The 55,520-nt window shown below is 63.3% G+C and carries 51 protein-coding genes and 2 pseudogenes (1 of these 53 running past the window's edge); 20 read left to right on the forward strand and 33 right to left on the reverse strand.

The genetic code is table 11. The features are described 5' to 3' along the window. Positions 1-468: 468 nt before the first annotated feature. Both N5D53_RS02885 and N5D53_RS02890 read right to left on the reverse strand, forming a co-directional pair. Positions 469-1,833, reverse strand: a complete 1,365-nt coding sequence (locus N5D53_RS02885; protein WP_014592746.1) for a GTPase/DUF3482 domain-containing protein — start codon at positions 1,831-1,833, stop codon at positions 469-471. Further along, positions 1,826-3,217 (reverse strand): DUF2868 domain-containing protein, encoded by a 1,392-nt coding sequence (locus N5D53_RS02890; protein WP_190869854.1) that lies wholly within the window; start codon positions 3,215-3,217, stop codon positions 1,826-1,828. Before N5D53_RS02890 ends, N5D53_RS02885 begins: the two co-directional genes overlap by 8 nt. A gap of 54 nt (positions 3,218-3,271) precedes the next feature. Here N5D53_RS02890 and N5D53_RS02895 point away from each other — a divergent pair, with 54 nt between their 5' ends. After that, entirely contained in the window at positions 3,272-3,787 is a 516-nt protein-coding gene (locus N5D53_RS02895; protein WP_003249048.1) for a dihydrofolate reductase, read from the forward strand. Between the two features lie 270 nt (positions 3,788-4,057). Here N5D53_RS02895 and N5D53_RS02900 read toward each other — a convergent pair whose 3' ends face one another. After that, the gene (locus tag N5D53_RS02900) at positions 4,058-5,449 is read right to left on the reverse strand and encodes an L-cystine transporter (protein ID WP_104962741.1); all 1,392 of its coding nucleotides are present in this window, start codon (positions 5,447-5,449) and stop codon (positions 4,058-4,060) included. Positions 5,450-5,692: 243 nt separating this feature from the next. Here N5D53_RS02900 and N5D53_RS02905 point away from each other — a divergent pair, with 243 nt between their 5' ends. After that, positions 5,693-6,748: a phosphorylcholine phosphatase gene (locus N5D53_RS02905; protein WP_104962740.1), complete on the forward strand. Its 1,056-nt coding sequence runs from the start codon at positions 5,693-5,695 to the stop codon at positions 6,746-6,748. 8 nt (positions 6,749-6,756) lie between these two features. Here N5D53_RS02905 and N5D53_RS02910 read toward each other — a convergent pair whose 3' ends face one another. Then, the gene (locus tag N5D53_RS02910) at positions 6,757-7,425 is read right to left on the reverse strand and encodes an NAD(P)H-dependent oxidoreductase (RefSeq protein WP_190869856.1); all 669 of its coding nucleotides are present in this window, start codon (positions 7,423-7,425) and stop codon (positions 6,757-6,759) included. Between the two features lie 101 nt (positions 7,426-7,526). On the opposite strand from N5D53_RS02910, the gene N5D53_RS02915 reads away from it, so the two are divergent. After that, positions 7,527-8,417: a LysR family transcriptional regulator gene (locus N5D53_RS02915; protein WP_218115555.1), complete on the forward strand. Its 891-nt coding sequence runs from the start codon at positions 7,527-7,529 to the stop codon at positions 8,415-8,417. Positions 8,418-8,487: 70 nt separating this feature from the next. On the opposite strand, the gene ilvD is transcribed toward N5D53_RS02915, so the two are convergent. Both ilvD and N5D53_RS02925 read right to left on the reverse strand, forming a co-directional pair. Next, the gene (gene ilvD, locus N5D53_RS02920; protein WP_003249056.1) at positions 8,488-10,329 is read right to left on the reverse strand and encodes a dihydroxy-acid dehydratase; all 1,842 of its coding nucleotides are present in this window, start codon (positions 10,327-10,329) and stop codon (positions 8,488-8,490) included. 270 nt (positions 10,330-10,599) lie between these two features. Continuing rightward, positions 10,600-11,796, reverse strand: coding sequence for a class I SAM-dependent rRNA methyltransferase (locus N5D53_RS02925; protein ID WP_004575470.1), 1,197 nt, complete (start codon positions 11,794-11,796; stop codon positions 10,600-10,602). A 175-nt stretch (positions 11,797-11,971) separates the two neighbouring features. Here N5D53_RS02925 and N5D53_RS02930 point away from each other — a divergent pair, with 175 nt between their 5' ends. Beyond that, positions 11,972-12,790, forward strand: a complete 819-nt coding sequence (locus N5D53_RS02930; protein WP_177429916.1) for an HDOD domain-containing protein — start codon at positions 11,972-11,974, stop codon at positions 12,788-12,790. 3 nt (positions 12,791-12,793) lie between these two features. After that, the gene (gene mutM / locus N5D53_RS02935) at positions 12,794-13,606 is read left to right on the forward strand and encodes a bifunctional DNA-formamidopyrimidine glycosylase/DNA-(apurinic or apyrimidinic site) lyase (protein WP_010955661.1); all 813 of its coding nucleotides are present in this window, start codon (positions 12,794-12,796) and stop codon (positions 13,604-13,606) included. 353 nt (positions 13,607-13,959) lie between these two features. On the opposite strand, the pseudogene N5D53_RS02940 reads toward mutM, so the two are convergent. The 6 genes and pseudogenes from N5D53_RS02940 to N5D53_RS02965 all read right to left on the reverse strand — a co-directional run. Next, positions 13,960-14,133 (reverse strand): annotated as a pseudogene (locus tag N5D53_RS02940) (ferredoxin); the annotation flags it as partial. Positions 14,134-14,274: 141 nt separating this feature from the next. Next, positions 14,275-14,526 carry a YfhL family 4Fe-4S dicluster ferredoxin gene (locus tag N5D53_RS02945; protein WP_003249063.1) on the reverse strand — a complete coding sequence of 84 codons (252 nt, stop codon included), beginning with the start codon at positions 14,524-14,526 and terminating at the stop codon, positions 14,275-14,277. A 101-nt stretch (positions 14,527-14,627) separates the two neighbouring features. Then, positions 14,628-15,113 (reverse strand): pantetheine-phosphate adenylyltransferase, encoded by a 486-nt coding sequence (gene coaD, locus N5D53_RS02950; protein ID WP_010955660.1) that lies wholly within the window; start codon positions 15,111-15,113, stop codon positions 14,628-14,630. 112 nt (positions 15,114-15,225) lie between these two features. After that, complete coding sequence (locus N5D53_RS02955) at positions 15,226-16,824, reverse strand: GMC family oxidoreductase (RefSeq protein ID WP_190869857.1); 1,599 nt, start codon at positions 16,822-16,824, stop codon at positions 15,226-15,228. A gap of 20 nt (positions 16,825-16,844) precedes the next feature. Next, positions 16,845-17,330 (reverse strand): hypothetical protein, encoded by a 486-nt coding sequence (locus N5D53_RS02960; protein WP_020192220.1) that lies wholly within the window; start codon positions 17,328-17,330, stop codon positions 16,845-16,847. 10 nt (positions 17,331-17,340) lie between these two features. Further along, entirely contained in the window at positions 17,341-18,771 is a 1,431-nt protein-coding gene (locus N5D53_RS02965; protein ID WP_190869858.1) for a coniferyl aldehyde dehydrogenase, read from the reverse strand. A 150-nt stretch (positions 18,772-18,921) separates the two neighbouring features. On the opposite strand from N5D53_RS02965, the gene N5D53_RS02970 reads away from it, so the two are divergent. Beyond that, a complete protein-coding gene (locus N5D53_RS02970) occupies positions 18,922-19,587 on the forward strand; it encodes a TetR/AcrR family transcriptional regulator (protein ID WP_129933516.1) in 666 nt (221 codons plus the stop codon). A 35-nt stretch (positions 19,588-19,622) separates the two neighbouring features. Next, positions 19,623-20,477: a sulfurtransferase gene (locus N5D53_RS02975; RefSeq protein ID WP_279839813.1), complete on the forward strand. Its 855-nt coding sequence runs from the start codon at positions 19,623-19,625 to the stop codon at positions 20,475-20,477. A gap of 102 nt (positions 20,478-20,579) precedes the next feature. Here the strand turns inward: N5D53_RS02975 and N5D53_RS02980 are convergent, their stop codons facing one another. The 6 genes from N5D53_RS02980 to N5D53_RS03005 all read right to left on the reverse strand — a co-directional run bounded on the left by N5D53_RS02980 (position 20,580) and on the right by N5D53_RS03005 (position 27,828). Further along, a complete protein-coding gene (locus N5D53_RS02980) occupies positions 20,580-21,572 on the reverse strand; it encodes a hydrolase (protein ID WP_279839814.1) in 993 nt (330 codons plus the stop codon). Between the two features lie 60 nt (positions 21,573-21,632). After that, positions 21,633-23,003 (reverse strand): pitrilysin family protein, encoded by a 1,371-nt coding sequence (locus N5D53_RS02985; protein ID WP_279839815.1) that lies wholly within the window; start codon positions 23,001-23,003, stop codon positions 21,633-21,635. Next, a complete protein-coding gene (locus N5D53_RS02990) occupies positions 22,996-24,297 on the reverse strand; it encodes a pitrilysin family protein (RefSeq protein ID WP_279839816.1) in 1,302 nt (433 codons plus the stop codon). Before N5D53_RS02990 ends, N5D53_RS02985 begins: the two co-directional genes overlap by 8 nt. A 90-nt stretch (positions 24,298-24,387) precedes the next feature. After that, on the reverse strand, positions 24,388-24,990 hold the full coding sequence (gene rsmD / locus N5D53_RS02995; RefSeq protein ID WP_129933527.1) for a 16S rRNA (guanine(966)-N(2))-methyltransferase RsmD: 603 nt from the start codon (positions 24,988-24,990) through the stop codon (positions 24,388-24,390). Continuing rightward, positions 24,990-26,480, reverse strand: a complete 1,491-nt coding sequence (locus N5D53_RS03000; protein WP_190869863.1) for a pitrilysin family protein — start codon at positions 26,478-26,480, stop codon at positions 24,990-24,992. Before N5D53_RS03000 ends, rsmD begins: the two co-directional genes overlap by 1 nt. Continuing rightward, positions 26,473-27,828, reverse strand: a complete 1,356-nt coding sequence (locus N5D53_RS03005; RefSeq protein ID WP_176684767.1) for a pitrilysin family protein — start codon at positions 27,826-27,828, stop codon at positions 26,473-26,475. The genes N5D53_RS03000 and N5D53_RS03005 overlap by 8 nt, the downstream gene beginning before the upstream one ends. A 231-nt stretch (positions 27,829-28,059) precedes the next feature. On the opposite strand from N5D53_RS03005, the gene ftsY reads away from it, so the two are divergent. The 4 genes from ftsY (at position 28,060) to rpoH (ending at position 32,206) form a co-directional block, all read left to right on the forward strand. Further along, positions 28,060-29,544: a signal recognition particle-docking protein FtsY gene (gene ftsY, locus N5D53_RS03010; protein ID WP_190869864.1), complete on the forward strand. Its 1,485-nt coding sequence runs from the start codon at positions 28,060-28,062 to the stop codon at positions 29,542-29,544. Positions 29,545-29,546: 2 nt separating this feature from the next. Then, the gene (gene ftsE / locus N5D53_RS03015; RefSeq protein WP_003249079.1) at positions 29,547-30,218 is read left to right on the forward strand and encodes a cell division ATP-binding protein FtsE; all 672 of its coding nucleotides are present in this window, start codon (positions 29,547-29,549) and stop codon (positions 30,216-30,218) included. Then, positions 30,215-31,240, forward strand: a complete 1,026-nt coding sequence (ftsX, locus tag N5D53_RS03020; RefSeq protein ID WP_003249081.1) for a permease-like cell division protein FtsX — start codon at positions 30,215-30,217, stop codon at positions 31,238-31,240. The genes ftsE and ftsX overlap by 4 nt, the downstream gene beginning before the upstream one ends. A gap of 111 nt (positions 31,241-31,351) precedes the next feature. Beyond that, the gene (gene rpoH / locus N5D53_RS03025) at positions 31,352-32,206 is read left to right on the forward strand and encodes an RNA polymerase sigma factor RpoH (protein WP_003249083.1); all 855 of its coding nucleotides are present in this window, start codon (positions 31,352-31,354) and stop codon (positions 32,204-32,206) included. A gap of 204 nt (positions 32,207-32,410) precedes the next feature. Here the strand turns inward: rpoH and mtgA are convergent. Continuing rightward, positions 32,411-33,156 (reverse strand): annotated as a pseudogene (gene mtgA, locus N5D53_RS03030) (monofunctional biosynthetic peptidoglycan transglycosylase). Between the two features lie 29 nt (positions 33,157-33,185). Here mtgA and N5D53_RS03035 point away from each other — a divergent pair. The 4 genes from N5D53_RS03035 (at position 33,186) to trmB (ending at position 35,459) form a co-directional block, all read left to right on the forward strand. Next, complete coding sequence (locus tag N5D53_RS03035; RefSeq protein ID WP_064490850.1) at positions 33,186-33,557, forward strand: DUF423 domain-containing protein; 372 nt, start codon at positions 33,186-33,188, stop codon at positions 33,555-33,557. A 102-nt stretch (positions 33,558-33,659) separates the two neighbouring features. Next, positions 33,660-33,860 carry a sulfur carrier protein ThiS gene (gene thiS, locus N5D53_RS03040; RefSeq protein WP_003249090.1) on the forward strand — a complete coding sequence of 67 codons (201 nt, stop codon included), beginning with the start codon at positions 33,660-33,662 and terminating at the stop codon, positions 33,858-33,860. A gap of 54 nt (positions 33,861-33,914) precedes the next feature. Further along, entirely contained in the window at positions 33,915-34,727 is an 813-nt protein-coding gene (locus N5D53_RS03045; RefSeq protein WP_003249091.1) for a thiazole synthase, read from the forward strand. A 9-nt stretch (positions 34,728-34,736) separates the two neighbouring features. Beyond that, positions 34,737-35,459: a tRNA (guanosine(46)-N7)-methyltransferase TrmB gene (trmB, locus tag N5D53_RS03050; RefSeq protein WP_004575478.1), complete on the forward strand. Its 723-nt coding sequence runs from the start codon at positions 34,737-34,739 to the stop codon at positions 35,457-35,459. Positions 35,460-36,353: 894 nt separating this feature from the next. On the opposite strand, the gene N5D53_RS03055 is transcribed toward trmB, so the two are convergent. The 9 genes from N5D53_RS03055 to N5D53_RS03095 form a co-directional block, all read right to left on the reverse strand. Further along, complete coding sequence (locus N5D53_RS03055) at positions 36,354-36,680, reverse strand: DUF3392 domain-containing protein (RefSeq protein ID WP_003249095.1); 327 nt, start codon at positions 36,678-36,680, stop codon at positions 36,354-36,356. A 9-nt stretch (positions 36,681-36,689) separates the two neighbouring features. Beyond that, positions 36,690-37,865: a radical SAM family heme chaperone HemW gene (gene hemW, locus N5D53_RS03060; protein WP_104962723.1), complete on the reverse strand. Its 1,176-nt coding sequence runs from the start codon at positions 37,863-37,865 to the stop codon at positions 36,690-36,692. Continuing rightward, the gene (gene rdgB, locus N5D53_RS03065) at positions 37,862-38,458 is read right to left on the reverse strand and encodes an RdgB/HAM1 family non-canonical purine NTP pyrophosphatase (protein WP_003249101.1); all 597 of its coding nucleotides are present in this window, start codon (positions 38,456-38,458) and stop codon (positions 37,862-37,864) included. Before rdgB ends, hemW begins: the two co-directional genes overlap by 4 nt. Continuing rightward, on the reverse strand, positions 38,455-38,889 hold the full coding sequence (locus N5D53_RS03070) for a DUF4426 domain-containing protein (RefSeq protein ID WP_104962722.1): 435 nt from the start codon (positions 38,887-38,889) through the stop codon (positions 38,455-38,457). Before N5D53_RS03070 ends, rdgB begins: the two co-directional genes overlap by 4 nt. Before the next feature lie 22 nt (positions 38,890-38,911). Then, on the reverse strand, positions 38,912-39,532 hold the full coding sequence (gene metW / locus N5D53_RS03075; protein WP_003249106.1) for a methionine biosynthesis protein MetW: 621 nt from the start codon (positions 39,530-39,532) through the stop codon (positions 38,912-38,914). A gap of 7 nt (positions 39,533-39,539) precedes the next feature. After that, positions 39,540-40,679 carry a homoserine O-acetyltransferase gene (locus N5D53_RS03080; protein ID WP_010955639.1) on the reverse strand — a complete coding sequence of 380 codons (1,140 nt, stop codon included), beginning with the start codon at positions 40,677-40,679 and terminating at the stop codon, positions 39,540-39,542. Between the two features lie 99 nt (positions 40,680-40,778). Further along, positions 40,779-41,369, reverse strand: a complete 591-nt coding sequence (locus tag N5D53_RS03085; RefSeq protein ID WP_003249110.1) for a YggT family protein — start codon at positions 41,367-41,369, stop codon at positions 40,779-40,781. Between the two features lie 10 nt (positions 41,370-41,379). Continuing rightward, entirely contained in the window at positions 41,380-42,198 is an 819-nt protein-coding gene (gene proC, locus N5D53_RS03090; RefSeq protein WP_004575483.1) for a pyrroline-5-carboxylate reductase, read from the reverse strand. A 38-nt stretch (positions 42,199-42,236) separates the two neighbouring features. Further along, a complete protein-coding gene (locus tag N5D53_RS03095) occupies positions 42,237-42,923 on the reverse strand; it encodes a YggS family pyridoxal phosphate-dependent enzyme (RefSeq protein ID WP_019439137.1) in 687 nt (228 codons plus the stop codon). A 65-nt stretch (positions 42,924-42,988) separates the two neighbouring features. Between N5D53_RS03095 and N5D53_RS03100 the strand changes: the two genes are divergently transcribed. Continuing rightward, the gene (locus tag N5D53_RS03100; protein WP_190869865.1) at positions 42,989-43,987 is read left to right on the forward strand and encodes a PilT/PilU family type 4a pilus ATPase; all 999 of its coding nucleotides are present in this window, start codon (positions 42,989-42,991) and stop codon (positions 43,985-43,987) included. Between the two features lie 127 nt (positions 43,988-44,114). On the opposite strand, the gene N5D53_RS03105 is transcribed toward N5D53_RS03100, so the two are convergent. Further along, on the reverse strand, positions 44,115-44,738 hold the full coding sequence (locus N5D53_RS03105; protein ID WP_104962719.1) for a C40 family peptidase: 624 nt from the start codon (positions 44,736-44,738) through the stop codon (positions 44,115-44,117). Positions 44,739-44,904: 166 nt separating this feature from the next. Between N5D53_RS03105 and N5D53_RS03110 the strand changes: the two genes are divergently transcribed. Beyond that, a complete protein-coding gene (locus tag N5D53_RS03110) occupies positions 44,905-45,324 on the forward strand; it encodes a TM2 domain-containing protein (RefSeq protein ID WP_010955634.1) in 420 nt (139 codons plus the stop codon). A gap of 90 nt (positions 45,325-45,414) precedes the next feature. Here the strand turns inward: N5D53_RS03110 and N5D53_RS03115 are convergent, their stop codons facing one another. From N5D53_RS03115 to N5D53_RS03125, 3 genes are all read right to left on the reverse strand, one after another. Then, positions 45,415-46,113 (reverse strand): SPOR domain-containing protein, encoded by a 699-nt coding sequence (locus tag N5D53_RS03115; RefSeq protein WP_014859104.1) that lies wholly within the window; start codon positions 46,111-46,113, stop codon positions 45,415-45,417. A gap of 1 nt (position 46,114) precedes the next feature. Next, positions 46,115-47,851, reverse strand: a complete 1,737-nt coding sequence (gene argS / locus N5D53_RS03120) for an arginine--tRNA ligase (protein WP_010955633.1) — start codon at positions 47,849-47,851, stop codon at positions 46,115-46,117. A gap of 187 nt (positions 47,852-48,038) precedes the next feature. Next, positions 48,039-50,258 carry a primosomal protein N' gene (locus N5D53_RS03125; RefSeq protein WP_104962717.1) on the reverse strand — a complete coding sequence of 740 codons (2,220 nt, stop codon included), beginning with the start codon at positions 50,256-50,258 and terminating at the stop codon, positions 48,039-48,041. Positions 50,259-50,425: 167 nt separating this feature from the next. Between N5D53_RS03125 and rpmE the strand changes: the two genes are divergently transcribed. From rpmE to N5D53_RS03140, 3 genes are all read left to right on the forward strand, one after another. Beyond that, entirely contained in the window at positions 50,426-50,641 is a 216-nt protein-coding gene (gene rpmE / locus N5D53_RS03130; protein WP_003249127.1) for a 50S ribosomal protein L31, read from the forward strand. Positions 50,642-50,643: 2 nt separating this feature from the next. Then, positions 50,644-51,465 carry a thermonuclease family protein gene (locus N5D53_RS03135; protein ID WP_064491030.1) on the forward strand — a complete coding sequence of 274 codons (822 nt, stop codon included), beginning with the start codon at positions 50,644-50,646 and terminating at the stop codon, positions 51,463-51,465. Between the two features lie 177 nt (positions 51,466-51,642). Beyond that, complete coding sequence (locus N5D53_RS03140) at positions 51,643-52,911, forward strand: malic enzyme-like NAD(P)-binding protein (RefSeq protein WP_004575488.1); 1,269 nt, start codon at positions 51,643-51,645, stop codon at positions 52,909-52,911. A gap of 181 nt (positions 52,912-53,092) precedes the next feature. On the opposite strand, the gene N5D53_RS03145 is transcribed toward N5D53_RS03140, so the two are convergent. Next, a protein-coding gene (locus N5D53_RS03145) for a penicillin-binding protein 1A (protein ID WP_020191287.1) crosses the window boundary here: on the reverse strand, positions 53,093-55,520 show its 3' portion. 26 nt of this gene lie beyond the right edge of the window; only the last 2,428 of its 2,454 coding nucleotides appear in the window; the start codon falls outside the window, past its right edge; it ends in the stop codon at positions 53,093-53,095.

Raw genomic sequence — 55,520 nt, forward strand, 5'->3', positions numbered from 1 at the left:
GAGGCCGGCCCTGCTGGCCAATTTCTACCCGCCGCTCACCGTTGCCGCCGCCACCGTATTCGCGGGTAAACCCGCTCCTACACCGGATTGGTGGTGGGCGCACATCGGTGGTTGGACACAGGCCGCCGTGTAGGAGCGGGTTTACCCGCGAAGAGGCCGGCCCTGCTGGCCAATTTCTACCCGCCGCTCACCGTTGCCGCCGCTACCGTATTCGCGGGTAAACCCGCTCCTACACAGATCGGTGGTGGACCCACACGGGGGTGGACACAGCCCGTCGTAGGAGCGGGTTTACCCGCGAAAGGGCCGGCCCTGCTGGCCAATTTCCACCCGCCGTTCACCGTTGCCGCCGCTACCGTATTCGCGGGTAAACCCGCTCCTACGCCGGATTGGTGGTGGGCGCACATCGGTGGTTGTACACAGGCCGCCCGTAGGAGCGGGTTTACCCGCGAAGAGGCCAACCCTGCTGGCTCAAATCTGTGAAACCAGCGCCTCCAACTGCTCCTGCCGCTCAGCCTGATTCAGCTTGGCCCCGGGATTCAGGGTGGACCACTGCGGGTGCGCCCGCGCTTTGACCAACGCCTCCGGCAACTTGCCCTCACGCCAGGCCTTTTCATCCAGCTCACCCAGCCTGATGCTGTCCTGCGCCGCATGCCCGCGGTTATCCAGCGCCACCATCAACTGCTGCTGACGCAAGGCCAGCAGACGCAATACCGTGTCGTCCACGGTCAGCTCGCGCTTGCCCTTGAGCTTGCCCATCAACCGCGAACCATAGTTGCGCGCCGTCTGCAGCGCACCGCCGGCAATCGCCCCGGCCAGCGCCGCCGCGCCGAGGGTGAGGCCACCAACCAGCAAATCGACCCCGGCCCCCGCTGCCGCCCCCGCCGCCACGCCGCTGCCCAGGCGCACGCCCAGCAGTTTCAACGTCTCTGGATTGAACAAATCATCGCCCCAGCGGCCGTCCAGCAACGGCAGGTCGCTGGCATGGGCGTCCTCGCGGCGGAAGGCATACAGCTTGAGCAAGGCTTCGACGCAGCGTTGTTCTCGTTGGCGTATGTCCTGGCGCAGCGCCTCGATGGCCCGGGCTTCTGCCGCTGGTTCGGCCTCGACACTGCGCCGGCATGCAGCGCAATCGAGCAGCAGTTCGGCGATCAGGCGCTTGCCGCTGTGCCGGCGTGCCAAACGCTGTGCCTGCTGGTCGTCGATCAGCCGTTGCAGCGCCGGGCGGGCGTTTTCCAGCAGTAGCGCCAGGCTTTCGTACAAGCGGCGCTCGCCATCTTCCGGCGGGGCCACGCTGTCGAACCGTACCAATGCGTGAAGCCCAAGCCGGGCAAGGGCTTCACGCCATTCCGGCTCACGGTGCTGGCTGCTGGCGACGAAGTTGAGCACCGGCAGCAACGGCTTGCCGCAGTTGGCCAGTACTTCCAGTTCGTCGCGGTACTTGGCCAGCACCGGCTCGCGCGCATCGATCACATACAGCCCGGCATTACTGGCCAGCAGTTGGCGCAATACCTTGGCCTCCTGCTCGAAGCGTTGGCGCGCTTCGCTGCCCTGCAGAAAGCGCTCCAGCCGGGCCGGGCCGTCCAGGCGCTCGCCCGGGCGTTCCAGACGTTCAAGGTAGTCGAGCAGGGCGATGGCATCTTCCAGGCCGGGCGTGTCGTACAGCTCCAGCAAGGGTTCACCGTCCACAGACAGCCGCGCACCTTCCACATGGCGGGTAGTGCTGGGGCGGTGGGACACTTCGCCAAAACCGACGTCGCGGGTCAGGGTGCGCAGTAGCGAGGTTTTGCCGACATTGGTATGGCCGACCACGGCCAGTTTCAGTGGCTCAGTCATGGCCATGCTCCAGCCAGGTCAGCGGTGAGGTGTCGGCATGTTGCAGGCCAAGGCGGTCAAGAGCTTCGTGCCAATCGCCCAGGCGCTCGGCATCGAGGGGCTGGCCCGGTGCAGCCTGCAGCAGCCAGATACGGGTTGCGCCGGCATTGCGCGCCAGTTCGGCGAGCAGCGCCAAACTGCCGCGGTCTGGCGAGCGGCGTGGGTCGCAGGCGATGGCCAGGCGTGCCGGTGGGAAGCGGCTGAGCTGCTCCAACAGCCGGTTGCGTGATTCGCGGCTGTCGAGCACGCCGGCATCGGTCACGCTTTTGGGCAGGGCCGGTGGCCAAGGGCGCTGGTCGTCCAGCTCCAGGCCCACCAGCAGGGCACCGCTGCTGCCGCTTTCCAGCTGCCCGGCGGCAAACTGTGGCAAGGCTTGCGGGGCAGCATCCTGCACGCCGATGCGCTCGCTGCGCGGCATCAGTGCCTCGCGCAGTTGCGCGTAGCCGGGCAGGCCCAGGTCCAGCGTCAGGCGTTCACGGCCCTGGCGCCAGCGCCACAGGCATAGCCCGGCCAGCAGCAGGCGGGGCAGCAGGCCGTATACCAGCACCACGCCGAGCAGCCAGCTGGCCCAGGCCTGGCGTGCCATGTCCAGGGCCGGCAAGCTGTCGCCGCTGGCGCGGATCATGGCTTCGTCGGGCACGGCGAAGCCTAGCAACGAGGGCAGGGCGCCCAGTGCTTGGGTCAGGTGAATGAACGGCTCGGCGGCGAGCAAGGTGGTTTCCCAGACAAAGCCATAGCGTCGGGTCGCCAGCAAGGCCAGCAGCATGCCCAGCGCGGTGAGCATCGCCAGCAGCCACAGACCGTGTACCAACAGGCCGAGCAGCCACCGGTTGAGGCGTTGACGTTGCAGCAGCACCAGCAGCGCTGGCGCCAGGTGCGCGGCCTTGGCATCGCGGGCAAAGCGTTCGCTTAGCCATAGCCACAAGCGGCCCAGCCCTGCGCCATGCTCGCCGCTCAGGGCAAAACCCATGGCCCAGCCCAGCAGCATCACCAGGTTCAGCCCGAGCAGGCTGCCCAGCGCCCAGAACACATTCACCGGGCGCTGCCCGTCACCGAGGGCGGCCAGCCCCAGGCCTGCGCCGCTGAGCACGGCCAGCAGCAGCAGGGCCAGCAGCGCCAGGCGCGCGCCCTGCTTCCAATGGCGCAGGGCGCCGGTCATGTCATCGCGCTCGGCCAGGAACAGCGCACGTGTTTCGATGCGCGTGGCCAGGTCGCCACCTAGCTGGCGGGCGTGGCGGTTGGCTTCCTGGTCTTCCAGCGGGCCGGCATGTTCTTCGCGCAGGCGTACTGCTTCGGTGAGCCAGCGCTTGTCCAGTGGCGTGGGTGCAGTCACAAGGTCTTCCATTGCACAGGTCAAGGCAGAAGCATAACCCACACGCCCGGTGCTATCCTCGCCGGCATGAATACATCACTTCCCCTCAGCCTGATCGCGGCTTATGCCGAGAACCGCGTGATCGGCATCGACAACTCCATGCCCTGGCATTTGCCGGGGGACTTCAAATACTTCAAGGCCACCACCCTGGGCAAGCCGATCATCATGGGGCGCAAGACCTGGGACTCGCTGGGGCGGCCGCTGCCTGGGCGGCTGAACATCGTGGTCAGCCGCCAGCCGGGGCTTGAACTGGCGGGTGCCGAGGTGTTCGCCTCGCTTGAAGAGGCGTTGGTGCGGGCCGAGCAGTGGGCGCGCGAGCAGGGCGTCGGTGAGCTGATGCTGATTGGTGGCGCGCAGCTGTATGGGCAGGCGCTGGAGAAGGGGCTGGTCAGTCGCATGTACCTGACGCGGGTTGAGTTGGCGCCAGAGGGGGATGCGTGGTTCCCGGCGTTTGATGAAGGGCAGTGGAGGCTGACTTCTAGCGAGGCACAGGCTGAGGAAGGTAAGCCGGTGTATCACTTCGAGGTTTGGGATAAGGGGTGAGATTGTTGGGGGCTGCTTTGCAGCCCTTCGCGGGTGAACCCGCTCCTACGGGGGGCGCAGGGGGGCAGAGATTGTTGGGGCTGCTTTGCAGCCCTTCGCGGGTGAACCCGCTCCTACGGGGGGGGCCGCAGGGGGGCAGAGATTGTTGGGGCTGCTCTGCAGCCCTTCGCGGGTGAACCCGCTCCTACGGGGGACCGCAGGGGGTTTAGGTTTTGAGCAAGACACGAGCGGCCTTGTCGCGAAAGGGGCGCAATGCGCCCCGGCGATCTGTCAGGTGTGGCTCAGCTCGGCATGTTCATCACCGGCCAGCACTTCCTTGTCTGTCTCTTTCAGCAGCTGGCTGGTGACAACGCCCGCCGTCATCGAACCGTTCACGTTCAACGCCGTACGGCCCATGTCGATCAGCGGCTCCACCGAAATCAGCAGCGCCACCAACTCCACCGGCAAGCCCATGGCTGGCAGCACGATCAGCGCGGCGAAGGTGGCACCGCCGCCCACGCCGGCAACTCCTGCCGAGCTCAGCGTGACGATGGCCACCAGGGTGGCGATCCACAGTGGGTCGAAGGTGTTGATGCCCACCGCTGGCGCGACCATCACCGCCAGCATGGCCGGATAGAGGCCGGCGCAGCCGTTCTGGCCAATGGTGGTGCCGAACGATGCGCTGAAGCTGGCGATCGATTGCGGCACGCCCAGACGGCGGGTTTGTGCCTCGATGTTCAGCGGAATGCTGGCGGCGCTGGAGCGGCTGGTGAAGGCGAAGGTCAGCACCGGCCACACCTTGCGGAAGAAGCGCAGCGGGCTCACACCGGTGGCGGCGAGGATGATGCCATGCACCACGAACATCAACCCCAGGCCCAGGTACGACACCACCACGAAGCTGCCCAGCTTGAGGATGTCCTCCGTGTTGGAGCTGGCCACGACTTTGGTCATCAACGCCAGCACGCCATAGGGGGTCAGCTTCATCACCACCCGCACCAGGCGCATCACCCAGGCCTGCAGGGTGTCGATGGCCGACAGGGCGCGCTCACCCTTCTCGGCGTCGTCCTTGATCAACTGCAGCGCGGCCAGACCGAGGAACACCGCAAAGATCACCACGCTGATGATCGAGGTCGGCTTGGCCCGCGCCAGGTCGCCTACCGGGTTGCTGGGGATGAACGACAGCAGCAGTTGCGGGATGTTGAGGTCGGCGACCTTGCCCGCGTAGTCACTGTGGATAACCTGCATGCGTGCGCTTTCCTGGGCGCCGGCCACCAGGCCCTCGGCGCTGAGGCCGAACAGGTTGGTCAACACAATGCCGATCAGGGCGGCAATGGCCGTGGTCAGCAGCAGGGTGCCGATGCTCAGCACGCTGATGCGGCCCAGTGAAGAGGCATTGTGCAAACGTGCCACGGCACTGAGGATCGAGGCGAAGATCAGCGGCATGACGATCATCTGCAACAGGCCGACATAGCCGTTGCCGACCAGGTCGAGCCACGCGATGGTTGCCTTGAGCACAGGGTGGCCAGCGCCATAGATCGTGTGCAGCACAAGGCCGAAGACCACGCCCAGCACCAGGCCAAGCAGTACCTTCTTGGCCAGGCTCCAGTCGGTGCGGCGGGTTTGTGCCAGACCCAGCAACAGGGCCAGGAATGCCAGCAGGTTGAGTGACAGCGGCAGGTTCATTGAAGCTCCAGCAAAAAAAGCAGAAGTGGCATCGCCTCTGTGAGCGATTGCGAACGGAAATGCTAACAGCCTGAAAACAAACGAATTTATACCCAAATGGAATTTACATAGTCGTTTATGGAATAACGGGATGTCGCAGATTGCAATGAACAAGGCGTTTGCAGCTGCCTGGAGGTCGTTATCGGGGGCTTGCAGTGGGGATTGTTGCACTAGCGTTTCTGGGTCATTTCAGGAGATTCGTACATGAAAGTCGCTGTGAAAGCCGCCGCCATCGGCCTGTCCCTGCTGTTCAGTATCGAAACCTTCGCCACGGAGCTCAAACACTGGCCTGCCGACGCGGCCAAACAGCTCGACAGCATGATCGCCGCCAATGCCAACAAGGGTAACTACGCGGTGTTCGACATGGACAACACCAGTTACCGCTATGACCTGGAAGAAGCCTTGCTTCCGTTCATGGAAAACAAGGGGCTGCTAAGCCGCGACAAGCTCGACCCTTCGTTGAAGCTGATGCCGTTCAAGGACACTGCCGAGCACAAGGAAAGCCTATTCAGTTACTACTACCGGCTGTGTGAAATCGATGACATGGTCTGCTACCCGTGGGTAGCCCAGGTGTTCTCGGGCTTTACCTTGCAGGAGCTGAAGGTGCAGGTGGATGAGCTGATGGCTTCGACCAAGCCGATCCCCAGCACCTATTACGAAGGCGACCAGGTCAAGGCCATCGAGGTTCAGCCGCCCAAGGTCTTCAAGGGCCAGGCCGAGCTGTACAACAAGCTGATGGAGAATGGCATCGAGGTCTATGTGGTTTCGGCGGCCTCCGAAGAGCTGGTGCGCATGGTCGCCTCGGACCCCAAGTATGGATACAACGTGAAGCCCCAGAACGTGATTGGCGTGAGCCTGCTGCTCAAGGACCGCGCCAGCGGACAGCTGACCACTGCGCGCAAGCAGATCAGCGCCGGGCACTACGATGCCAAGGCTAACGAGGGCCTGGAGTTGACCCCTTACCTGTGGACCCCGGCCACCTGGATGGCGGGCAAGCAGGCGGCGATCCTTACCTACATCGATGAGTGGAAGAAACCGGTGCTGGTGGGCGGCGACACGCCGACCAGCGATGGCTACATGCAGTTCCACGGGGTGGATGTGGGCAAAGGCGGTATCCACCTGTGGATAAACCGCAAGGCCAAGTACATGGACCAGCTCAACGGGATGATTGCCAAGAATGCGGCGGCGCAGGCCAAGGAAGGGTTGCCGGTGACGGCTGACAAGAACTGGGTGATCGTCACGCCGGAGCAGATCCAGTAACGGGAATATCAACCATCGCGGCCCACAATGAGGGTCTGGGCCGCTTTCTGGTCAATGGTCTGCGCCAGCAGGGTCACTTGTTCAATGGCACGTTCACGGATCCTGGCGCCCTCAGGGCCGAGGGTCTGTTCGACCACTAAACTGTGCGCCTGGTTAATCCCAACGAAGCGAAACCATGTGTCGATGAAGGTTTTCTCCAGGCCAAACACCTGGTCGGGTGTCTGTGAGCCGGGCCCGTAGCCCAAACCACGGGTGTAGATGGCAATCGCTCGACGCCCGCCAAGCATGCCGTTCAATCCTTGCTCATCGAAGGTGAACAGCACGTCTTTGTGCGAAATCGCGTCGATCAGGTGCTTGAGCTTGTACGGAATACCGAAATTCCACAGCGGTACGCTGAACACCAAGGTATCCGCCCGGTGGAACCGTTGAGCGAGGGCCTTGATCCGGTCCCATGCAGCTGCCTGTGCGGTTGACAGCGGGGCATCGGCAAGCCCCGCGTACTTCGCCGCGAGCAAGGCGCCATCTACCTCAGGCAGTTCACATTCCCAAGGATTCAAGTGATCGATTTCCACCGCTTTGCGCTCGGCCAATGCCGCCAGGAACACGTCGGTAATCTGAGCGGAAACGGACCGCTCTCCTCTGGGTGAGGCGCAGACATACAAGATACGTTCAACCACGGGGCTTCTCCCAAGTAGTGTTGATAAGCCTTGCCGGCGCTTGAGCGCCCAGGCGTTCGGTGGTCAGTCTGATTCAGGGAGATTCATTATAGAAATGACGTATGCTCGCGAGATTGAGTGAGATAGGTGATGAATCTGTGTTCGATACTGTGCTTTTGCGGAGCTTGCTTGCCGTTGCCGACACCGGTGGTTTCACCCGTGCTGCGCAGAGGCTGCACCTAACGCAGTCGGCGATCAGCGCTCATATTCGGCGGCTTGAACGCGAAGCTGGACAAAAATTGCTGGAGCGTACGACCCGTTCGGTCAGCCTGACACCCGCAGGCGCTCGGTTGGCAGGCTATGCCCGCACCATCCTGGCGTTGCACGATGATGCCCGCGCAAGCCTTGGAGCAGGGCGGCGGGTGTCAGGCACGGTGTACGTGGGGTTGAGCGAGGAAATGGTGAAAGCCCCGATCATCGACTGCATGCGTCGTTTTTCGGTGGCACACCCCGATGCAGAGGTGTCCCTGACCGTCGGCCTGACTGGGGAGTTGCTCTCGCTCGTCCACTCGGGTGGGCTGGATATCGTATTGGGCAGCCGCTGCAGCGATGAAGAACGGGGCGAGGTGCTTTGGTCCGAGCCATTGGTGTGGGCGAGAGGGCCGATTGCGCTGGGCAGCGATGAGGTCACCACGCCTGTGCCCTTGGCGGTATTTTCTGATCAATGCCCTTATCGGGCCGCAGCTATTGAGGCCTTGGTACGCGCCGGGCGGCAATGGCGCATCGTTTGCCAGAGCCCAAGTGTCGGCGGGCTGATGACCGCCGTAAGTGGCGGGCTTGGGGTAACGCCTGTCACGCGATCGTCTGCTCTGGCTGCCGGCCTTGTAGAAGTGTCGACGTTGCCAGCCTTGCCTCAAGCACAGTTCGTGCTGACGTCGGCGGCGACACCGAAGCGCTCGGCTGCCCTGCTGCTGGCGCAATTACGCCAATGTGTCGCGAAGGGAGAGCTTTGATCCGGCCTTCATCCACAGGCAAAAAAAACCGGCGTACGAGACGCCGGTTGTGCAAATGCCAGAAAAGCCCTTACAGCCCTTCGAGCATTGCCTTGTTACGCACTGCGCCTTTGTCGGCACTGGTGGCCAGCAGGGCATAGGCCTTGAGCGCGGTGGTCACTTTGCGGGGACGGACCTCGGCTGGCTTCCAGCCCTTCTTGTCCTGCTCGACACGGCGTTCCGCCAGCTCTTCATCGCTGACCAGCAGGTTGATCGAACGGTTAGGGATGTCGATCAGTACCTTGTCGCCGTCGCGCACCAGGCCGATGGCACCGCCCGCCGCGGCCTCTGGCGAGGCGTGGCCGATCGACAGGCCCGAGGTACCGCCCGAGAAGCGACCGTCGGTGAGCAGGGCGCAGGCCTTGCCCAGGCCTTTGGACTTGAGGTACGAGGTCGGATAGAGCATTTCTTGCATGCCCGGGCCGCCTTTCGGGCCTTCGTAGCGGATGATGACGATGTCGCCGGCTTTCACCTCGTCGGCGAGGATGCCGCGCACGGCGCTGTCCTGGCTTTCGAAGATCTTCGCGGTGCCCTCGAACACGTGGATCGATTCGTCCACACCGGCGGTTTTGACCACGCAGCCATCCAGAGCGATGTTGCCGTACAGCACGGCCAGGCCGCCCTCTTGCGAGTAGGCGTGTTCGAAGCTGCGGATGCAGCCGTTTTCACGGTCGTCGTCGAGGGTTTCCCAACGGGTCGACTGGCTGAATGCGGTCTGGGTCGGGATACCGGCCGGGCCGGCCTTGAAGAAGGTGTGCACCGCTTCGTCATCGGTCTGGGTGATGTCCCATTTGGCGATGGCTTCTTCCATGCTGCGGCTGTGCACGGTCGGCAGGTCGGTGTGCAGCAGGCCACCACGGGCCAGCGAACCGAGGATGCTGAAGATGCCGCCGGCGCGGTGGACGTCTTCCATGTGGTACTTCTGGATGTTTGGCGCCACTTTGCACAGCTGCGGCACTTTGCGTGACAGGCGGTCGATGTCGCGCAGGTCGAACGCCACTTCACCTTCTTGTGCTGCGGCCAGCAGGTGCAGGATGGTGTTGGTCGAGCCGCCCATGGCGATGTCCAGCATCATGGCGTTTTCGAACGCTTTGAAGTTGGCGATGCTGCGTGGCAGGACCGACTCGTCATTCTCGCCGTAGTAGCGCTTGCACAGCTCGACGATGGTGCGGCCGGCCGTGAGGAACAGCTGCTCGCGGTCGGAGTGGGTGGCCAGGGTCGAACCGTTGCCCGGCAGGGCCAGGCCCAGCGCTTCGGTCAGGCAGTTCATCGAGTTGGCGGTGAACATGCCGGAGCACGAACCGCAGGTCGGGCAGGCGCTGCGCTCGTATTCGGCGACTTTTTCGTCGGAGGCCGTGGAGTCGGCCGCGATGACCATGGCATCGACCAGGTCCAGGCCGTGGCTGGCCAGCTTGGTCTTGCCGGCTTCCATCGGGCCGCCGGAAACGAAGATCACCGGGATGTTCAGGCGCAGGGCGGCCATCAGCATGCCGGGGGTGATCTTGTCGCAGTTGGAGATGCAGACGATGGCGTCAGCGCAGTGCGCATTGACCATGTACTCCACCGCGTCGGCAATGATTTCGCGGCTTGGCAGCGAGTACAGCATGCCGTCGTGGCCCATGGCGATGCCGTCATCGACCGCGATGGTGTTGAATTCCTTGGCCACGCCACCGGCGCGTTCGATTTCGCGAGCCACCAGCTGGCCCAGGTCCTTCAGGTGCACGTGGCCCGGAACGAACTGGGTGAACGAGTTGGCGATGGCGATGATCGGTTTCTTGAAGTCTTCGTCCTTCATCCCGGTGGCGCGCCAAAGGGCACGGGCGCCTGCCATGTTGCGGCCTTGGGTGGAAGTCTTGGAACGATAATCAGGCATGAAACACTCCTGGCGGCTTAATCAGGTCACAAATAGGGGAGTGAGCTTCTCGTGTCCTTTGCGCCGCAGGCCGGTTGCCACTGGCACGGATGGGGCCAAGACCGCGCGGGATCGCCGCGTGCTTGACCAGAGCTCATAAACCCGCCGGGGATGACTGGCGATGAATAGGCCGATTCTACACCGCTGGCGCGGTGAGGGAATGCAGATGTGGATGGTTGGCGGGGGGATTGCGGCAGGAAAGGGCCGCTGGGCGGCCCTTTTTGGCAGATATCAGCTGTTTGGCAGTAACCGGCAGGTGATGCTTTTGATGTAGCGGGTTTCGGCGATGGCCGGGTGTACTGGGTGATCCGGGCCCTGACCGCCTCGCTCAAGCAGCTGCATGTTGCGGTCCAGGTGGCGGGCACTGGTCAGCAGGATGTTGTTCAGGTCGTCCTCGGGCAGGTGCATCGAGCACGAGGCGCTGACGAGGATGCCGTCTTTGTTCAACATGCGCATGGCCTGTTCGTTCAGGCGGCGGTAGGCCGCTTCGCCGTTTTTCAGGTCCTTCTTGCGCTTGATGAAGGCAGGTGGGTCGGCAATGATCACGTCGAAGCGTTCTTCGGCCGCCTTGAGCTCGCGCAGGGCTTCGAACACGTCGCCTTCGATGCAGGTCAGCTTCTCGCTGATGCCGTTCAGTGCAGCGTTACGCTCCACGCCGTCCAGGGCAAAACCCGAGGCATCGACACAGAACACTTCGCTGGCGCCAAAGGCACCGGCCTGTACGCCCCAGCCACCGATATAGCTGAACAGGTCGAGTACACGCTTGCCCTTCACGTACGGTGCCAGGCGGGCGCGGTTCATGCGGTGGTCGTAGAACCAGCCCGTCTTCTGGCCTTCGCGCACCGGAGCTTCGAACTTGACGCCGTTCTCTTCCAGCGGAACCCAGTCCGGCACTTCGCCGTAGACGGTCTCGACATAGCGCTGCAGGCCTTCGGCGTCGCGCGCGGCGGAATCGTTCTTGAACAGGATGCCGCTGGGCTTGAGCACCTGCACCAGTGCGGCGATCACGTCATCCTTGTGCGCTTCCATGGTGGCCGAGGCCAACTGCACCACGAGGATATCGAAGAAACGGTCGACCACCAGGCCTGGGAGCAGGTCGGAGTCACCGTAGACCAGGCGGTAGCATGGCTGGTCGAACAGGCGCTCGCGCAGCGACAGGGCGACGTTCAGGCGGTGTACCAGCAGCGACTTGTCCAGCGGCAGCTTGATGTCGCGTGACAGCAGGCGGGCGCAGATCAGGTTGTTCGGGCTCAGTGCGACGATGCCCAGCGGCTTGCCGTTGGCTGCCTCGAGAATGGCCTGCTGACCCGCCTGGAAGCCTTGCAAAGGGGTCGCGCTGACATCGACTTCGTTGCTGTAGACCCACAGGTGGCCGGCGCGCAGGCGGCGGTCGGCATTGGCTTTGAGGCGAAGGCTGGGCAGGGACATGACGTCGCTCCGGGAAAAAGAGCGGGATTATAGCGTGTCTGCTGTGCTTTCGCCTTTAGAGGAGTGGTAACCGGGGGCGCTTAGAGGGTTAAAATGCCGCGTCCTAAACGAGTGTGCACGTATGTCCCAAGAACTCAGCGCCGAACAGATCCAGCAAGCCTTGCAAGGCATCACCATCCCGCCTCAACCGCAGATCATGGTCGATCTGCAGTTCGAGCAGTACATGCCTGACCCAGACCTGGAAACCATCGCCAAGCTGATTTCCCAGGACCCGGGCCTCTCTGGCGCCTTGCTGAAACTGGTCAACTCTCCGCACTTCGGCTTGTCGAACAAGATCGGTTCGATCCAGCGTGCGGTGAACCTGCTGGGTAGCCGTTCGATCATCAACCTGATCAACGCCCAGTCGATCAAGGGCGAGATGAGTGACGAGACCATCGTTACCCTCAACCGCTTCTGGGATACCGCCCAGGACGTGGCGATGACCTGCCTGACGCTGGCCAAGCGAACCGGCATTCAGGCGGCGGACGAGGCCTATACCCTTGGCCTCTTCCATGACTGTGGCGTGCCGTTGATGCTCAAGCGCTTCCCCACTTACATGGATGTGCTGGAAGAGGCATACGCCAAGGCCGACGAAGAAACACGCGTGGTCGATACCGAGAACCGCACGTTCAACACCAACCATTCAGTGGTCGGCTACTTCACAGCCAAATCCTGGCGCTTGCCCGAGCACCTCAGTGCGGCCATCGCCAACCACCACAATGCCTTGGCCGTGTTCCGCGACGATACCTCGCGCAATACCCAGAGCCAGCTGAAAAACCTGCTGGCGGTGCTGAAGATGGCCGAGCATATCTGCGCGTCCTACCGTGTGCTGGGCAACCAGGCGGTGGACCACGAATGGAATGTGGTCGGCCCTTTGGTGCTCGATTACATTGGTTTGTCGGAATACGATTTCGAAAACCTCAAGCAGAACATTCGCGAGTTGGGCGGACACTGACACATGCCGGAATTGCCAGAAGTAGAAACCACCCGACGCGGTATTGCGCCACACCTGGAAGGCCAGCGGGTCAGCCGTGTGGTGGTTCGCGACCGGCGGCTGCGCTGGCCGATCCCGGAAGACCTCGATGTGCGCCTGTCGGGGCAGCGCATCGTCAGCGTGGAGCGACGCGCCAAGTACCTGTTGATCAATGCCGAAGTGGGGACGCTGATCAGCCACTTGGGCATGTCGGGCAACCTGCGGCTGGTCGAGCTGGGCTTACCGGCGGCCAAGCATGAGCATGTCGACATCGAGCTGGAGTCCGGGCTGATGCTGCGTTACACCGACCCTCGCCGCTTTGGTGCCATGCTGTGGAGCCTGGACCCTCTGAACCATGAGTTACTGCTGCGCCTGGGGCCTGAGCCGCTGACGGACCTGTTCGATGGTGAACGGCTGTTCCAGCTGTCCCGCGGTCGGTCGATGGCGGTCAAGCCGTTCATCATGGACAACGCGGTAGTGGTGGGGGTGGGCAACATCTACGCCACCGAGGCGCTGTTTGCCGCCGGTATCGACCCACGCCGGGAGGCGGGCGGGATTTCCCGGGCGCGCTACCTGAAACTGGCGATCGAGATCAAACGGGTGCTGGCGGCGGCGATCGAGCAGGGCGGTACCACCCTGCGTGACTTCATTGGTGGCGATGGGCAGCCGGGGTACTTCCAGCAGGAACTGTTTGTGTACGGGCGTGGCGGGCAGCCGTGCAAGGTATGCGGCACTGAGTTGCGCGAAGTGAAGCTGGGGCAGAGGGCGAGCGTGTACTGCCCGCGCTGCCAACGATGAAACGTTCGCTGCGAACCTGTTGAAGCGAAACCTGAATGTTGGCGCGGTAACTGTGGGATCGGGCAAGCCCGCGAAACAGGCGACGCGATGAATGGCACCGGCTACGCCGGTGTTCGCGGGCACGCCCGCTCCCACAGGGACCGTGCAGGGAAGGGCAGTGATCAGCCCTTGCCAGGCATAGGTAAGGGGGCGATCACGCAGATCTCTTCGCCTGAAGCGAAACCTGAATGTTGGCGCGGTAACTGTGGGAGCGGGCAAGCCCGCGAAGTAGGCGACGCGATGAATGGCACCGGCTGCGCCGGTGTTCGCGGGCATGCCCGCTCCCACAGGGACCGTGCAGGGAAGGGCAGTGATCAGCCCTTGCCAGTGATCCGGCGATACTTGGCCATCAGCTGTTCTTCGGTTTCCGGGTGCGCTTCATCCAGCGGGATGCAGTCGACCGGGCAGACCTGCTGGCACTGCGGCTCGTCGCAATGGCCTACGCACTGGGTGCACAGGTAAGGGGCGATCACGCAGATCTCTTCGCCTGAAGCGAAACCTGAATGTTGGCGCGGTAACTGTGGGAGCGGGCAAGCCCGCGAAGCAGGCGACGCGATGAATGGCACCGGCTGCGCCGGTGTTCGCGGGCATGCCCGCTCCCACAGGGACCGTGCAGGGAAGGGCAGTGATCAGCCCTTGCCAGTGATCCGGCGATATTTGGCCATCAGCTGTTCTTCGGTTTCCGGGTGCGCTTCATCCAGCGGGATGCAGTCGACCGGGCAGACCTGCTGGCACTGCGGCTCATCGTAATGGCCTACGCACTGGGTGCACAGGTTAGGGTCGATCACGTAGATCTCTTCGCCTTGGGAGATAGCCTCGTTCGGGCACTCGGGTTCGCAGACGTCGCAATTGATGCAATCGTCGGTGATGATCAGGGACATGGGGACTCCGGCCGGGGCTCACAGCCCGGGCATGTTCAACGCAATGGGCACAATTGTGCCGCATTCGCGCCCGCAGTGCACGCGGGCGCGACAATCAGGCGTCAGGCTTGCTTCTTGAAGCGTTCAGTCAGTGCGTCGGCCACCACCGGGTGGACGAACTTGCTGATATCACCGCCCAGCGCCGCAATCTCCCGGACCAGGGTCGAGGAAATGAACGAATAACGCTCCGACGGCGTCAGGAACAGGCTCTCGACGTCGGGGGCCAGTTGCCGGTTCATGTTCGCCAGCTGGAACTCGTACTCGAAGTCGGACACCGCACGCAGGCCACGCAGGAAGACGTTGGCGCCCTGTTCCTTGGCGAAATGCGCCAACAGGGAAGAGAAGCCGATGACTTCGACATTGGGCAGGTGCTTGGTGACCTCACGGGCGAGCTCAACCCGTTGCTCCAGGGGGAACAAAGGGTTTTTCTTGGGGCTGGCCGCCACCGCGATGATCACGTGGTCGAATAGCCGCGAAGCGCGCTCGACCAGATCGCCATGGCCTTTGGTAATGGGGTCGAAAGTACCCGGGTACAACACTCGGTTCATCGCGTCATCCTGGCTGGAGTGCGTTGGGGAGTCGGATGGTAGCGCAGCGACGGCGCCCCGGCCAAGTCATGCGGCCGACTGATGGCACTATAGACAGGGGCCATGTTCGTTGTCATGCGCTGTGTGCCAGGCGGCTGACCAGTGCTTCGCTGAGCCTGGCGCTGATGGCATACACCGACAATTGCGGGTTGGCGCCGATGCTGGTGGGGAACAGTGAACCGTCGTGAATCGACAGGTTTTCCAGCTGGTGATGGCGGCCCAGGCTGTCGCACACCGCGTGGCGCGGGTCTTCGCCGAGGGCGCAGCCGCCCATCACATGGGCGCTGCCCAAGCGCGTGCGGAAGGGCTCCAGGCGCAGTTTGTCGATCATGGTCAGGGCCTGTTCCAGGCTAGAGGCGGCGCTGGCGTCGCTGTGCACCGGGGTTACCTGGGTGGCGCCAGCGGCAAACTGAACGTGTGCCATGCTGCGGTAGGCGCGCCGCAAGCCGTCACGCAGGTAGTCGGTGACCGGGTAATCGAGCACAGGTGAACCATCGCTGCGTAGTTCCACGGCCCCGCCCTGGCTTTCGGGGTGAAAACCATCGCGTAGCAGCGCCAGCATCACATGGGTATGGGGCAGCTCGGCCATGCGCTGGGCATTCTCGTGGCCGTGCCCGCCCAGCAGGGTGCTGGCCAGGGCCGGGTGCAGTGGCGGCACTTCCAGCTTGTAGCCAACCGGACCGTCTGCGCCGTCTTGCCACTGAAAGTGATCGCTGTAGATCGACTGCGGGGCGCCATAGTAGGGGTCGATACGCTCGCTGAAGCGTGCCGCACTGAAGTTGACCAGGTGCAGGAAGGTTCGCTTGCCCAGGCGACCATGCGGGTCGGGCGCGGCAGAGCGCAGCAGCAGGGCCGGGCTGTTGATACCGCCACCGGCCAGGAGGTAATGGCGTGCCTGCACGCTGACCTGCCTGCCGGTAGGGTGTATGCCCTGGGCGTCCAGGGCCTGGCATGTCAGGCTCTGAATGCGTTCGCCGTTGTGAGCGAAGCGCTCGGCCCGCGCCAGATACAGCAGTTCGCCGCCTTGCTCGAGGGTGGCAGGTATACGGGTCACCAGCATCGACTGTTTGGCATTCACCGGGCAGCCCATGCCGCAGTAGCCCAGGTTCCAGCAGCCGCGCACATTGCGCGGGATCACCCCCCAGCGGTAACCCAGCTGTTCGCAGCCCCGGCGCAGCACATCGTTGTTGGCATTCGGTGGCAAGGCCCAAGGGCTGATGCCCAGTTCCTGCTCCATGCGCTCGAACCAGGGGCGCAGTTCATCCTCGCCCAAACCGTTCACGCCATGGACCGAGGCCCAGTGCGCCAGGGTTTGCGGCGGGGTACGAAAGCTCGAGGTCCAGTTCACCAGGGTGGTGCCGCCCACGGCGCGGCCCTGCAGGATGGTAATGGCGCCATCCTTGCTCATGCGCCCCAGCCCTTCCTGGTACAGGCTGGCGTAGGCTTCACTCTCCAGCAGGTGGAAATCGCTACTGGTCTTCAGGGGGCCTTCTTCGATCAGCAGTACCTTGAAACCGGCAGCGCTGAGCATCTGCGCACTGGTGGCGCCGCCGGCACCACTGCCGATCACGGCAATGTCGGCCTCCAGAAACAGGTCGTGCTCCAGACGCGAGGCGTCGTGGGTGATCCAGCCGCGGTCAAGGCCTTGGCGAAACGGGTCGGGGACAGGCATTGGCGATGCTCTTGTTGTTTTCAGATTTTCGGTGGGCCCGGGTAACCGCAGCCTGCCCAGGATTCGGGGCGTTCGTACCAGGCCATTTGCAGCAGTTGCAGCAACGACGCGTGCCCCATGCGTAGCAGGTTCAGCGAGCTGTCCTGCCAGCGTTGCAGGAACGCCGTGACCTGCGTGGCGCCAGCTTGGCCCCAGCTGCCCCAGACGCCGGTCAGCGGGCCGCGAGTCAGCGGCAGGCTGAGCACGTCGAACAATTGCCGGGTGAGCTTGAGCATTTCCGGCGACAACGCCGCCAGCTTGTTGTCGAGGCTGCGCAACACCGGCGCATCGGTAGCCTGTGTACCGGCCAGGACCACCGGGATCAGCGCACGCAGCAGGGGCAAGTCGTCGTCACGAAGTACCTGATAGCCGGTCGCGGCGGTTTGCACGCTGCACCCCACCAGGCTGGCACCCGCCAGAAAAGCACTGGCGCCGAGGCTGAAACGCAGCAGGTCGCGGCGGTGCATGGCGCGGCCCTCAGCGGATGAACAGTTTGTAGACCAGGCGCTGCAAGGCTTTGCCATAAGGCGGGTAGATCAGCCGTGCGGCGTTGAAGCGTTGCTTGGCAAGTACCGCCTTGGCCTTGCTGAAGGTGAGGAAACCGTCATGACCATGGTAGTGGCCCATGCCTGAAGGGCCGATGCCGCCGAAGGGCAGATCGTCCTGGGCGACATGCAGCAAGGTATCGTTCAGGCACACACCGCCGGAGTGGGTGTGACGCAGCACATGCTCCTGGGTGCGGCGGTCATAGCCAAAGAAGTACAGCGCCAGTGGGCGTGGGCGCTGATTGATGTAGGCCAAGGCCTGGTCGAGGCCGTCATAAGGCACTAACGGCAATAGCGGGCCGAAGATTTCGTCTTGCATCACCTGCATGCTGTCGTTCACGTCCAGCAGCAAGTGTGGCGGCAGGCGCCGGCCCTGAGGGGCTTCGCCTGGGTACAGGTCGAGTACTTGCGCGCCTTTGGCGCGGGCATCGTCCAGCAGGTGCTGCAAGCGCTGCAACTGGCGCGGGTTGATGATGGCGGTGTAGTCGGGGTTGTCGGCGATGCGCGGGTACAGTCGGTGCACGGCGCGCTGGTAGGCGTCGCTGAAGGCGGGCAGCCGTTCGCGCGGCACCAGTACGTAGTCGGGGGCGACGCAGGTCTGGCCGGCGTTTAGGGTCTTGCCGAAGGCGATGCGCTCGGCGGCGCTGTCCAGCGGCACATCGTCAGAAACAATAGCGGGGGATTTGCCACCCAGCTCCAGGGTGACCGGGGTCAGGTTGTGTGCGGCAGCCTGCATCACCTGGCGGCCCACGCTGGTGGCACCGGTGAACAGCAGGTGGTCGAAGGGCAGGCGGGCGAAGGCCTGGCCCACCTCGACCTCACCGAGCACAACGCTGACCAGGTCTGTGGGGAACACACGCTCGAGCAGTTGCTGCAGGGCCAGGCCAGTCGCGGGCGTGGCCTCGCTAAGCTTGAGCATGACCCGGTTGCCGGCGGCCAGGGCGCAGGTCAACGGGCCGATGGCGAGGAACAATGGGTAGTTCCACGGCACGATGATGCCAACCACGCCCAAGGGTTGATAGCGCACCTGTGCGCTGGCCGGCTGGAACGCCAGGCCGACGCGGCGTCGGCGGGTGCGCATCCAGCCTTGCAAGTGCTTTTCGGCGTGGCGCAGGCCCTGCACTGACGGTAGCAGTTCGGCCAGCAAGGTCTCGTCGGCGCTGCGCCCGGCAAAATCCTGGCTGATGGCTTCGATCAGTTCTGCCTGGCTGCTCAGCAAGGCTTCACGCAGGCTCTTCAGCCACTGGCGCCGCTGCGCCGCTGGTGGCAGCGGGTTACCGGCAAAGGCCAGGCGCTGGGCCGCGAACGTCGTCGCGAGGTCGAGGTCGAATTGCACAGGGGGCAAGGCACTGGGCGAGTTCATGGTTATGTCGAGTCCGGGCCGGGGTTGCCTAGAGCCTATACTCTAATTTGTACCATGGTGCGAATTTTTACATGTCGTTCAACGGTGCATTCCATCTGTAATACGCCGTAAGATAAACCTTTGATGAAGGCCCGCAGACTGGGAGCGAGCATGGCCCCGCGCATGAAGACCCGAGAGCGCATCGTGCAGAACAGCCTGGAGCTGTTCAACCAGCAGGGCGAACGCAGCGTCAGTACCAACCACATTGCCGCGCACATGGAAATCTCGCCCGGCAACCTGTATTACCACTTCCCCAACAAGCAGGCGATCATTGCCCTGTTGTTCAGCCAGTACGAAGCGCTGGTGGACAGTTTTCTGCGCCCGCCGCAGGGCCGCGCGGCAACCGTGGAAGACAAGCGCTTCTACCTCAAGGCCTTGCTGGCGGCGATGTGGAACTACCGCTTCCTGCACCGTGACCTGGAGCATCTGCTGGACAGCGATGCCGAACTGGCCGCCCGTTACCGGCGTTTTTCCGAGCGCTGCCTGCGCCAAGGCCAGGCGATCTACCGCGGCTTCGTCGAGGCTGGCATCCTGGCCATGGTGCCGGCGCAGATCGAGTCACTGACCATCAACGCCTGGATCGTGCTGACATCATGGGTACGTTTTCTCAGCACCACGCGTGAACATTCTGCGCATTTGGGTGAAGAAGCCTTCAAGCGCGGCGTCTATCAGGTGCTGGTGCTGGAGCTCGGTTTCGTCACCGACAATGCCCGTACTGCCGTAGACGCGCTGTGTCAGGAATTCCATGTACCGTTCAACCAGGCCCTGGAGCTCTAGCCCAGGGCTCTCGTGCCATCGATCAGGAGATTGTCATGCCCCTTGCGCAATTGATCACCCCGCAGCAGTTGGCCGAGCGTCTGGGCTCGCCCAAGTTGGTGATCCTCGACTGCCGCTTTGCCCTCGAGGATGTGGACTATGGCCAGCGCAGCTATGCCCTGGGGCATATTGAGGGGGCGCATTTTGCCGACCTGGACCGGGATCTCAGCGGTCCGGTGAGCAAGGGGCGCACCGGGCGCCACCCATTGCCCGATTCGCAGCGGCTGGTCGAGCGCCTGCGAGAGTGGGGCCTGAACAACGACAGCGAGGTGGTGCTGTACGACGACGGCCCCGGCGCCTTTGCCGCCCGCGCCTGGTGGCTACTGGTCTGGCTGGGCAAGCGCAGTGGTGTGGCGATTCTCGACGGTGGCCTGAAGGCCTGGCACGCAGCGAACCTGCCGTTGAGCCTGGACCCTCCACCCAAACGTGAGGGCACTTTCAGTGGTGAACCTGACGCGAAGCTGCTGATCGATGCCGACCATCTGGGCAAGCGCCTTGGTAGCACAGACCTGACCTTGATCGATGCGCGTGCCTTGCCGCGTTTTCGTGGTGAAGTGGAACCGATCGACCCGGTGGCGGGGCATATTCCCGGTGCCCAGTGTGCGGCGTTTACCGACAACCTGGGGGATGACGGGCGTTTTCTGCCGGCGGATGAGCTAAAGCAGCGTTTTGCCGAAAAGCTGGCTGGACGGGCGCCGGAGCAGTTGGTGTCTTATTGTGGGTCTGGGGTAACCGCTTGCCATAACCTGTTTGCGCTGGCGCTGGCGGGGTACCCGCTGGGCAAGCTGTATGCGGGGTCGTGGAGTGAGTGGATCAACAACCCGCAGCATGCTGTGGCCACCGGCGAGTAAGCAGACCGGGTTGAACCCCCGCGGTGGGTGGCACCGGCAATGCCGGTGTTCGTGGGCATGCCCGCTCCCACAGGGGGCGCGCAGCCTTTACCAATTCGCGGGCTAGCTACCGTCCACCAGCCACTGCGGAATCCGTCGTTCCAGGTAGTACCCCGGATTTCGCAGGCTGCCATCGACAAAGCCCACATGCCCACCGCGGTCATGCAGTTCGAAGCGGGTTTGTGGTGACAGTTCACGGGCCGTCGGCAGGCTGTGGCTGGACACGAACGGGTCATCGCTGGAATGGATGATCAGCGTAGGTGTGCGGTTCTGGCCAAGGAAGAAGTGGCTGGATGAGCGGCGATAGTAGTCGTGCGCATCGCGAAAGCCATTGAGCGGTGCAGTGACTTTACCGTCGAAGTCCCAGAATGTGCGCAAATTGGTGAGTTGGCCCAAGCGTTCCAGTGTCGCCAGCTGTTCATGCTGGCCCCGGGCGTGGAAGTGCCGCTGCTTGAGCTGAACATACGCCAGCATCTCGCGCATGAAATGCGCCTGATACACCTTGGAGAACCCTTGGCCGATACGGTCGGCACAGTGGTCCAGGCGAAAGGGCACCGAAACTGCAGCCGCTGCTTCCAGTTGGCTGGCGACGCCGCTCTCTCCCAGGTATTTCAACAGTACATTGCCTCCCAGCGAATAACCCACTGCATACAGCGGCGCCAGCGGGCGCAGGGCGCGAAGATGGCTGACAATTTCCGCCAGGTCTTCGCTGGCGCCGGAATGGTAGCTGCGCGGCAACAGGTTGGGCTCGCCTGAACAACCCCGCCAGTTCACGGCCACACTGGCCCAGCCGCGATCTTGCAGCGCTTGCTGCAAGCCTTTCACGTAGGGCGAGTGAGACGAGCCGGTCAGCCCATGCAGCACAATGACCAGTGGCGCATGGGGTTGGTGCGGGCCGTGCCAGTCCAGGTCGATGAAGTCGCCGTCGGCCAGCCACAGCCGCTCTCGGTCACGCTGCAGCTCAGGCGGCTTGCGCCAGAGCGGCCCCCACAGGGTCTGCAGGTGGGGATTGGACAGGCCGATGGCCGGACGGAATGTGGCGTTGTGGCTGGGCATGCTGGGTGGCTCATGATGTGCCCTGCTAGCTTGCCATGAAACAGCGCCACAGTACCTGCGCTATTGGTCGGGGGCTGGCAGCGGCTGTTGCTCAACGCCTGGTCCGACACTGACAAGCACCTTGCGGCTCAGGGCCAGCCGGCGCTGCATGACGGCTCGGACATCTGCCGGGGTAAGTTCGGCAATACGGGCGCTATACGTGTCGAGATGATCGGCAGGTTGCCGTTGATGGGTTACTTCCGTCAGCAGTGTTGCGAGTTGCCTGTTCTGCGCGATCCCTCGCAGCAACTGCCCTTCCAGCTGTTTGCGTGCCAGTTGCAGCTCCAGCTGGGTGGGCCCTTCGTCGATGAACGCCTGCAGCAGGGTTTCTACCAGTGCCTGCGTGCCCTGCACATGCTGGGGCGCAACCTCCCATTCCACGGTGAACAGGCCGCCTGCACTCAATGGCAATACATGCGTATGCACGCCGTAGGTCAGGCCGCGTCGTTGGCGCAACTCCACCATCAAGCGCGACTCGAGGCCCTCTCCCAGAACAGCACTTGCCAAGGTCAGGGCCAGAAACTCCGGATCGTTGGCGGGTACGTTCATGGGCAGTGCCAACAGGATCGCACTGCTGGCGCCAGCCTGCTCGACGGCTATCGTCGCGCTGGGAGCTGATGGGGCCGCCGGTAGTTCAGTGGCCGACCAGCCTTGCGGCAGGGCCTGGCTGATCTGTTGTGAGATGGCTTGGGCTTGTCCAGGCGAAAGGTCGCCTACCACGACCATCTCAAGGTTGCTGGCGCTGTAGGCGCGTTGGTGGAATGCCCGCAAGTCCTCAGGGGTAATGGCCTCGATACCTTGAGCGGTGCTGCCCAGAGGGTTGCCGTAAGGATGCCCGTTGAACAGGTGGCGGAAGACTTCGCTACGTGCTCTGAGGATGGGTAGCCGCTCGCGCGATGCATGGTTTTGCAGCAACTGGCGCTTGATCCTGGTCAGGGCCATTGGGTGGAAGACAGGGTGGGCCACGAGGTCGGTGAGCAGCGCCAAGGCCGGGTCGAGCAGAGAAGGGGGGCTAAGGCTGCGAAGGCGCAGCGTCGCATGTTCCAGACGTACCTGTTTTTCCATGACCGCGCCCAGGCGCTCCAGGTGCTCAGCCTGCTGGGCAGCCGTGTAGGCTTGGCTACCCTCATCGAGCATGGAGAGCGTCAAGGCTGCCAGGCCTGGGTACAGAGTGTCCTGCGTGGTGCCGGCCTTGAACCGTAGTATCACGTCAACGATTGGCAGTTCCCGTGCTTCAACGAATTTGACGTCCGTGCCCGCAGTCGTCTTCCACACTTGAACCTGTGTATGGATGGTTTCGAACTGGTCCAGGTCAAGTCCCTGGGCAGAGAGCAGCCCGCCGTAGAGGTTGTTGGCTCCGGCAGGCTGTTGCAGGGTCGTTGAGTCAGTCATGAGCGCTTTCCTTGTGGTGCGTGAACGTGAAGGCTGCACGGGAGTGGGTGAGGAATTCATAGGCAGCCAGGCCTACCTGCTCGGCTGTCACGGTCTCGATGGCCTGTTGTTCTTCCTTGAGCGAAATAACCGGCAAGCCACAGGCGGCCTGTTTACCCATGGTTTGGGCCTGCTCGGCAATGTCGTCCCGTTCGAACAGCAGCCTGGCCAGCAGACGAGCCTTGGCACGTTGCAGGTGTTCCCTGGCTGGCGCCGACTGGCGAAACGCTTCGATCTCCTGCATCAGTCGTTCGGCGGCGGTCTGCGGGGTTACGTGTGGGCTGCAGAACGCGTAAAGGGTCAGCAAGCTGTCACCGCGCTGCCAGGGTTCATAGGTCGCTTTGATGTATTGCAGGATTGGTTCTTCCAGCAGCAGCCTGCGCTGGAGGATGCTGCTGTAGCCGTTGGCAAGCAGATCGGGAAGCAGACGCAGCGCGTAGGCCTGCCTGGCAGACTGCGCGGTACGCTGGCTGGGTAGTTTGAAGCTTATGATCACGCCGTTGTGCAAGCCTGGCAGGCGCAGCGTCTGAAAACGCCGGCCCTGGGAGGAGGGCCCTGTGGGTAAGGGCCGCATCGGCAAGCGATGGGCGGGGATCGCCGCAAAGTGGCGCGTCACCAAGGTTTGTAGTTGTAGCAGGCTGATGTCGCCGGCCACGGCGAGGGTGGCATTGTTGGGGTGGTACCAGGTCTTGTACCAGGTACGCGCTGCGGCTGGAGTGAGGCTCTCCAGATCTGACATGTGGCCAATGACAGGCGTGCCATGGCCACTATTGCCGTAAGCCAGTAAGTCGTGATGCTCCAGCGCCAATGCCCAAGGGTTGTTGTCCACTGCCTCGCGTCGCTCAGCCATGACCACTGCCAGTTCCCGAGCAAAGGGCGTATCGCCGAGGGTGGCACTGGCCATGACATCAGCCATGGCCTCCAGGGCAATTTCCAGGTGGCGGGTTGGCAAGGTGAGCGGAAATACCGTGGCATCCGCATAGGTGAATGCATTCGGGTCGCCGCCCAAGCGGGTCATGAGGGTTGAGTACTGGCCAGGCGCCAGTTTGCTGCTGCCCTCGAACAGTAGATGCTCCAAGGCATGGGACAGGCCGGTGTGGCCTTCAGGTTCGTAGCTGGAGCCTACGTGGTACCACAGCTGCACGCTGACCAGTGGCGCACGGTGGTCTTCACGCAGGCAGACGTGCAGGCCGTTGGCGAGGGTAAAAGAACCTTTCGAGGCTGCCATTAGCGGCGGGGAGGGGTGTTCGGCCATGGTTGAACTGCTCCTTCAGGAAATGAAGGTGCAGCTTCAACCATGGCGCAGGTGGGGTGCGGTAACTAAGTACACCCAACCCGCGGGTAATCAGCCCCGCTGCCAGAGTGCGTAGTGCACCTGGCCGGTCTTCTTCTCGCGGTGCAGGCGCCAGTTGCCCGGCAGCTGCAAGGTCGAGGGTGCCGCTTCGCTTTCGGTGTAGACCCATGCCTGCTCGCCCAGCCACTGATTCTGCTCCAGCATGTTGCAGGTGTTGGCCAGCAGGTCCTGATGGAACGGCGGGTCGAGGAACACGACATCGAACTGCTGCTTGGCCGGGCCTTGCAGGTAGCGCAGGGCGTCGGTTTGCAGGATTTGCCCGCGAGGGCAGCGCAGGATTTCGAGGTTGTTCTTCAGGTTGGCGATGGCCGCAGGGTTACTGTCCAGCGCCACGGCGTCCTCGGCCCCACGGGACAGGGCTTCGAGCACCAGGGCACCACTGCCGGTGAAGGCGTCCAGCACGCGGGCGCCCTCGATGTAGGGGGCCAGCCAGTTGAATACGGTTTCCCGCACGCGGTCAGGCGTTGGCCGCAGGCCTTCGCCTTCCGGCACCGCCAGGCGGCGGCTGCGCCATTCGCCGGCGATGATGCGCAGGTGGCCCTGGCCCTTGCTTTGGCCCGCTTGCTGGCGGGCGGGAGGGGTGGATCTTGGCATTAGTGCTCCGGTACCCCGAGCGGTTGCTCGGAGGGCTTGTCAGTGGGTGCTGGCAGCGGTTTTTGTGGCACTTTCGGGCCAACGGTGACGATCACCAGTTTATCGGCTGACAGGTGTTTGTTCATGGCTGCCTTGACCTGTTCGACGGTAAGGGCCTGGGACTGTTGCATGAAGTCCTCAAGCCAGGTCAGCGGCAAGTTGTAGAAGCCGATCGCGCCCAGTTGGCCGACGATACTGGCATTACTGGCGTTGGACAGCGGGAAGCTGCCGGCCAGCTCGCGCTTGGCATCGTCCAGTTCCTGTTGGGTAGGGCCCGTCTTCAGGTAGTCGGCGAGAATGCCTTGCACCAACTTGAGCGTACCTTCGCTGAGCTCGGCACGGGTTTGCAGGTTGATCATGAACGGGCCGCGTACCTGCATCGGGCTGAATACCGAGTAAACGCCGTAGGTCAGGCCGCGCTTCTCTCGCACCTCGCTCATCAGCCGGGTACCGAAGGCGCCACCGCCAAGGATCTGGTTGCCCATGGACAGGGCTGGCCAGTCCGGGTCCTGGCGGTCGATCCCCAGTTCGGCCAGCATCAGGTGGGTCTGCTTGGACGGGAAGTCGATGTGGGTCAGGCCGGCCTTGGCGTCTGCGGGTTGGGCCGGTGCGGCCAGCGCAGGGCCCTTGGGCAGGCCGGCAGACACCTGTGCGGCGATGGCTTCGGCCTCTGCACGGCTGAGGTCGCCGACCAGGGCGATTACCGCATTGCCGCCGGTATAGGCCTTCGCGTGGAACGCGCGCAGTTGGGCAAGGCTTATGCCCGTGATGCTCTCGGCAGTGCCGTCGCTTGGGTGGGCATAGGGGTGGTCGCCATAGAGCTTGCCGAAAAGGGCCTTGCCGGCGATCTTGCCGGGGTTCTGTTTGTCATATTCGAAGCCAGCCAGCATCTGGTTCTTGATGCGCTTGAGGGCATCCTCGGGGAATGTCGGCTTGCCCGCCACCTCTGTAAACAGTTTGAGGGCCGGTTCGCGCTTGTCCTTGGCACTGAGGCTGCGCAGCGATGCGACGGCCATGTCGCGGTAGGAGCCGTTGCCAAAGTCTGCGCCCAGGCCTTCGAAGCCCTCGGCGATGGCGGTGACGTCCTTGCCGGCCACGCCCTCGTTGAGCATGGCGTTGGTCAGGGCGGCCAGGCCTGGCGTGCCACCATCCTGGCTGCTGCCGGCAGCGAAGGTGACGCGCAGGTCGAACATGGGCAGTTCGCGGGCTTCGACGAACAGCACCCGGGCACCTTCGGCGGTGTTCCAGTGCTGGATGTTCAACTGACGCCGGCTGGGTGCCTTGCCATTCAGTTCGGCCAGCGACTGCAAGGTGTTGGCCGGGCGGGCCGCGCTGCTGTCGGCCTTGGCAGCGTTATCGGCCATGGCCGGAGCGGCCAGCACTGCCGCCAGCGCCAGGGCACGAATGCCCGTGGTCAGCAGGGTTGGGCGTGGTGCGCGGCGATCACTCATGGGCGGACTCCTCGGGCAGTACATGGGCAACGCTCAGGCGTTCGCGGGTGAAGTAGGTGCGCGCGGCGTTCTGGATGTCCTGTGGGGTGACGCGCTTGAGCTCGTCCAGTTCGCTGTCGATCAGCTTCCAGGACAGGCCGACGGTTTCCAGCTGGCCGATGGTGGTGGCCTGGCTGCTGATGGAGTCGCGGTCGTAGACCAGGCCGGCGATGACCTGGGCGCGTACGCGTTCCAGCTCTTCTGCGCTGGGCGGCGTGCTCTTGAGTTCGTCAAGCAGCTGCCAGATGCCTTTTTCGACGTCGGCGAGGGTTTTCTGCTTCTGCACATTCGGCGTCGCCGAGATCAGGAACAGGCTGTCGCCGCGGGTGAAGGCGTTGTAGCTGGACGACGCGCCGGCCACCAGTTCCTGGCCACGCTCCAGGCGGGCCGGCATGCGGGCGCTATAGCCACCGTCGAGCAGTGCCGAGATCAGGCGCAGGGCATGCACCGTCCGTGGGTCCTTGGCGGTGGGCAGGCCGGGCACGTTGAAGCCGTAGATCAGGCTTGGCAGCTGGGTGCGTACGTGCAGGGTCAACTGGCGCCAACCTGGTTCAGCCAGCTCCAGAGGCAGCTTGGCTGGCGGCACGGCGCGTTTGGGAATATTGCCGAAATACTTCTGCGCCAGGCCCTTGACCTCGTCGGCGGTGACATCACCGACCACCACCAGGGTGGCGTTGTTGGGGGCGTACCAGGACTCGTACCAGTGGCGCAGTTCCTCGACCTTCATGCGCTCCAGGTCGGCCATCCAGCCAATGGTCGGCGTGTGATAGCCGCTGGCCGGGTAGGCCATGGCGCGGAACAGCTCGAATGCCTTGGCATTGGGCTTGTCGTCGGTGCGCAGGCGGCGTTCTTCCTTGATGACCTCGATTTCGCGGCTGAACTCGTCGGCAGGCAAGCGCAGGCTGGCAAGGCGGTCGGCCTCCAGCTCCAGGGCTACCGGCAGGCGGTCGCGGGCCAGCACTTGGTAATAGGCGGTGTAATCGTCGCTGGTGAAGGCGTTTTCATCGGCGCCGAGGTCACGCAGAATGCGCGAGGCCTCGCCGGGGCCGACCTTGGCGCTGCCCTTGAACATCATGTGTTCCAGCGCATGGGACAAGCCGGTCTGGCCCGGGGTCTCGTAGCTGGAGCCGACCTTGTACCAGATCTGCGAGACCACCACCGGGGCACGATGGTCTTCGCGGACCACGACCTTCAGGCCATTGTCGAGGATGAATTCGTGGGTGGGTTGCACATCGGCGGCGAAGGCCGCGAGCGGCAGGCAGAGCGTGCCGAGCAACAGGCCAGCGGCGCGGCGGGCTAGAGCATTCATACGGTGTTTAACCTGTTCGGCGGCCCGCTGGGTTTAGCGTCGGCGGGCCAGGAGGTGCTAGGATACTGATCCGGTTGCCTGGCGACCATGCCTGTCGCCGTTCTGGCCCACAGGACACTAAGTCAAAACGTTGCGCATGAACCAGCCGGCTTCAAGATAGTCTGTTCTGCGTAGAGAGAATTTCCGATTGGCCATAGCTGGCCTATCGCTACCCTGAGATAGCCGTCTTCCATGTTTGGTTCCAACGACGACAAAAAAGCGCCGGCCGAGGCTGGTGAGAAGAAAGGCCTGTTCAGCTGGTTTCGCAAGAAGCCGCAGCCACCTGCGGGAGCGGGCGTGCCCGCGCATGAACCCCCCGCTGTCGAGCAGTCTGCAGCCGCTCCGGTCGAGGGATCTGCCGCCGAAGCGCCACAGGCCCCCGAACCCGTTCAGGCCCCTACGGCCCCACAGCTGGCTGAGCCGCAGCCGGTCGCCGCACCCCCCCGGCCCCCGGTAGTCGAGGCCCCCGTACCTGAACCGGTTGCGTCCCAGCCGTTGCAGGCGCCTGAGCCAGAGCCGGTCGCATCCCAGCCGCTGGTGGCACCTGCACCGCAGCCGGTTGCGTCCATGCCCTTGCAGGCGGCCCCTGTCGAGTCTGCCCCTGTCGAGGCCGCAGCGCCGGTCAGCAACCTGGTGCTGCCGGTTGCCGAAGAGCCCGTGGCCCTGGTGCCGGACCTGGAGCCGAAGGCACCGCCCGCAATCCCGGAACGCGCGGCACCAGCCCCTGTTGCTGCACCCGTCGAACAGGCCAAGCCCGGCTTCTTCGCGCGCCTCAAGCAAGGCCTGTCCAAGACCAGTGCCAGCATCGGCGAGGGCATGGCCAGCCTGTTCCTCGGCAAGAAGGTCATCGACGACGACCTGCTCGACGAAATCGAGACGCGCCTGCTGACTGCCGACGTGGGTGTGGAGGCTACCTCGGCCATTGTCCAGAACCTGACCCAGAAGGTCGCGCGCAAGCAGTTGGCCGATGCCGATGCCCTGTACAAATCGTTGCAGGAAGAACTGGCTGCGCTGCTGCGCCCGGTCGAGCAGCCGCTGAACGTACAGGCCCAGAACAAACCCTATGTGATCCTTGTGGTTGGCGTGAACGGCGCCGGCAAGACCACCACCATTGGCAAACTGGCGAAAAAGCTGCAACTGGAAGGCAAGAAGGTCATGCTGGCTGCCGGTGATACCTTCCGCGCAGCCGCGGTCGAGCAGTTGCAGGTGTGGGGCGAGCGTAACCAGATTCCGGTGATCGCCCAGCACACGGGTGCCGACTCTGCTTCGGTAATCTTCGATGCCGTGCAGGCCGCCAAGGCGCGTGGCGTCGACGTGCTGATCGCCGACACTGCCGGCCGCCTGCACACCAAAGACAACCTGATGGAAGAGCTGAAGAAGGTTCGCCGGGTCATCGGCAAGCTCGACGTTGAGGCGCCGCACGAGGTGCTGCTGGTGCTTGACGCCGGTACCGGCCAGAACGCCATCAGTCAGGCCAAGTACTTCAACCAGAGCGTCGAGCTGACCGGCCTGGCCCTGACCAAGCTGGACGGCACTGCCAAGGGCGGGGTGATCTTCGCCCTGGCCAAGCAGTTCAACATCCCGATCCGTTTCATCGGCGTCGGTGAAGGCATCGACGACCTGCGTACCTTCGAAGCCGAGCCGTTCGTCAAGGCTCTGTTCGCCGAGCGAGATTGACCATGATCCGATTCGAGCAGGTTGCCAAGCGCTATCCCAACGGTCATGTGGGTTTGCATGAGCTGAGTTTCCGGGCGCGCCGGGGCGAATTCCTGTTCGTCACCGGCCACTCGGGCGCTGGCAAGAGCACCTTGCTGCGCCTGTTGCTGGCCATGGAGCGCCCGACCAGCGGCAAGCTGATGCTGGCAGGGCAGGACCTGGGCCAGATCAGCAATGCGCAAATCCCGTTCCTGCGCCGGCAAATCGGCGTGGTGTTCCAGAACCACCAGTTGTTGTTCGACCGCACCGTGTTCAACAACATTGCCTTGCCGTTGCAGATTCTCGGCCTGTCCAAGGTCGAGATCGCCAAGCGCGTGGACTCGGCGCTGGAGCGCGTGTCGCTGTCCGACAAGGGCGAGCTGTTCCCGGCCGACCTTTCCACCGGGCAGCAGCAGCGGGTGGGTATCGCCCGCGCCATCGTTCACCAGCCGGCTCTGCTGCTGGCCGACGAACCCACCGGTAACCTCGACCCGCGCCTGGCTGCAGAGATCATGGGCGTGTTCGAGGACATCAACCGCCTGGGCACGACGGTATTGATCGCCAGCCACGACCTGGCACTGATCGCGCGCATGCGCCACCGCATGCTGACCTTGCAACGCGGCCGCTTGATCGGCGATGGGGAGGCCGGGCAATGAACACTACACGCACGCCGAAGGTTTCCGAGCGGGTCGCACCGAAACCGGCCGATCCGCAACCTGCGAAGAAAAAGCGCGGTGAAGACGATGATGGCCCGGACTTCCGCACCCTGCTGCATGCCTGGCTGGAAAGCCACCGTGCCAGCTTGGCCGACAGCCTGCGCCGCCTGGGCAAGCAGCCGATCGGCAGCTTCTTCACTTGCCTGGTCATGGCCGTGGCGCTGAGCATGCCGATGGGCCTGTCCTTGTTGCTGAAGAACGTCGAGCAGCTTGGCGGTTCGTGGCAGCGCGCTGCGCAGATTTCGCTGTACCTCAAGCTTGATGCCGGCAGCCGCGATGGCGAAGCGCTGCGCGACGAGATCAAGGGCATGCCTGGCGTGGCGGACGCCCAGTATGTCAGCCGCGAGCAGGCCCTGGAGGAGTTCCAGCAGCAGTCCGGCCTGGGCGAGGCCTTGCGCGAACTGCCAGACAACCCACTGCCGGGTGTGGTGGTGGTAACCCCGACCGAGGTCGACAAGCCGGCCCTGGACGCCTTGCGTCAGCGCCTGGCGGAGCTGCCGCGGGTGGACGTGGCGCAACTGGACCTGGTCTGGGTCGAGCGCCTGGCAGCCATCCTCAAGCTGGGTGACCGCTTCGTCTTCGGCCTGGCCGTAATGCTGATTTCTGCCCTGCTGTTAGTAATCGGTAACACAATTCGTCTACACATTGAAAACCGTCGTATCGAGATCGAAGTGATCAAGCTGGTCGGCGGCACCGACGCCTACGTGCGCCGGCCGTTCCTGTACATGGGCGCCCTGTATGGCCTGGGCGCAGGCCTGCTGGCGTGGGGCATCCTGGCGTTTGGCCTGAACTGGCTGAACGAGGCGGTGGTAGGGCTTTCCGGGCTGTATGGCAGTGACTTCGCCCTGGGCGGCGTTCCGGCTTCCGATGGTCTGTCGCTCTTGATCGGAGCAGTGTTGTTGGGGTATATCGGTGCATGGATTGCAGTCGCCCGCCACTTGAACGAGCTGGCGCCGCGATAGTTTTTACGTGCCAGCATTGACATTTTCTTCACTGCGGAACTTGTACCGTCGTTCCAGGTCAATGTTGGCAGCGCCCACAAGGTGCGAGTTTTGTAAGTCGGAGGTTCTTGAATGACCACATCGTTGCAACCTGCCTATGCCCTGGTACCCGGTGCAAACCTGGAAGCCTATGTGCACACGGTCAACAGCATCCCGCTGCTGACGGTCGAGCAGGAGCGTGATCTGGGCGAGCGTCTCTATTATGAGCAGGATGTCGAGGCCGCTCGTCAGATGGTGATGGCCCACCTGCGTTTCGTCGTACATATCGCCCGTAGTTATGCCGGCTACGGGTTGGCCCAGGCTGACCTGATCCAGGAAGGCAATGTCGGCCTGATGAAAGCCGTCAAGCGCTTCAACCCTGAAATGGGTGTGCGCCTGGTGTCGTTCGCTGTGCACTGGATCAAGGCAGAGATCCACGAGTTCATTCTGCGCAACTGGCGCATCGTCAAAGTGGCTACCACCAAGGCTCAGCGCAAGCTGTTCTTCAACCTGCGTAGCCAGAAGAAGCGCCTGGCGTGGCTGAACAACGACGAAGTGCATCGCGTGGCGGAAAGCCTTGGCGTCGAGCCGCGCGAAGTGCGCGAGATGGAAAGCCGCCTCAGCGGCCAGGACATGGCCTTCGATCCGGCAGCGGAAGCTGACGACGACAGCGCCTTCCAGTCGCCTGCGCATTACCTGGAAGACCACCGTTACGATCCGGCGGTGCAGCTTGAGGATGCCGACTGGAGTGACAACTCCACCAGCAACCTGCACGAAGCGCTGCAGGGCCTGGACGAGCGTAGCCGCGACATTCTCTACCAGCGTTGGCTGGCGGAAGAGAAGGCCACGCTGCATGAACTGGCAGACAAGTACAGCGTATCGGCTGAGCGTATTCGCCAGTTGGAGAAGAATGCGATGAACAAGGTCAAGGCCCTGATCGCTGCCTGATCGAGTCTGGGTTGTAAAGAAAAGCCGCTGGCCCTGATGGGGTGAGCGGCTTTTTTGTTTGTGCTGGCTTTGCCGGCCTCTTCGCGGGTAAACCCGCTCCTACAGGGGATGCGGTTGCCCGTAGGCGCGGGTTTGCCCGCGAGGAGGCCGGGCACGCGGTTGCCCGTAGGAGCGGGTTTACCCGCGAAAGGGCCGGGCCTGCATTCAAAGCTTTCTGGAGGAGTCCAGCTGCATCAGGTAGCTGGGCCCACCCAGCTGGCTCATCTGCCGGCGAATCCAGCCGGCCCGGCTGGCCACGTAGGCACTCGGTCGGCTGGCACTCCACTTGATTGGGCTTGGCAGCACCGCAGCCAGCTGCGCTGCCTGCTGGCGGCTGAGCCTGCTGGCGTCGACGCCAAAGTGATAGCGCGCCGCTGCCTGGGCACCAAACACGCCCTTGCCCCACTCGGCGCTGTTCAAATAGACCTCGAGAATCCGTTCCTTCGACCAGAACAGCTCGATCAGTGCGGTGAACCAGGCCTCCAGCCCCTTGCGAAACCAGCTGCGGCCTGACCACAGAAACAGGTTCTTGGCCACTTGTTGGGTCAGGGTGCTGGCGCCGCGAATGTTGCCGCCACGCTCGTTGTGGGCCAGCGCCGCCTGAATGGCCGGGAGGTCGAAGCCCCAGTGGTTGGCGAACTTCTGGTCCTCGCCAGCAATGACCGCAACCTTGAGCTCATCGGAGATGTTCTCCCATGGCTCCCAGTCACGCTGCAGGTCGATCGGTTCACCATTCACCCATGACTGTACCTTGCGCTCGACCATCAGCGCCGTGCCGGGCGGTGGTACCCAGCGGAACACCAGCACCAGCACGATGCTGCCGGCAACGAACCAGAGCAGGGCGCGGGAGAGGCGACGGATAAGCGTTGACAGCATGTCGATGGCTTGGCCCTAAGGGTGGAAGGGGCCATTATACAGACCCGATACAAGGAGTCGTCCCATGCTTCGCAGCTTCCTGATGCTTGCCGCCTTTTTTGGCTTTACCGGTGTCGCCCTGGGCGCCTTCGCCGCTCATGGCCTGAAAAACCGGCTGACGGCTGACTACCTGGCGATCTTCCATACCGGCGTGACTTACCAACTGGTCCATGCCTTGGCGATCTTCGGCGTTGCGGTGCTCTCGGCGCACCTGCCCGGGCGCCTGGTCGGGTGGGCTGGCGGCCTGTTTGCGTTAGGCATCGTGCTGTTCTCCGGCAGCCTGTACCTGCTGACCCTCAGCGGCCTTGGCAAGCTTGGCATCATCACCCCGATTGGCGGCTTGTGCTTCCTCCTCGGCTGGCTGTGCCTGGGCCTGGCAGCCTGGCGGCTGGGCTGACCGAGTGGTCCACAATCACGACTAATGGCGTGCACCGCCCTTGGGTTGCAGGACGGTTCGGCGCTAGAATGCTGGCCCCAAAGAACAATGGTGGCCGTGCGCATGCGCATTAAATTGAACGGTGAACCTTACGAACTGCCTGCCGGCGAAAGCGTTGCAGCCCTGCTGGCGCGCCTGGAACTGACCGGGCGCCGTGTTGCAGTGGAACTGAACCTGGATATCGTGCCGCGTAGCCAGCACGACAGCACGCTGCTGAATGACGGCGACCAGGTCGAAGTGGTCCACGCCATCGGTGGCGGCTGACAGCAGCCCGGCGGTTCACAAGCAAGCCCTGCAACCTTTTCCCGAGGAACAACGATGAGCAACGTTCGTAGCGACAAGCCCTTCACCCTGGCCGGGCGTACTTTCCAGTCGCGCCTGCTGGTCGGTACCGGCAAGTACCGTGACATGGAAGAAACCCGCCTGGCCACCGAGGCCTCGGGTGCCGAAATCGTCACTGTCGCTGTACGCCGCACCAACCTTGGCCAGAACGCGGGCGAGCCGAACCTGCTCGATGTACTGTCGCCCGACAAGTACACCATCCTGCCGAACACTGCAGGCTGCTTTGACGCGGTGGAAGCGGTACGCACTTGCCGTCTGGCCCGCGAACTGCTCGATGGGCGCAAATCGCACGAGTCCCGGACGCTGGTGAAGCTGGAAGTGCTGGCCGACCAGAAAACCCTGTTCCCCAACGTGATCGAAACCCTCAAGGCAGCCGAAGTGCTGGTCAAGGAAGGTTTCGACGTCATGGTCTACACCAGCGACGACCCGATCATCGCCCGTCAGCTGGCCGAAGTCGGCTGCATCGCGGTCATGCCGCTGGCTGGCCTGATTGGCACCGGTCTGGGTATCTGCAACCCCTACAACCTGCAGATCATCCTGGAAGAATCCAAGGTACCGGTGCTGGTCGATGCCGGTGTGGGTACCGCCTCCGACGCCACCATCGCCATGGAAATGGGCTGTGAGGCGGTGCTGATGAACTCGGCCATCGCCCACGCCCAGCAGCCGGTGCTGATGGCCGAGGCCATGAAACACGCCATTGTCGCGGGTCGCATGGCCTACCTGGCCGGTCGTATGCCGAAGAAACTCTATGCCAGCGCCTCTTCGCCGCTGGATGGTCTGATCAAGTAAGAGCAACTGATGACTGAATCGCACGATACGCCGATCACCCCCGACGGCGAAGCCCGCCCACACCGCCGCATCAAGAGCTTCGTGATGCGTGCCGGGCGCATGACCGAAGGCCAGCAACGCGGCCTGGATCAAGGCGGCCCGCTGTACATCCTGCCACTGGCTGATAGCCCGGTGGACTACGACCAGGTGTTCGGCCGTTCGGCCCCGCGCACCTTGGAGATCGGCTTCGGCATGGGCCATTCCCTGTTGGAAATGGCCGCCGCCGCCCCTGAGCAGGACTTCATCGGTGTGGAAGTGCACCGCCCGGGTGTTGGCGCGCTGCTCAATGGCGTGCTGACCCAGGGGCTGAAAAACCTGCGGGTGTATGACTGCGATGCCATCGAAGTGCTGAACCGCTGCGTGGCGGATAACAGCCTCGATCGGTTGATGCTGTTCTTCCCAGACCCTTGGCACAAGGCACGTCATCACAAGCGCCGCATTGTCCAGCTGGAGTTCGCCGAGCTGGTACGTCGCAAGCTCAAGCCCGGTGGTGTGTTCCACATGGCCACCGATTGGGAGCCGTATGCCGAGTACATGCTGGAAGTGATGAGCGCAGCTCCTGGCTATCGCAACCGTGCGGCAGACGGCACCTATGTGCCGCGCCCCGAAGAGCGCCCGATCACCAAGTTCGAACGCCGCGGTGAGCGGCTGGGGCACGGGGTGTGGGACTTGAAGTTCGAGAAGGTGGATTGAGCGGCTGATACGGCTTTTCGATGTGCTGATGCCTGCAGGAATGCAGGCGAAAATAACCGCCTTGAGAAGGGCGGTTTTTTTTCGGTAATACACAACACCTCAGGGCATGCCCGCGAAGAAACCAACGCGGTGGATGGCACCGGCTTTGCCGGTGTTCGCGGGCGGCTGCGACGGTGAGCGGCGGGTGGAGATTGGCCAGCAGGGCCGGCCCATTCGCGGGTGAACCCGCTCCTACGGGCGGCCTGTGTACAACCACCGATGTGTGTCCACCACCAATCAGTGTAGGAGCGGGTTTACCCGCGAATACGGTGGCGGCGGCAACGGTGAACGGCGGGTGGAAATTGGCCAGCAGGGCCGGCCCTTTCGCGGGTAAACCCGCTCCTACGGGCGGCCTGTGTACAACCACCGATGTGTGTCCACCACCCATCTGTGTAGGAGCGGGTTTACCCGCGAATACGGTGGCGGCAGCAACAGTGAATGGCGGGTGGAAATTGGCCAGCAGGGCCGGCCCTTTCGCGGGTAAACCCGCTCCTACGGGCGGCCTGTGTACAACCACCGATGTGTGTCCACCACCAATCTGTGTAGGAGCGGGTTTACCCGCGAATACGGTAGCGGCGGCAACAGTGAACGGCGGGTGGAAATTGGCCAGCAGGGCCGGCCCATTCGCGGGTGAACCCGCTCCTACGGGCGGCCTGTGTACAACCACCGAGGTGTGTCCACCACCGATCTGTGTAGGAGCGGGTTTACCCGCGAATACGGTGGTGGCGGCAACGGTGAACGGCGGGTGGAAATTGGCCAGCAGGGCCGGCCCTTTCGCGGGTAAACCCGCTCCTACAGGCGGCCGCGCAGGTCTTTCAAATGTTGAGCAAGACAGTTGACCCAGGGGCCATGAGCTCAGCCGCGACGATCCGCCACCACGCCAATCAACACCAGCACCACCAGCAACACAGGCGCCAGCGCATAGTTGTTGAACTGGCTCAGGCCTTTCACCACCCATGGCGTGGCATAGATCAGCGCAGCACCGCTGCCGATCATCACCATCAGCGCCATGAACGGCACGCGCAGGGCGCCGGCGAGGCCGCCCAGGCGTTGCTCGGCCCAGGCTTTGACATCGGTGCCGAACAGCACCAGCAGGCAGCCTACCAAGGCCAGTGAAATCTCCGACAGGTTGCTGCGGCTCCAGCGGGAAACCGTCGCGAGCAGATCAAGTACCAGATCCATGGGTCATCCTCAGGTCAAGAAATACTGCAGCAGGTCATTGAGGAACAGCTGGCCCCTTGGGGTGGCCACCAGTCGATCCGGTTCGACCTGCAAAAGGCCCTTTTGTTCGGCGGCGCGGCGTGCTTCCTGCAGCTGTGCCAGTGGCAAGCCGGTGCGCTGGGTGAACAGTTCGGCTTCCACGCCATCGGTCAGGCGCAGGGCGTTCATCAGGAACTCGAACGGCAGTTCATCGACTGGCAGCAGCTTCTCGCCGGCCCTGAACGGCTTGGCCAGGTTCAGGTAGTCCTTGGGCAGGCGGGTCTTCCAGGTACGCAGGATGCGCCCGTCGGCAAAGGTGAGCTTGCCGTGAGCGCCAGCGCCAATGCCGATGAAGTCACCGAAGCGCCAGTAGTTGAGGTTGTGCCGGGCGGCGCGGCCTGCCTGGGCGTAGGCCGATACCTCGTACTGGCGGTAGCCGTGCTCGGCCATCAGCGCTTGGCCGGCTTCCTGAATATCCCAGAGGATGTCGTCTTCGGGCAGCTCTGGCGGCTGGTTCCAGAACACCGTGTTCGGCTCCACGGTCAGCTGATACCACGACAGGTGGGTCGGCCCCAGATCGATGGCCTGGCGCAGGTCACCCAGCGCATCGTCCAGCGACTGGTCGGGCAGGCCGTGCATCAGGTCCATGTTGAAATTGTCGAAACCGGCCGCGCGCGCCATGTCGGCGGCCCGCACCGCTTCGTCGCCATTGTGGATGCGCCCCAGTGCCTCCAGCTTGGCAGGCTGGAAGCTCTGCACACCGATCGAAAGACGGTTGATACCGGTCTGCCGGTAGGCCTTGAACTTGTCCTGCTCGAAGGTGCCCGGGTTGGCTTCGAGGGTGATCTCGATGTCTGGCGCGAACGGAATACGTTGCTCTATGCCACGCAGTAGCCGGCCAAGGGCGTTGGCACTGAACAGGCTTGGCGTACCGCCACCGAAGAAGATCGAGCTGATCGGGCGACCTTGTACGGCAGCCAGTTCCTGGTCGAGGTCGTCGAGCAGGGCTGTGACGTAGGCATCTTCCGGTAGTTCAGGCCCGGCTGCGTGGGAGTTGAAGTCGCAATAAGGGCATTTGCGTACGCACCACGGAATGTGGATGTACAGCGCCAGCGGCGGCAGGCTGCTAAAGCCTGCCGCGCCGGGGGGCGACAGCATTTCGATCATGCCAGGCCCAGACGTTTGCGCAGCAGGGCCATGGCACGGGCGCGGTGGCTGAGCTGGTTCTTGTCTGCTGGGGCTAGATCGGCGCTGGAGCAGTTGCGCTCCGGTACCCAGAACAGCGGGTCGTAGCCAAAGCCCTGCTCGCCGCTGGCCTCGAACAGGATGCGCCCGTGCCACAGGCCTTCGCACAGGATCGGCAATGGGTCGTCGGCGTGACGCACCAGCGCCAGAACGCAGACGAACTGTGCACTGCGCTCAGCTTCAGGCACGTCTTTCAAGGCTTCGAGCAGCTTGGCATTGTTTGCCGCGTCACCTTTGCCGTCGGCATAACGCGCCGAGTAGATGCCCGGCGCGCCGCCGAGGAAGTCCACTGCCAGGCCAGAGTCATCGGCCAGGGCCGGCAGGCCGGAAATGCGGGCGGCGTTGCGCGCCTTGAGGATGGCGTTCTCGACGAACGACAGGCCGGTTTCTTCCGGCTCCACCTGGCTGAACTCACCAATCGAGTGCAGTTGCACGGAATGGCCGAGCATGGCCTGGAGTTCCTTCAGTTTGCCGGCATTGTGGCTGGCCAATACGAGTTGCTGGAAATTCATCATTCGCCTGGGAACACTTCCTGGTTGAAGCGGAGAGAGTTGCTGATGCCGCCGGTTTCGATGGTCAGGTCGAAGGTGACGGTTTCTGGTTGTTCGATCTTGAACTGGGCGATGTAGTACACCGCGCCCGGTTCGGTAATCTGCTTGAACGACAGCGGGCTGATGCGCCCGGTCAGGTCTCTGACCTTACCGCTGACCAGTGCTGGGGTGGGCTTGCCGGCCTTGAGCACGGCAATGTTGAGCACGCCCTGGTTCTTGCTGCGCACCAGGCCGGTGGCCGCGGCCACCTCGGGTGTGAGCATGCTCGAGGTGAATGCGCTGTAGTGCACCGTCACGTCGCCAAATACCTCCTTGCGCTCGGGGCGTGCGGCATCGGCAGCCAGTACTGGCAGGGCCAGGCACAGGCTGATCAGGAACAGGGCTAGGCGACGCATGGGGCGATTCCTCCGGTGGGCGTCAGACCGCGAGCTGGTGCTCTTGCAGGCCCGGACTGCTGACGCGGTAGATGCCGATCTCACCTAGAAGATTAGGCCATAGCCGGCCACCCCACCCGTTGCGGTGCAAGTGGTCGACCGCCAGGCGGTCCAGTACCTTGGCTCGGCGTTCGTGCACAAGTTCTTCGAAGTCGGCGAAGGTGCAGAAGTGGATGTTCGGCGTGTTGTACCAGGTATACGGCATGAAGTCCGATACCGGCATGCGGCCTTTGGTCGCCAGGTACCAGCGGCAGCGCCAGTGGCCGAAGTTTGGGAAGGTGATGATGCACTGACGGCCCACCCGCAGCATTTCGTCGAGGATGCGGTCGGGGTATTCCACGGCCTGCAGGGCTTGGGTCATGATCACCACGTCGAAGCTGTTGCTGGCGAAGTTGCCCAGGCCTTTGTCCAGGTCTTGTTCGATGACGTTGACGCCCTTGGCCACGCAGGCGGCGATATTGTCGGCGTCGATTTCCAGGCCATAGCCGGTGACCTGTTTGCGGTCACGCAGCGAGGCCAGCAGTTCGCCGCTACCGCAGCCCAGGTCGAGTACCCGGCTGCCGGCGGGGATCCAGTCGTGGATGATTTCCAGATCGGCTCTCATGCTGTCCTCAGATGGCAATGCGGTTCATGTAGTTCGAGAAACCCTGCATGTAGCGAGGTGTGGGAATCAGGAATGCATCGTGCCCGTAGGGCGAATCGATCTCCAGGTAGCAGACGTTCTTGCGCGCGGCCATCAGCGCGTCGACGATCTCGCGCGAACGGGCCGGAGAGAAGCGCCAGTCGGTGGTGAACGACATGATGCAGTAGTCCGCCGTGACGTGGGCCAGGGTGGCGGCCAGATCACCACCGTGCGTGGCGGCCGGGTCGAAATAGTCCAGTGCCTTGGTCATCAGCAGGTAGGTGTTGGCGTCGAAACGGCCGGAAAACTCCTCGCCCTGATAGCGCAGGTAGCTTTCGACCTGGAACTCGACGCTGTGGAAGTCGTAGTTGAGCTTGTCGCTTTTCAGCTCACGGCCGAATTTTTCACCCATCGAATCATCGGACAGATAGGTAATGTGGCCGACCATGCGCGCCAGCATCAGGCCGCGCTTGGGGATCACGCCCTGGTCCTGGAACGAACCGCCATGGAACTCAGGGTCGGTGAGAATGGCCTGGCGCGCCACCTCGTTGAAGGCGATGTTCTGCGCCGACAGCTTGGGCGCCGAGGCAATGTCGACGCAATGACGCACACGCTCGGGGTAGCTGATGGTCCATTGCAGTGCCTGCATGCCGCCAAGGCTTCCGCCGACGACAGCGGCCCATTGCTGGATGCCCAGGCGCTCGCCCAGGCGCACCTGGCTGTGTACCCAGTCCTCTACGGTCAGTACAGGGAAGTCGGCGCCATACGGTTTGCCGGTGGCAGGGTTGACGCTGCTGGGGCCGGTGCTGCCGTTGCAGCCGCCGAGGTTGTTCAGGCTGACCACGAAGAAGCGGTTGGTATCGATCGGCTTGCCGGGGCCGATGCAGCTGTCCCACCAGCCTGGCTTGCGGTCGGTGGCGGCATGGTAGCCAGCGGCATGGTGGTGGCCGGACAGGGCATGGCAGATCAGCACGGCGTTGCTCGCGCTGGCGTTCAGGGTGCCATAGGTCTCGTAGACCAGTTCGTAACTGGCCAGTGAACGGCCACAGGCCAGTGCCAGCGGTTCATCGAACCGGGCGGTTTGCGGTACTACCAGACCGACGGAATCTTCGGGAAAGACAGTTGACATCGACCCTGCTCACGCTTGACGGAGGCGTAAGTCTAAAGAGCGCTACCCCCAGCGGCAAGCAAAGGCTTGCGACTGGGGGCACGCTGGCTCTGGCGAGCCTCAGATCATTCGCCACAGCTCTTGAGGCATGCCGGCGTAGGCGGCCAGCGGAGGCATGACAAACGACTGGACAACCTGGATCGCCAGGAAGGCGAAGATCGGCGAGATGTCCATGCCGCCCAGGTTTGGCACCAGGCGGCGGAACGGCGCCAGCACTGGCTCGCTGATCTGGTAGGCCAGTTCGGCCGCAGGGTTGTGGCTGTTGGGTGCAACCCAGGAAACGATCACCATGACGATCATCGCCACCCAGAAAATCTTCAGGAACAGCGAGGTGATGCCGATGATCGCCCACATCAGCAGGTGCAGGACGTCGCCGAAGGTACCGTAGGTGACCATCAGCACGAAGCCCATCAGCAAGGCCTGGATGACCACCGCCAGCAGTAGCGACGAGGTATCCAGCCCGCCAACGCTAGGGATGATCCGGCGGATCGGCTTGAGCAGCGGTTGGGTGGCACGAACGGCGAACTGGCACAGCGGGTTGTAGAAGTTGGCCTTGACCAGTTGCAGCACGAAGCGCAGCAGGACGATTACCAGGTAAAGGCTGACCAGGGTTTGCACCACGAAAATCGCGGCGCCTGACAGTGCATTCATCTAAAGCTCCTTATTTGCCCAGTTGTTCGGCCAGCTCGGCAGAGCGCGTGGCTGCAGCCTGCAGCGCCTGCTCGACGATGGCTTCGAAGCCGCTGGCCTGGAACGACTTGATCGCCGCTTCCGTGGTGCCGGCGGGCGAGGTGACGCGGCGGCGCAGTTCGGCGGCATCGACATCGCTTGCAACCGCCATGCGCGCGGCGCCCAGGGCCGTCTGCAAGGTCAGTTGGGAGGCGGTTTCGCGTGGCAGGCCGAGTTTTTCGCCTGCCGCGGTCATGGCCTCGATCAGCAGGAAGAAGTACGCCGGGCCACTGCCGGACACAGCTGTCACGGCGTCCAGTTGCTGTTCCTGCTCCAGCCACAGGGCGGTGCCCACGGCCGACAGCAGTTGTTCGGCCTGCTGACGCTGTTCGCCGGACACTTCAGCGGTGGCGTATAGGCCGCTCACGCCTTGGCGCAGCAATGCCGGGGTGTTGGGCATGCAGCGCACCACCGGGCGAGCGCCCACCCAGCTTTGCAGGCTGGCGCACGTGATGCCGGCGGCGATGGAAACGATCAGCTGGCCATCCTGCAGGTTGGGTTGCAGTGCCTGACATACGGTTTTCATGACTTGTGGCTTGACCGCCAGCACGATGACGTCAGCGCCATCGATGGCCTGGGCGTTGTCCTCGAAGGCTTCAATGCCGTGCTCGGCCTGGATGCGACTGCGGGTCTCGGCGCCCGGGTCGCTGGCGCGGATCTGCGAGGCGTCCAGGCCCTGGGCACGCAGACCACCGATCAGGCTGGCGGCCATGTTGCCGGCGCCGATAAAGGCAATACGTGTTTTGCTCATGTCAGGTCCTTGTGGAAAAGAGTGAGTGAAGCATGGAATCAGGTGTTGCCGTAGTCGCGGGCTCCGAACAGGGCCGTGCCAATCCGTACCCACGTCGCGCCCTGGGCGATAGCCGCTTCCAGGTCGTGGCTCATGCCCATGGACAGGGTGTCCAGGCCAAACCCCAGGCCTTCCTGCAACTTGCGCAGGCTGGCGAAGGCGGCCTCTTGGGTGGCGCGGTCTTCAGTGGGTTCCGGGATTGCCATCAGCCCGCGCAGGCGCAGGTTGGGCAGTGCGGCTACGGCTTTGGCCAACGCGGGTAGGTCGGCCGGGGTGCAGCCGGATTTACTGTCCTCGCCGCTGACGTTTACCTGCAGGCAGATGTTCAGCGGCGCCAACCCGGCGGGGCGCTGTTCCGACAGGCGTTGGGCAATTTTCAGGCGGTCCACGGAATGCACCCAGTCGAAATGCTCGGCGATGGCTTTGGTCTTGTTCGACTGAATGGGGCCGATGAAGTGCCAGATCAAGGGCAAGTCGCTGAGGGCCTGCTGCTTTGTCAGTGCTTCCTGTAGGTAATTCTCCCCGAAGTCGTGCACACCGGCGGCATGGATCTCGCGGATAGCGCTGGCGGGCTTGGTCTTGCTCACGGCCAGCAACTGGACGCTGGCCGGATCACGCCCGACTGCCTGGGCAGCACTGGCGATACGGGCGGAAATCGCGGAAAGGTTGTCTGCTAGGGTGGACATGGATCGATGCCGGCAGCTGTGGGGTCTGCGGCATTCTACCTGCTTGAAGGCCTTTGGGGAGTCTTATGGATGTGACCGACCTGTTGGCCCGAGCTGTGGATGCGGGGGCTTCAGACCTGCACCTGGCGACGGGCCAGATTCCGATGCTGCGCCTGGATGGCGAGTTGCAGCGTATGGGCTTGCCGCCGTTGAACCAGGGTGCCTTGATCGAGGGCATGGCCAGCGTGCTGGATGACGATCAGCGCCGGCAGTGGGCCCAAGGCGATGAAATGGACCTTGCGCTGGAGTTGCCGGCGCTTGGGCGCTTTCGGCTGAACCTGTTTCGCCAGTTGAATGGCCCGGCGGTTACCTTTCGGCTGATCCCGGGGTGCATTGCGACGGTGAGTGAGCTGGACCTTGCGGATGTGTTTCAAGCTGTTGCGCATTGCCGGGATGGCTTGATCCTCGTGGGCGGGCCGACCGGTAGTGGCAAGTCCAGCACCCTGGCAACGCTGCTCGACCAGCTGAACCGCGAGCGGGCGCTGCACATCATTACCCTGGAAGACCCTGTCGAGGTCATCCATGCCAGCCAGCGCAGCCTGGTCAACCAGCGTGAGATGGGGCGCCATAGTCGCGGCTTTGCTCAGGGGCTGCGCAGTGCGCTGCGCCAGGACCCGGACGTGATCATGATCGGCGAGTTGCGCGACCTGGAAACCATTCGCCTGGCCCTGCGCGCGGCGGAAACCGGGCACCTGGTGCTGGCAACCGTGCATGCGCGTTCGGCGACCAGCAGCATCGACAGGTTGGTGGAGGTGTTTGCTGCCGAGGAAAAGCCGTTGGTGCGGGCGATGCTGGCCGAGTCGCTGCGCCTGGTGGTCGCGCAGGTGCTGGTCAGGCGCGTAGGGGGTGGGCGGGTGGCGGCGCGGGAAGTGCTGGTGGCGACGCCGGCGGTGCGTAACCTGGTTCGGGAGGGGCGGTTGGCGCAGTTGTCTTCAGTGATGCAGGGCGGGGCGGCGGAGGGGATGCTGACGATGGAGGGGGCGTTGCGGAGGCTGAGGGAGCGAGGGTTGATCAAAGGCTTGTAGTACCTGCAAAGGCCCTTTCGCGGGCGCGCCCGCTCCCACAGGTATGGCGCTGCCCGCGAGAGCGACGCGCTACCTGTGGGAGCGGGCGTGCCCGCGAAGGGGCCGGTACCGGATAGCGCCGATCAGATTAACGCTTGGCCAGACTCAGCTGCTGCTCTTTCGGCAGCACCCGCTTGGCCACCACGTAGTGCTTCTGCCAGTAAGGCTTGCTCAAGGTGTCGATACTCACCCGCTTGCCACGGCGTGGAGCGTGGATGAAGCGGTCGTTACCCAGGTAGATGGCTACGTGATTGACCCGACGGCTCTTGATGTTGAAGAAGATCAGGTCGCCAGGCTTCAGATCACCCTTGGCCACCTTCACCCCGTGGCCCTGGGCCATGGCATTGGAGGTGCGCGGCAGGTCGACGTCGGCGACGTCGTTGAAGGCGTATTTGACCAGCCCGCTGCAGTCAAAGCCTTTTTTCGGGCTGCTGCCGCCCCAAACATAAGGGGTACCGAGCACATTTACCGCACGGCTCAGCACATCGCTGCTTTGCTTAGGCGACATGGCGGCGACATTCGCACCGCGGCTGCTGGCAGCATTGCTTGGGCGGGCGCGTAGCGCGGTCTGTTTGACTGGTGCGCGTTTTACCGAGGCGTTGGTCGTGTAGCCGGTGAAACCATTGGGAAGACGTTGCTCACGATTGGTGGCGTGGGCGGCCAGGGGCAATAATAGGCAGAGGGTCAGCCATGTCTTGATCAAAGGCGGCATAGATGAAGCTCTTATGAATAGTTATGTGTTGGGCGCGCAACTTTATAACAGCTTTTTGATCAGTTATTGATCCGTTGGTCGATTGCCCAGGTGCCGTATGTCGGCTTGCGACGAGAAAGTCACATTTTTTCTTAGAAAATTTTCGGATAACCCACGGGGGCTATGAATGAACAGTTATCAACAGGGGGTGCCCTTTCACGACACCCACAGCAAAACCATTGGCTACCTGCTGTGGATTTTCGGCTTCACCGGCTCCCATCGTTTCTATTACGGCAAGCCGATTACCGGGACCATCTGGTTCTTCACCTTGGGCTTGCTGGGCATTGGCTGGTTGATCGACCTGTTCCTGATCCCGTCCATGGACCGTGAAGCCGACCTGAGGTTTCAGTCCGGGCGTATCGACTACAACATCGCCTGGATCCTGCTGACCTTCCTGGGGGTGTTTGGCCTGCACCGGCTGTATCAGGGCAAGTGGATCACCGCGATCATCTACTTCTTTACCGGCGGGTTGTTCCTGGTGGGGGTGCTGTATGACTTCTGGACGTTGAACAGCCAGGTGTCCGAAAGGAATGCGGGGCGGGGCTGACGGTAGCGGGGCTGCTTTACAGCCCCTTCACGGGCAATGCTGTCCATATAAAGAAGGCCTTGTCGCACCGCTGCGGCAAGGCCTTCTTCGTTACTGACGGGTCTGCCGCTGTTGCAGCAACAGGTTGCTGAACCCGGCCCCAGCCAGCTGCTTCTGTGCCCCGGTCAACTGCTCGCGGTTGCTGAACGGCCCGACCAGCACGCGGTACCAGGTTTCATCCTTGACCGTGCCCGACTCCACTTTCACGGACTGGCCCAGCAGGATGATCTGTGCCCGTACCTTGTCGGCATCGGCCTGCTTGCGGAACGAGCCGGCCTGAAGGAAGTACTGCGTGGTCGCCGCCGGTTTGATCACGGGTGGTGGCGGTGGCGGGGTCTGGCCGAGCAACGCTGCCTGGGCCCTCGCCGTGTCGATTTTCGCCGCTTCTGCTGGTGTCACCGGGGTTACCGGCTGGGCCGGCACCGGTGGGGTTTTCTCCGGTACGGCTTCCGGCGGCACGATCACCTCAGACTCCGGCAGCAGGGTGTAGAAGTCGTACTTCGGCTTCACCGGCTGTTGCGGGGTGGCTTGCGCGGGCTTGCCGGCTTCGGCCGCTTTCGCCGGTTTCTCCTGCTCGGGCTTGGTGCGCTTGATGTCATCGCCACCGGGTTCGAGCTTCATCAGGAACACGATGAACGCGCCTACGGTCAGGCCGACCGCCAGCCATACCCAGCCGGGGATCGGCTGTTTGGCCGGTGCCGTCTGGCGGCTGGCGCCGCGTTTCGGGGCAGGTTTTTTCTTGGCAGCCAACTTACATGCGCTCCAGGGTTTCCAGGCCGAGCAGTTCCAGACCTTGTTTGAGGGTGCGGCCAGTCAGGGCGGCCAGGCGCAGCCGGCTCTGCTGCTGCGAAGGGGTTTCGGCAGCGAGGATCGGGCAGTTCTCGTAGAAGCTGGAGAACAGGCCGGCCAAGTCGTACAGGTAGCTGCACAGCACGTGCGGCGTGCCTTTTTCGGCGACGTTGTTGAGGATTTCGCCAAACTGCGCCAGGCGCGCGGCCAAGTCCTGCTCGTGGGCAGCTTGCAGCACGATTTTGCCGTCGACTTCGTCAAAGCCTTTGCCCAGCTTGCGGAACACGCCGGCTACGCGGGTGTAAGCGTACAGCAGGTAAGGCGCGGTGTTGCCTTCGAAGTTGAGCATCAACTCGAAGTTGAAGCTGTAGTCGCTGGTGCGGTGCTTGGACAGGTCGGCGTATTTCACCGCGCCAATGCCCACCACCTCGCCGATGTGGCGCAGTTCGTCGTCGGCCAGGCTCGGGTTTTTTTCCTTGACCAGCGCGTAGGCGCGCTCCTTGGCCTCGGTGAGCAGGTCGATCAGCTTCACGGTGCCGCCGTCACGGGTCTTGAACGGGCGGCCGTCGGCGCCGTTCATGGTGCCGAAGCCCATGTGCTCCATTTGCATCGGGTGGCCGACGAAGCCAGCGCGGCGGGCCACTTCGAACACCTGATTGAAGTGCAGGGCCTGGCGCTGGTCGACGAAGTACAGTGCGCGGTCAGCCTTCAACACGTTGCTGCGGTAACGCACGGCAGCCAGGTCGGTGGTGGCGTACAGATAGCCGCCGTCAGCCTTCTGCACGATCACCGGCAGGGGGTCGCCGTCGCTGTTCTTGAACTCTTCGAGGAACACGCATTGGGCGCCCTGGTCTTCGACCAGCAGGCCCTTGGCCTTGAGGTCGGCCACCACGTTGGCCAAGTCGTCGTTGTAGGCGCTTTCGCCCATCACGTCGGCCATGGTCAGTTTGACGTTGAGCAGCTCGTAGGTCTTCTGGCAGTGCGACAGCGAGATGTCCTTGAAGCGTGTCCAAAGGGCCAGGCACTCGGGGTCACCGGCTTGCAGCTTGACCACCAGGCCGCGGGCGCGAGTGGCGAACTCCTCCGATTCATCGAAGCGTTTCTTCGCCGCGCGGTAGAAGTTTTCCAAGTCCGACAGCTCGTCGCTGGTGATCGGGTTTTCCTGCAGGTAGGCCATCAGCATGCCGAACTGGGTACCCCAGTCGCCGACGTGGTTCTGGCGGATGACGTTGTCGCCCAGGAACTCCAGCACGCGCGCAACGCTGTCACCGATGATGGTCGAGCGCAGGTGGCCGACGTGCATTTCCTTGGCCAGGTTGGGTGCCGACATGTCGATCACCACCTTTTGCGCCGGGCCGGCTTTGCGCGCACCCAGGTGGGCGTCGGCCAGGGCGGCATCCAGGCGGTTGGCCAGGGCGTCGGTGTTCTGGAAGAAGTTGAGGAAGCCGGGGCCTGCAATCTCCACCTTGCTGATGTCGGCGCTGGCCGGCAGGGCGTTGATCAGTTTTTCGGCGAGGTCGCGCGGCTTCATGCCGGCCGGCTTGGCCAGCATCATGGCGATGTTGCTGGCGAAGTCGCCGTGGGTCTTGTCCCGGGCGTTTTCCACCTGGATCGCCGGCGACAGCCCTTCAGGCAGCACACCGTCGGTGACGAGTTGGGTGAGGGCTTGCTGGATCAGCTGGCGAATGGTGTCTTTCATGGGGATCTCTTTTCGACCGCAAGCGCGGTGAGCGCCTGGATGCGCAGGTGGAAAAACTGGGCATTATCCGTTGCCGGGAGCAGGTTGCCAACCTTTGGGCGGCAAGCTGGGGGCCACAAGCGGCAAGAAAAAGCGGCATCGCACCCGCCCGGCGCTTGCTTGCGGCTGGCAACTCGCAGCTTGCAGCTCAATACAGGTCTACCGGGTCGACATCCAGCGACCAGCGCACCTGGCGCCCGCTCGGCAACTGCTCCAACACTAGCAACCAGGCGCTGATCAGTCGATGCAACGGCGCCCGGGTATTGGCCTGTATCAACAATTGTGCGCGGAATCGTCCGGCGCGGCGCTCCATGGGCGCCGGTACCGGGCCCAGCAGTTCGATGCCAGGCAGGCGCTGTTCGGCCACCAGGCGCTCGGCGGCGGCACAGGCTTCGTCGAGGAAACCTTCGGCCTGCCCCGGCTTGTGTGCTTCGGCGCGCAGCAAGGCCAGATGCGAGTAGGGCGGCAGCCCGGCGGCTCGGCGTTCGTCCAGGGCCTGTTCGGCGAAGGCGAAGTAGCCTTGCTCGGTTAGCTGGACCAGCAGTGGGTGGTCGGCCAGGTGGGTCTGGATGATGACCTTGCCGGGCTCTTCGGCCCGCCCGGCCCGCCCGGCCACCTGTACGATAAGTTGTGCCATGCGCTCGCTGGCGCGGAAGTCACCGGAAAACAGCCCACCATCGGCATCAAGGATGGCCACCAGGGTCACCCGCGGGAAGTGGTGGCCCTTGGCGAGCATCTGGGTGCCGACGAGGATGCTCGGCTGGCCGCGCTGGATGGTGCTGAACAGGTTGTGCATGGCGTCCTTGCGCGCCGTGCTGTCGCGGTCCACGCGCAGGATCGGGTAATCCGGGAACAGCACCTTCAGGCGCTCTTCGGCGCGCTCGGTACCGGCACCGACCGGGCGCAGGTCGACGTGGTTGCATTGCGGGCACTGTTGCGGCAGGCGTTCGTCATAGCCACAGTGGTGGCAGCGCAGCACGCCGGAGCGCTGGTGCACGGTCATGCGCGCATCGCAGCGTGGGCATTCGGACAGCCAGCCGCAATCGTGGCACAGCAAGGTTGGGGCAAAGCCGCGGCGGTTGAGGAACACCAGCACTTGTTGGCCAGCCTCCAGGGTCTGTCGGATAGCCTGCTGCAGCGGGCCACTGATGCCGCTGTCCAGTGGCAGGCTCTTCACATCAAGGCGCAGCATGCGCGGGGGGCGTGCCCCCCCGGCGCGTTGGTTCATGCGCAGCAGGCGGTAGCGGCCGGTCAGGGCGTTATGCAGGGTTTCCAGCGAGGGTGTGGCGGAGCCGAGCAGGATCGGGATGTTCTCCTGGTGAGCGCGGACCAGCGCCAGGTCGCGGGCGTGGTACCGCAGGCCTTCCTGCTGTTTATAGGAGCCGTCGTGCTCTTCGTCGATGATGATCAGGCCGGGGTTTTTCATCGGCGTGAACAATGCCGAGCGGGTGCCGATGATGATATCGGCCTCGCCGTCCCGTGCCGCCAGCCAGGCATCCAGGCGTTCGCGGTCGTTCACCGCAGAGTGCAGCAGGGCAATGCGCGCGTTGAAGCGTTGCTCGAAGCGGGCCAGGGTTTGCGGGCCGAGGTTGATCTCCGGGATCAGCACCAGCGCCTGCTTGCCGGCTTCCAGGGTTTCGCGGATCAGTTGCAGGTAGACCTCGGTCTTGCCACTGCCGGTGACGCCGGCCAGCAAGAATGCGCCGAAACCGCCAAAACCCTCGCACACGGCGTCGAAGGCTTCGCGTTGCTCTTCGTTGAGCGGAAGTTCCGGCTGTGCCAGCCAGTGCTCATGGCGTAGTGCCGGCAAGTGGCGGCGCGTCTCGATCTGCACCAGATCCTTGGCCAGCAGCAGGTCGAGGCTGTCCTTGTTCAGGTTGAGTTTGGCCAGCAGGCTGTGGGCCACGCCGTGCGGGTGCTGGGCCAGGGTCTTGAGGGCGTCGCGCTGGCGCGGCGCGCGGGCGATGCGCGGGTCTTCCAGGCGGGCGCCAGGGGCTATGTGCCAGAAGCGTTCCTGGCGCATCTCGGCGGCTTCGCCCTGGCGCAGTAGCGTGGGCAGCGCCCAGCTCAGGGTATCGCCCAGGCTGTGCTGGTAGTACTGGGCGGTCCACAGGCACAGCTTGAACAGCGACGCGGGAATGGGGGACACCGGGTCGAGCAGGGCGCTGGCAGGCTTCAGTTTGTCGGCGGGCACTTCGCTCTGCGTGCACACCTCTATCAGCACGCCGATCATTTCGCGGCGGCCAAAGGGCACGCGGATGCGCATGCCAGGGGTCAAGGTCAGGCGCGCCATGCTCGCCGGCGCCTTGTAGTCGAACAGGCGCCGCAGCGGAGAGGGCAGGGCAAGGCGCAGGATGACGTCGGACACGCGGAAAGTCTCGGAGGGCGTTACAAGGACTGGCGAGCCTAGCAGACGACGGTCGGTGCAAGCGACATCTTGCGCTGACGGTGTGCTCTGGTATTATTCGCCGCCTAATTACGTGCGGTATTCAACAATTGGTGTTGGGTGGCGGCACGCAGCTCGAGGAAGTGACCATGAAAGAAGGTATCCACCCGAACTACGAAGTAGTTGCAGTCACCTGCAGCTGCGGTAACAAGTTCGAAACTCGTTCGACCCTGGGCAACGTCCTGTCGATCGACGTTTGCAACCTGTGCCACCCGTTCTACACCGGTAAGCAGAAAGTTCTGGACACCGGTGGTCGCGTACAGAAGTTCGCCGATCGCTTCGGCATGTTCGGTGCCAAGAAGTAATCATGCGCATGGCGAATCCTTCGGGTTTCGCATTGTTGCTGAAGAAGGCGTCCCTTGTGGGCGCCTTTTTTGTGGGCGTTATCTGGCATTTCCCGGTCCTGGCGTTCTGCCCACAGCCGGACAAGCCCCAATGGGTAGCGGTACGACAGGTGGTTGATGGCGACACCTTGCGTCTGGTCGATGGCCGCAGCGTGCGGCTGATCGGTATCAATGCCCCGGAAATGGGTCGCAAGGGGCGTACCAGTGAGCCCTATGCCGAAGCTGCCAGGCGGCGATTGCAGGCCTTGGTCAAGGCCAATGACGATCGCGTCGGGCTGGTGCCTGGTGTTGAAGGTAAAGACAAGTACGGTCGCACACTGGCGCACATCTACAGCCGCAATGGCGACAATCTGGAAGCGCAATTGCTTAGCGAGGGCTTGGGCTACCGCGTGGCTATTGCCCCCAATGTACGTCTCAGCGGTTGTCAGCAGCTTGCCGAACAAGCTGCGCGCCAGGCTGGCGTTGGCCTGTGGCGGCATTCGCCCGTAGTGGCTGCAGGCAATGTCAGGCAGTCAGGTTTCGCTGTTGTGCGTGGTCGTATCGAAGGTATCGAGCGAAATCGTGGTGGGGTCTGGCTGACCCTGGGCAGTACCCTGGTGCTGCAGGTTCCCGCTCGTCTGCAGCGCAACTTCCCCGCCAGCTTCTTCGATAACCTCAAGGGACGCCAGGTCGAAGCGCGCGGGTGGGTGCTGGATCGTTCCCGCAGGGGTGGCCTCAAGCCCGGGCAGCGACGCTGGGTGTTGCCATTGACCGATCCGAGCATGTTGGAGCGCATTTCAGGCTAAAAGATGTAGACATTTCGCTACTGGATTGTACACACTGTTGGTCGTATGCCCCGTGGGTTGTAGCGTAAAGTCGTAGGCTAAAGGCCTTGACACAAGTGACCGGCCAGTCTTGTGGCTCCCCGGCTCTTTGCGTATCCTCGGCGGTCCGTCAGAACAGTAAATAGCGGAATGCCCACCATGTCAGACCTGAAAACCGCCGCTCTCGAATATCACGCTCAACCTCGTCCGGGGAAACTGAGCGTTGAACTCTCCAAGCCCACTGCCACCGCCCGTGACCTCGCCCTGGCCTACAGCCCAGGTGTTGCAGAGCCGGTGCGCGAAATTGGCCGTGATCCAGAGCTGGCTTACAAATACACCGGCAAAGGCAACCTGGTTGCGGTGATTTCCGATGGCACTGCCATCCTCGGTCTGGGTGACCTCGGCCCACTGGCTTCCAAGCCGGTCATGGAAGGCAAGGGTGTTCTGTTCAAGCGTTTCGCCGGTATCGATGTGTTCGACATCGAAGTCGAATCGGAAAGCCCGCAAGCGTTCATCGACACCGTTCGCCGCATTTCGATCACCTTCGGTGGCATCAACCTTGAAGACATCAAGGCACCTGAGTGCTTTGAAATCGAACGTACCCTGATCGAACAGTGCGACATCCCGGTGTTCCACGATGACCAGCACGGTACTGCCATCGTGACTGCCGCTGGCATGATCAACGCCCTGGAAATCGCCGGCAAGAAACTGGAAGAAGCCAAGATCGTCTGCCTGGGCGCCGGCGCTGCTGCCATTTCCTGCATGAAGCTGCTGGTAAGCATGGGTGCGAAGGTCGAGAACATCTTCATGATCGACCGTAGTGGCGTGATCCATGCTGGCCGTGACGACCTGAACCAGTACAAGGCGCAGTTCGCCCACGCGACCGACAAGCGCACCCTGGCCGACGCCCTTGACGGTGCCGACGTGTTCGTAGGTCTGTCTGGCCCGAACCTGCTGAGCCCGGAAGGCCTGAAGTCGATGGCTGCCAACCCGATCGTGTTCGCCTGCTCGAACCCGGACCCGGAAATCTCGCCAGAGCTGGCGCATGCCACTCGCAACGACGTTATCATGGCTACCGGTCGTTCCGACTACCCGAACCAGGTCAACAACGTACTGGGCTTCCCGTTCATCTTCCGTGGTGCTCTGGACGTTCGCGCCAAGCGTATCAACGAAGAAATGAAGATCGCTGCCGCTATCGCCCTGAAAGACCTGGCCAAGCTGCCAGTGCCGAAGGAAGTTTGCGAAGCCTATGGCGTTGAAGGCCTGGAGTTCGGTCGTGAGTACATCATTCCGAAGCCGCTGGATGCACGTTTGATCACCGTCGTTTCCGATGCTGTGGCCAAGGCTGCCATCGAATCCGGCGTGGCTACCCTGCCTTATCCGAAGCACTACCCGCTGACCAGCGTGGATGAAGTGTTCAACGGCTGATTGCAGCAAGCGACATAAAAAAGCCCCGGCTCGCATGAGTCGGGGCTTTTTGTTGGGGCTTGGGAATGTGTCAGGGCTGCAAGGTGTTGGTCAGGGCGCTTGTGGCGCCTATCAGATCGAGCGCCGCGCGGGCGGCGCTAGATTTACGCGCCCACGCAAAACCTGAGTCAGGCGCCCTGCCTTAGAACAGATCCATCGGCGTCGCTTCATCGGCTGGCAGCGGGCTGCCCGGTGCCGCGCCATTGCCCAGCTCGTCCACCGACGGCGGAGAATCTTCGGCTTTGAACAGCTCGAAGTAGGCATTCGGTGTGCTCGGCGATGCCGCGCGTCCGCTGACCGGGTCGACGCGCAAGCTGAGAATGCCCTCCGGCTCTGCCGGGGCATGCGCAGGCTTGTCCTTGAGTGCCGCGCCCATGAAGTTCATCCAGATCGGCAGTGCCGCAGTCCCACCATATTCGCGGCGGCCGAGGGTTTCCGGTTGGTCGAAGCCGACCCAAACGGTAGTCACGTAATCGGCGTTGTAACCGGAGAACCAGGCGTCCTTGGATTCGTTGGTCGTACCCGTCTTGCCCGCCAGGTCGGTGCGGCCCAAGGCCAGCGCCCGGCGGCCGGTGCCGCGCTTGATCACGTCCTGCAGCATGCTGGTGAGGATGTAGGTGGTACGCCCGTCGATGATCTGTTCAGCCACTGCCGGCGCTTGCGATGCCGCGGCCACCTGGCTGAAGGCAGAAGGTGCCTCGCCTGGCATGGCCGCCGTGCTGATTGGCTGCTCGGGTGCGGCCAGGCCCGCCTGGTCTTCGGCACCTTGCGGTACGCGGGCCGGGTTGGCGGTGAACAGTGTCTCGCCGCTGCGGCTCTCGATGCGCTCGATCAGGTACGGGGTGATCTTGTACCCACCGTTGGCAAAGGTGCTCCAGCCGGTGGCGATTTCCATCGGGGTCAGGGTGGCGGTGCCCAGGGCCAGCGACAGGTTGCGCGGCAGGTCCTGTTTGTTGAAGCCGAACTTGGCGATGTAGTCGATGGTGCGGTCCACGCCCATGGCTTGCAGCAGGCGGATCGACACCAGGTTACGTGACTTGTACAGCGCCTCACGCATGCGGATAGGGCCGAGGAAGGTGTTGGTATCGTTCTTCGGTCGCCACACTTTATCCACTGACTCGTCAACGAACACGATCGGCGCATCGTTGACCAGGCTGGAAGCGGTGTAGCCGCTGTCCAGCGCGGCGCTGTAGATGAATGGTTTGAAGCTTGAGCCCGGTTGGCGCTTGGCCTGCACGGCGCGGTTGTAGTTGCTCTGCTCGAACGAGAAACCGCCGACCAGGGCGCGGATGGCGCCGCTGTTCGGGTCGAGGGTGACCAGGGCGCTCTGCGCAACGGGCACCTGGCTGAACTTCAATGTGCCATCGTCAAGGCGTTGCAGGCGCACCAGGTCACCGACCTGGGCCACGTCGGCCGGCGACTGCGGCGAACGGCCCTGGGCGTTGTTGTTGATGAACGGGCGCGCCCATTTCATGGTGTCCCAGGCAACCTGCGCCTCTTGGCCGTCACGGGTCAGCACCTTGAGGCCGGTGTGTTCCACCTGGGTGACAATGGCTGGTTCCAGGCCGCCAAGGGTGCGTTGCTTGCCCAGCTCCTGCAGCCACGCTGCCTGGGTGCGGCCCGGGAAGCGTGCTTCAGGGCCACGGTAGCCGTGGCGCTCATCGTAATCGGAGAGGCCCTTGAGGACGGCCTTGTTGGCCATTTCCTGCATGTCGCTAGGCACGGTGGTCGTGACGCGGAAGCCTTCGGTGTAGGCGTCGCTGCCGTAACGGCCGACCATTTCCGCGCGGGCCATTTCGGCGATGTACGGGGCATTCACCTCAGGCGTCGGCACGTGATAGCTGGCGTTGAGCGGCTCGGCCAGGGCGGCCTCGTAGCTGGCCTGGTCGATCTTGCCCAGCTTGTACATGCGCCCGAGGATCCAGTCGCGGCGCTCTTTGGCGCGCACCGGGTTGGCCAGCGGGTTGAAGCGCGACGGTGCCTTGGGCAGGCCGGCGATCATCGCCATCTGCGCCAGGCTCACGTCACGAATGGACTTGCCGTAGTACACCTGCGCAGCTGCATCGATACCGTAGGCGCGGTTGCCCAGGTAGATCTTGTTCACGTACAGCTCGAGGATTTCGTCCTTGGTCAGCTCACGCTCGATCTGCAGGGCCAGCAGGATTTCGTTGGTCTTGCGTGAGAAGCTGCGCTCGCTGGTAAGGAAGAAGTTCTTCGCCACCTGCATGGTGATGGTGCTGCCGCCGGTCTGGATATGACCGGTTTTCACCAGCTGGGTTGCTGCGCGCATCAGGCTGCTGGGGTCGACGCCGTAGTGGTTGAGGAAATTGTCGTCCTCGGCTGACAGCAGCGCCTGAATGAATTGTGGGGGAATTTCCGCGAAGCGGATCGGCGAGCGGCGCATTTCGCCGAATTCGGCAATCAGCTTGCCATCGCTGCTGTACACCCTGAGGGGGATCTGCAACTGGATACTTCTGAGGGACTCGACCGAGGGCAGGCTGGGACTAAGATACAGAAACGCACCGCTCACACCGAGTACGAGCGCGCAGATGACTGCGACGGAAGACCAC

It is taken from the genome of Pseudomonas sp. GD03862, assembly GCF_029840855.1.
Classification (GTDB): domain Bacteria; phylum Pseudomonadota; class Gammaproteobacteria; order Pseudomonadales; family Pseudomonadaceae; genus Aquipseudomonas; species Aquipseudomonas alloputida.

Excerpts from the sequence above, each read along its gene's own strand:
- N5D53_RS02955 (WP_190869857.1), bottom strand. The coding sequence starts at position 16,824 with ATGCCTGTCCCCGACCCGTTTCGCCAAGGCCTTGACCGCGGCTGGATC.
- N5D53_RS02885 (WP_014592746.1), bottom strand. The coding sequence starts at position 1,833 with ATGACTGAGCCACTGAAACTGGCCGTGGTCGGCCATACCAATGTCGGC.
- N5D53_RS03035 (WP_064490850.1), top strand. The coding sequence starts at position 33,186 with ATGCTTCGCAGCTTCCTGATGCTTGCCGCCTTTTTTGGCTTTACCGGT.
- N5D53_RS02945 (WP_003249063.1), bottom strand. The coding sequence starts at position 14,526 with ATGTCCCTGATCATCACCGACGATTGCATCAATTGCGACGTCTGCGAA.
- rdgB (WP_003249101.1), bottom strand. The coding sequence starts at position 38,458 with ATGATGAATTTCCAGCAACTCGTATTGGCCAGCCACAATGCCGGCAAA.
- ftsY (WP_190869864.1), top strand. The coding sequence starts at position 28,060 with ATGTTTGGTTCCAACGACGACAAAAAAGCGCCGGCCGAGGCTGGTGAG.
- trmB (WP_004575478.1), top strand. The coding sequence starts at position 34,737 with ATGACTGAATCGCACGATACGCCGATCACCCCCGACGGCGAAGCCCGC.
- N5D53_RS03070 (WP_104962722.1), bottom strand. The coding sequence starts at position 38,889 with ATGCGTCGCCTAGCCCTGTTCCTGATCAGCCTGTGCCTGGCCCTGCCA.
- N5D53_RS03045 (WP_003249091.1), top strand. The coding sequence starts at position 33,915 with ATGAGCAACGTTCGTAGCGACAAGCCCTTCACCCTGGCCGGGCGTACT.
- hemW (WP_104962723.1), bottom strand. The coding sequence starts at position 37,865 with ATGATCGAAATGCTGTCGCCCCCCGGCGCGGCAGGCTTTAGCAGCCTG.
- rpmE (WP_003249127.1), top strand. The coding sequence starts at position 50,426 with ATGAAAGAAGGTATCCACCCGAACTACGAAGTAGTTGCAGTCACCTGC.
- N5D53_RS02890 (WP_190869854.1), bottom strand. The coding sequence starts at position 3,217 with ATGGAAGACCTTGTGACTGCACCCACGCCACTGGACAAGCGCTGGCTC.
- N5D53_RS02925 (WP_004575470.1), bottom strand. The coding sequence starts at position 11,796 with ATGTCCCTGCCCAGCCTTCGCCTCAAAGCCAATGCCGACCGCCGCCTG.
- metW (WP_003249106.1), bottom strand. The coding sequence starts at position 39,532 with ATGAGAGCCGATCTGGAAATCATCCACGACTGGATCCCCGCCGGCAGC.
- mutM (WP_010955661.1), top strand. The coding sequence starts at position 12,794 with ATGCCGGAATTGCCAGAAGTAGAAACCACCCGACGCGGTATTGCGCCA.
- argS (WP_010955633.1), bottom strand. The coding sequence starts at position 47,851 with ATGAAAGACACCATTCGCCAGCTGATCCAGCAAGCCCTCACCCAACTC.
- proC (WP_004575483.1), bottom strand. The coding sequence starts at position 42,198 with ATGAGCAAAACACGTATTGCCTTTATCGGCGCCGGCAACATGGCCGCC.
- N5D53_RS03100 (WP_190869865.1), top strand. The coding sequence starts at position 42,989 with ATGGATGTGACCGACCTGTTGGCCCGAGCTGTGGATGCGGGGGCTTCA.
- N5D53_RS03105 (WP_104962719.1), bottom strand. The coding sequence starts at position 44,738 with ATGCCGCCTTTGATCAAGACATGGCTGACCCTCTGCCTATTATTGCCC.
- N5D53_RS02970 (WP_129933516.1), top strand. The coding sequence starts at position 18,922 with ATGGCCCCGCGCATGAAGACCCGAGAGCGCATCGTGCAGAACAGCCTG.
- N5D53_RS03095 (WP_019439137.1), bottom strand. The coding sequence starts at position 42,923 with ATGTCCACCCTAGCAGACAACCTTTCCGCGATTTCCGCCCGTATCGCC.
- ftsX (WP_003249081.1), top strand. The coding sequence starts at position 30,215 with ATGAACACTACACGCACGCCGAAGGTTTCCGAGCGGGTCGCACCGAAA.
- N5D53_RS02965 (WP_190869858.1), bottom strand. The coding sequence starts at position 18,771 with ATGAACTCGCCCAGTGCCTTGCCCCCTGTGCAATTCGACCTCGACCTC.
- N5D53_RS03005 (WP_176684767.1), bottom strand. The coding sequence starts at position 27,828 with ATGAATGCTCTAGCCCGCCGCGCCGCTGGCCTGTTGCTCGGCACGCTC.
- thiS (WP_003249090.1), top strand. The coding sequence starts at position 33,660 with ATGCGCATTAAATTGAACGGTGAACCTTACGAACTGCCTGCCGGCGAA.
- N5D53_RS03135 (WP_064491030.1), top strand. The coding sequence starts at position 50,644 with ATGCGCATGGCGAATCCTTCGGGTTTCGCATTGTTGCTGAAGAAGGCG.
- N5D53_RS02980 (WP_279839814.1), bottom strand. The coding sequence starts at position 21,572 with ATGCCCAGCCACAACGCCACATTCCGTCCGGCCATCGGCCTGTCCAAT.
- N5D53_RS03085 (WP_003249110.1), bottom strand. The coding sequence starts at position 41,369 with ATGAATGCACTGTCAGGCGCCGCGATTTTCGTGGTGCAAACCCTGGTC.
- N5D53_RS02975 (WP_279839813.1), top strand. The coding sequence starts at position 19,623 with ATGCCCCTTGCGCAATTGATCACCCCGCAGCAGTTGGCCGAGCGTCTG.
- N5D53_RS02905 (WP_104962740.1), top strand. The coding sequence starts at position 5,693 with ATGAAAGTCGCTGTGAAAGCCGCCGCCATCGGCCTGTCCCTGCTGTTC.
- ftsE (WP_003249079.1), top strand. The coding sequence starts at position 29,547 with ATGATCCGATTCGAGCAGGTTGCCAAGCGCTATCCCAACGGTCATGTG.
- N5D53_RS02990 (WP_279839816.1), bottom strand. The coding sequence starts at position 24,297 with ATGGCCGAACACCCCTCCCCGCCGCTAATGGCAGCCTCGAAAGGTTCT.
- N5D53_RS02915 (WP_218115555.1), top strand. The coding sequence starts at position 7,527 with ATGCTCGCGAGATTGAGTGAGATAGGTGATGAATCTGTGTTCGATACT.
- rsmD (WP_129933527.1), bottom strand. The coding sequence starts at position 24,990 with ATGCCAAGATCCACCCCTCCCGCCCGCCAGCAAGCGGGCCAAAGCAAG.
- N5D53_RS02895 (WP_003249048.1), top strand. The coding sequence starts at position 3,272 with ATGAATACATCACTTCCCCTCAGCCTGATCGCGGCTTATGCCGAGAAC.
- N5D53_RS03055 (WP_003249095.1), bottom strand. The coding sequence starts at position 36,680 with ATGGATCTGGTACTTGATCTGCTCGCGACGGTTTCCCGCTGGAGCCGC.
- N5D53_RS02985 (WP_279839815.1), bottom strand. The coding sequence starts at position 23,003 with ATGACTGACTCAACGACCCTGCAACAGCCTGCCGGAGCCAACAACCTC.
- N5D53_RS03080 (WP_010955639.1), bottom strand. The coding sequence starts at position 40,679 with ATGTCAACTGTCTTTCCCGAAGATTCCGTCGGTCTGGTAGTACCGCAA.
- N5D53_RS03000 (WP_190869863.1), bottom strand. The coding sequence starts at position 26,480 with ATGAGTGATCGCCGCGCACCACGCCCAACCCTGCTGACCACGGGCATT.
- N5D53_RS03110 (WP_010955634.1), top strand. The coding sequence starts at position 44,905 with ATGAACAGTTATCAACAGGGGGTGCCCTTTCACGACACCCACAGCAAA.
- coaD (WP_010955660.1), bottom strand. The coding sequence starts at position 15,113 with ATGAACCGAGTGTTGTACCCGGGTACTTTCGACCCCATTACCAAAGGC.
- N5D53_RS02960 (WP_020192220.1), bottom strand. The coding sequence starts at position 17,330 with ATGCACCGCCGCGACCTGCTGCGTTTCAGCCTCGGCGCCAGTGCTTTT.
- N5D53_RS03140 (WP_004575488.1), top strand. The coding sequence starts at position 51,643 with ATGTCAGACCTGAAAACCGCCGCTCTCGAATATCACGCTCAACCTCGT.
- N5D53_RS02900 (WP_104962741.1), bottom strand. The coding sequence starts at position 5,449 with ATGAACCTGCCGCTGTCACTCAACCTGCTGGCATTCCTGGCCCTGTTG.
- rpoH (WP_003249083.1), top strand. The coding sequence starts at position 31,352 with ATGACCACATCGTTGCAACCTGCCTATGCCCTGGTACCCGGTGCAAAC.
- ilvD (WP_003249056.1), bottom strand. The coding sequence starts at position 10,329 with ATGCCTGATTATCGTTCCAAGACTTCCACCCAAGGCCGCAACATGGCA.